Origin of the sequence: Laceyella tengchongensis, from assembly GCF_900182735.1 — a bacterium.
GTDB lineage: Bacteria > Bacillota > Bacilli > Thermoactinomycetales > Thermoactinomycetaceae > Laceyella > Laceyella tengchongensis.
This window is the reverse complement of record NZ_FXTU01000001.1, coordinates 519045-576517: the sequence shown is the minus strand read 5'-3', so window position 1 is coordinate 576517 and position 57473 is coordinate 519045. Positions and strand designations below refer to the sequence as shown.

Sequence of the window (57473 nt, the reverse complement as noted above, 5' to 3'; positions counted from 1 at the left end):
CGCTTCCTCTTTAGTACGGTCGGGCCAAATATCAACCCCGGCATTGTAGCCAAAGAAAGGCTTGGTTTGAATATGCCGTTGAAGTGCTATATCACTGGGAACCTCGATATAAAAAACACAATCAGGCTTCTTTGCGAATTGGTAACATTGACGAACATATTCGTTCTCAATTCCTCTCACGCTGTCTCTCGTCCATGCTGTGTAAACCCAACGATCCGCCAGAACTACATCCACCTTTTTTAGTGCAGGCTGAATAATCTCTTCATAGCGAAGGGCAAATTCCGCTAAATGTAATAAACAGTAGGTTAGCGGAGTAAAAGAGGAATCGACCTTTTTTTGATTGATAATGCTTTGTAGCGGAGGATAAGAATTCCACTCCGTGAAAAATGTCTGCAATCCTCTTTTTTCAAGCGCATTCTTAACCAGATGAATTAATGTACTCTTACCGCTTCTTCCTGCACCTTCAAAGACAATGAGTTTCGCTTGCTTCTCATCCACATTGGTCCCCCCCTATTCCCAACCTTGCGAATTTTGATTCAACAACACTTTAACTTCAGCAACATGAAGAGAGTGGAGCTCTTTTTTCACTAAACCTAATTGGCTTTCCAAAACTGAAATCCGTTCAAATAGAGGAAGAGTCAACTGTTCAGCTTGATGAAACTCCTTTTCCGATTTTCTCATCCATTCCTGTTCCATAGAAGGAGTCATACCAGATTCAATTGCCTCGATCGTTCCTTCCACCAATTGCAACATCATTTCACCATGATCCTGAATAAACCTCTCTATATCTCTTCTTAGCGCGAGATAAGATTCTTTATACTCATTTTCCTCGCTATTCAAGCCAGGTTGCATCACACGTCCTTCAATTTTCCTCATTCGGTAGTCCATGTGATAAATGTGCTTTAAACTCGGTTTTGCATGTCGAAAATAGCTCATGACCATGTGATAAAGTTGTCCTACTCTCGGGTCTGTAAAGTCGTAGTCCCCTAAGTCATACCAATTTTTACGTTTAATACGTCCCTCCGCCAAAAGTTTCTCTGTAAGGGGTGTGCCGGAATAAGGCTTGAATTTGCCCGTTACATCACGAATGTCGAAGGTCCCGAGCTTCTTCAAAAACTCGATGTTTTCCTTGATCCCTTCTAAAGAAACCTCAGGTTCAAACGGCATCATTCCGATGGATATTTCAGGAATGCCTACTTTCTTGAGAATCCGAACTGCCTCGACATTTTGTTCTGGGGTAATATCTTTTTGATACCGCTTCAAGCTGTCAGCATGACCTGATTCCAGACCAAGAAAAATCTTTTTAAGACCTATTTCTTTTAACGCAAGGAATATGTCTTCCCTTACACAAACAGCACGAACTTGTAACCACAAATTTAAATCATTCATGCCAGCTTCCTTGATTTTTTCGCAGAACGATAAAATCCAATCCCGACTTTTTTACTTGGGTCGATAAACAAATCATCAACAAACTTAAATTTGCGAACTCCGTATTTTTTATAAAGCTGAAGCATCTCCCCGACAACTTGCTCAACTTTTCTCACTCTTCTGGGACGCCAGTTGAAGAACGTAAAGAACATCGAGCATAACAACCACGGCTCGCCAGCATCGAAATCCTACGGTTCTTTTCCAAAAGAATGCCAATTGTATCTCGATGCGGCAGCGGCAAGGTGTCCAGGTCTTCAACAAGAGGGCGGTCTGGATTGACAACAATTTCCCCGAAGCAGTTTCTGAACGTAATGCCTTTTACATCGTCTAATGGCTTTCCGTCTTTTACATATTCGGCAAGTTCAACGACAGTAATTTCGCCTTCTCCACGAACCACGCTATCGATCCCTGGAACATGAGTCAATATCTTATCATGTTCATATGTGGGAAAATGACCTCCAATGGTAATATGTTCCGCGTACCGATTTTTTCTTAATAATCCAACCACTTCGAACGTAGCTGTGATATTATCTTGTGCCGAAGCCGATATGCCAACCATCCAAGGGCGTTTATCAAGTATTTCTTGTACCGTTTGCTCAGGTGTCAACATCAATAAGTGAGCGTCTAATACCCCTGTTTCATACTGCGCTTCCCGTAAAGATGCCGCCAAGTAACCCAATGCCAGATTTTCCGACTGGTAACGAAAATCATTCAACTCATGTTTCGGGCGACACTGAACAAGCAAGATATCCATCTTCATTCCCTCTCCTTTCATATCATAAAGTTTCACATAGATCGAAAATAAACCGTTCCATAAAAGAGAGATGCTGAACCTGATCCATCTTAATGGTATGGACCGTATCTCCGGCATGAATTCTTTCATCCATTAACGAGGCAAACTCCTCCGAAACGCTTCGTAACAAATGGGGATTCTTAATATACTTGTGGTGGGCTCCATCATCAGAGTTTAAACGATTTTAAATAACCTTATTTGACGCATAACACCAAATCGTCGCTTCCGGTCGGGCTAATAAGCCAACCTCTGTATACAAGTCCACTACTGGTTTGATATCCTCGATTATTCCGTTCATTTTAGTCAATGCCCGATGAAACGAAATAATGGAGTCTACATAGCGATCCTGTATAACAACATAACCTCGTTTTAACATTGGCTGTATTTGGGATTGCGTAAGTTGAACAAGATCGGCTAGGTAGTAGTAGGTAGAGGTCAACTCTAGCTTCCATGATCGGACTTCTTCTTTAAAGCGTCTGCCTACAGGCGTGTCCGATAACGCTCCATGAAGGTAAATCACGGGCACTTCCCTATCTGTCAGGGTTTTGACCCAATTTCGAGCAAGCGTTGTTTTTCCGACACCACTCATCCCTTCCAGTACAATCAATCTCCCTTTTTTCATTCAAGAGACCTCCTTGACTAAACCCAAGGAGGAAGTTTCCTCCCAGGGCCTAGCTTTGTTCAAACAAGAAGTTTCTCATTTCACTGATTTTCTTTTCAATATAATACTTTGTTTTCCGTCATTCTCATCCCGTATCTTACATAAATGCTCATAATTGGATTTGGTCATATAGAAGGTTTTATCACTTGATTGGATGGTCACGTTAACCAATTTCTCGGCATAATGCTCAATTGCTTCCCGAATTACCGTTCTCCCAAGACCCGACCACCAAGCAATGTGACGGGACCGAACGTATCAATATGATGAAAAACAAGCCTTCTTCGTGCTTCCTCTATAGAAAGATCATTAAGGCGATGCTTGGGATAGAGTGTTGGAGCATGTCCATATAAGCGTTGCTCTTTTCCCCAATGGGGCGACTCATTAATATAACAAAGCTCTCCGCTCTCCCATAACTCTTTTATTGCAATCGAGATGGCCTGAGAGTATTCATCAGTCAATACTCCAAGTTTAAATTTACTCAACGATTGAATATCACTTGCAGATAAGGGATTTTCTTTAACAAGCTCGACAATAATTGATTTGATTTCTTCCTTTTTCCTGTCATCGATTTGAATCTTTTTATACTTTGTATTACAGTCAGCAATCTGAAAAGAAAGTGTCGCACGATGGGCTATTGGTGAGAATAAAGGTGATAAGATGTGCAAGGTTCGTCTCATACATCGCAGCTTGATAAGATCTCCGTCTTTGTAAAGAGGCTCCCATAGCATATTAGAGTTAAAATTATTTACACGCACTGCAAGGGAGACAAAGGGTGTTGGCAATCTCGCTGCATGAAGTCCAAGCAAATCATTAGCTACTTCAATCACGCTGTTGCTTTGATATCCTGGAACTACATGATGTTTTTTAAGTAAGTAGTTCATCACTTGGTTAGGAGCAAATTGGTCGTTTGTCTTTTCAATTAGACTTGTCATTGTTATACACCGCCGATTAAATAGATTGACTTAGACTGTGTCTAATAAGAAACCAAACTAATTACTTGTATAAACTGTTTTGATTCCCTTGTGAATTATAAGCAAATTTTTATTACACCCAACCAAGTTAACAAATTCGAACTACTTAAATTCTCCAAATCCAATAAACAAATCCTGATACAGAAATAATTAGTAAGAAGATCGATAGCCAAAACATCTAGTACCTCCTGTACTTCTTCTAAGTCCTGAGTCCATTACTTGAATCACTGTCTTTTTGGTTCAGTATTTTATTAGAAAGTTTTTTGTTGTACTTTCCTGCAAACATAAACCATCCATTTACTTTGCGGTTGAATAGCATTGTTATTCCAACCTGAAAAAACATTTATAGGCTCAAGTCCAGTTAAACGTAATAATCTCACCATCTCTTGCGGGTATGTATAGCGCAAATCAATATGTGAGATGTGTTCTTCAACTTGTCCATCTGTATCCTTATAGCGACGAACAACCTTATGATGCTGGACCTGTGTCAATGTGTTATACTCCTCCTGATGGAAAAGATCATATTCTCTACCTTCATGATCACGAAGGGTCTTTTTGTACGAAAGCGTAGACGGACTAAGCAATTCCTTCGCGCAAGGAAAACGCGAGTCAAAAATAAAGATTCCATCGGATGTAAGGGCATTGGTGACAGAGCGAAGTAGTTGTTCTTGACTCTCATTGGTTAGAAAGTGTTGAAAAGCGGAGTCAATCAATAATACAAGTGGAAATGTTTCGTCTAAATCTAATTGAGTACAATCTTGATGTATGAAATTAATACTCACCCCCTTCTCTTTGGCCTTCTCTTTAGCACGGGTCAACATCCCCTCATTGATATCCACGCCTGTGACCTTAAATCCTTGCTCGGCAAGTGGGATGGTAATACGGCCAGTTCCGCAAGCAAGGTCAAGAATGGGGCCTTGTTTAACCTCGGCCCATTCCTGAATAAAAGAAAATTCAGGTACTCGATTGTTCTCCAAATCATATAAAAGAGGATTCGAATATTCTTCTTGATTGTTCATCCTTAGTACACCCCATCTATTTTACTCATTTGAGTTTGGCTTTTAGTTTCATGATTTCCACAGAGATTTGCGCTGCTTGAATCGGATCACTCTCAGCTAATGTTTTAATCTGTTGTTCTTTTTCCATAATTTGTTCCAGAATCGGAACCGTTTTGATGTTTTTCAAATGATCGTTTAACTCTGTTTCAGAAGGATGGTCTGGTAGCTCAATCATTTGAAGCTCACTGGCTTTTGACTTTAACGAATCATCAGGCAAGGATTGAATAAACCGACTCACATCCTCTGGATATCCTTGCTCATAATATGCATAAATGTAGGCAGCAAGCGCGGTATATATCTCTGTATGAAACTCGGCTCCAATCTTCTCCTTCGCCCACTCAGTAACTTTTCCACTGCGCATCATATGCGCGATCAAATGCCTTTCAGACATCTCGGTTACAGAGTGCTTACTAGAGCGAGTCTTTGCCTCAATCCCTTGACCTTTTTTGTATGATTTTTGTTTCCTCTCTTGCTGACGCCGCTTCTTTTTTCTCTCTCTTCGACACTCTTCTTTCAATGCTTCCAGGGATAGGCCAAACTCATTAGAAAGCTTTTGTAAATAATGCTCCTGCTCAATCGGTTTGGGTAAATCGGCAATAACACCTACCGCTTGAGACAAGTATTTCATCCTTGCATCTTCGTCTTTTAGATTAAAGTTGCGCTTTAAACTCTCTAGGGTAAAAGCAACAGAAGGTAAAGCGCCCGCAATGATTTCCTCTTTAAACAAGTCTCCACCATGACGGCGAATATAATCATCAGGGTCCAGTCCAATTGGCATCTGGGCGATCTTTACAGTACAATCCTGTTCTCGTAGGATTTCAAGACCCTTTACTGATGCTGATTGACCCGCGTTGTCTGAGTCATAACATAGAACGACATTTTGCGTATTACGCTTGATTAGCGAAGCTTGATGATCTGTAAGCGCAGTGCCCAAGGTAGCAACGACTGTTTTGATTCCTGCTTGCCAAGCCGAGATCACATCAATGGACCCTTCAAATAAGACCACTTGTTGTTCTTTACGAATGGGAGAACGTGCCCGATGCAAATTGAATAGATGAAGTCTCTTTTGAAATAGGCGAGTCTCTGGGCTATTTAAGTATTTCGGGCCATCCCCATCAATGAGTCGTCCACCAAAACCGATGATCCGTCCTTGAGCGTCATGGATCGGGATCATTAACCGATGACGAAAGCGGTCAAAAGCACGTCCAGTCTCTTCTTTAATAGAGATAAGCCCAGCTTTCTCTAGAATCTCTTCGGTAAATCCTCTCTTCTTCATAAACGGCAGCAGGAATTGAAACGAGTCAGGAGCATAGCCGATCTGAAACTCATAAACCGTTTCTTTCATAATGTTGCGTTTCTCTAGATAACGCCGTCCTACTTCGCCGAAGGGGGTGTTCATTAATACGTGATGATATAGTTTAGCAGCAAGATCAAGCGAGTCTCTTATCTGCTGCAACTCGGCATCTTTTACTTCTTCGGAAACCTCTAAGTCAGGAAGGGGGAGATTTACCTGGTCCGCGAGGTGTTTGACCGCTTCAATAAAGGTTAACTGCTCGATATCCATAATGAACTTAATCGCATCGCCGCCTGCCCCACATCCGAAGCAATAGTAAATTTGTTTATCGGGCGAAACAGAAAATGAAGGTGTTTTTTCTGAATGAAACGGACATAAACCAAAATAATTACGCCCACTTTTCTTTAGTTGCACATAAGGGCTTACCACATCCACCAAATCAATAAATGTACGTAGCTGATCTAATATCTCATCAGTAATTTTTCCATTCATTGCAATCACTGCTTTCTGGTTGGTATCAAGAGGATATGGCTAATTTTCTAGTTTGTTATTTTATTTTCCTTTGATAAATGCTTGAATGCAATCAACGGTATGTATTAAGTTTTTTCCGTTTAACAACTTCATAGTTGGCAATCGATCAAAGAGAGCAGCTGTATGTTGAATAGCTCTCTGAATAAAATGAGCTTCATTTTCCTGCTTCAATACAGTAAGATCACGTTGAACGAGACTCAAGATTTCTTCTTTGCTTATTGATTGAAGTTTACTTGGTCCATCTATTCGTTCTAGATAAAAGCAACCAACTAGTTCTGCCGACCGTTTTAGTAAATTGGGATAAAACTCCCATAAAGGAACAAGCGCCTTTGTGTGAGGAGAGCCAGTCATTTGAAACTCGGGGTACATTCTTAATTCATCTGAACGAATAAACGTAATCCATGGTTCACCCCAAATTGTGTTATCTCGAACACTTAAATGGCGAATAACAAGATCATCTGATAAATAGTGAAAACCTCTTCTCAAACAATGTAGAGCTATCGTTGATTTCCCTGCACCTCTTGGTCCTAAAAGAAGGATTGCTTTGTTGTTGAAGCTGATCGCTGAGGCATGAAATGCGCAGATGTCCATCCGTCGATAAACGAGATACATCAACAATCGTCTCATAAAATGACGAACAAACCAGTATTCATTTTCGAGATCATCGTAGGAGATAAATATCGTGATCTTACTGGTATCCCCTTCGCAAATTCCAATGGTTGAACCATAGATTTGAATGTACTTGTTTTCAAGAAAATATTCTGCTTTGGGTTTCGTTCTTTTGTCACCTGCTGGTTTATCGTGGACAAACATATAGATCATTATTGGATGTACTGTCACTATATCTGGACCATGATCACCAAGGAAATAACATAAAAATTCTTCAATACCATCGGAATTAGAAAAAACGTGAACAGGCAAACCATAGAAAGAGTAACGGCCCTCATGAGTGATAGGATAATAGAGTTCATTTCCTTCTGGTAAAGTAAAGGAAAACTCATCTTTTTGAACCTCAATCATGGCAGTCCCTCTCTTGTATATATTCTTCAAAGATATGTCGGTTGTTGATCGCAATGGGATTATTGGGATCAAGCTTGATTGCTTGACTAATCGCGGTCAAAGCCCCATTAATATCTTCTTCTTCAAAATAAAGTGTAGCCAATTCAATCCATGCTTCTTTGCATTCCATGTCAATGGTTATTGCTTTTTGAATATGACACTTTGCTAATTCTGTTTCTCCAAGTTCATGATAAGCTCGTCCTAATTGAAACAAATACAACGGATGCTTGGATTGATAAGACTCTCCTTGAAGCAGCAGATGTTTTGCCTTTTCAGGCTCCCCAAGGTGATCAAGATAAATCATCGCTGAATCAACAAAACCCTCTATCCGTTCAGGAAACTTCATACGCAACTCGGTTAATGTTTCAAGTGAGCTTGTTAAATCCCCCATCATATACTGTGCATTGGCAAGTCCAATCAACAATTCTGGATTAGGTACACCCATTTTTTTTGCAGATTGATAAAGGGAAATCGCATCTTCATAACGTGTTAAGTGGCATAGATAATTAGCATGTTCGATTTGATAAATAGGAAAATCGGGTTCTAGTTCTCGTGCTTGTTTGACCCATTCAATCGCTTCTTCTACATTATTTTCTGCAACCAAGAGTTATGAGAAGTTGTAGCAAAACGTAGCTTGCTCCATTCTAATATGATCGTGATCTAAAAAAGGCTCTAATATTTTTTTTGCTTGGTTTAAATAGTCCTTGGCCCTCTCTGCTTGGTGTAGTTGAAAGTAGGCAAAGGCTTTTGCGTTTAGACAGAATGCGTAGACAAAAGCAACTTTGATGTTTTGGATCTCATCTTCTAGAAGGTGTGGTGTCTGACAGAGGTGGAGTAACGCTTGTCTGGGGTTTTTGTTGACTCGTAACTCATTCATTGCAAGATTATAGCCAGCATTGGCTATTTTTACATGATCATTTAACGCACAAGCTACTTCGAATTGCTGACCAGCCGTTTCACTTGCTTCTTTTCCTTTATAATGAGTCACTTCACAGAGGTATTTTGTGTGTAACAACCTATAGAAGATGTGAGATTGGGTTTGATTGAGTTTCTTGGCCAGTTCAATTCCTTCAACAGCATATTGAAATGCTTCTTTGTAGTAGCCACCATTTGCATATTCAAAAGATGCTTTAGAAAGAATAGACAACAATTCCTGAGATTCTTGTTTATTACGTGCTTCCTGAATAAGAGCAGATAAGTTTTTTCTCCTCTCCAATCCAGTTAAAGGTTGACCATTAACCTTTTGATGGAAGGTAGAGAGCTGTTCTAGTCCAGAATTCGACTCAACAGTTAACAATTTACCTTTAACCAATGGCCCTTCACAAGTGAGCTTAAAAGGACACGGTTTAAGATAAATCAACATTACATAACAGGGCTCCATTCGCAACAGTGCCTCAATAAAACGAATGGATAGATCGTCTAAGTAATTTGCACCCGTTATCACAAGAAGGAATGTTTTATTTTGCTCCCTAAGCAAACGATGGACAAAATAAGCCCCGTCTATCACAACATTTATTAAATAATCTTTAGGGTAAAAACGAAACGGGCGCTCCCACTTTGTTTTTTCCATCATGGATGGTTTAATCTCATCTCTAGTACCAACCCATAAGTCCCGAAGCATTGGGGCATGCTCATTTTCTAAAGGCGATTGGTAACGCTTACTTAGGCATTCAACTAGAGTACGAGCGACAAACCCTTGTGATGGAAAGGGACATTCGACTTCTACTTGGATTAGATGATCTGACTCATAAATCATGAGCGTTCTCTCCTTGAAAGATTCGACCCCTAGGTAGTGGACTCAGCTATATAAGGGGTCGAATCATGAAATTACTTATGAGGGAACTACTATTGGGGTCACTTTCTTCTTCCCTCATCTCTCTGGAGCATCATCGCCCGCGCCATACCACATAACAATTGGTTTCTGAGGAGACATCAGCTTAATTGATATCTTTTTAAGTTGTCTTAGCTTCTTCTTCTCGTTATCCGATTTTTTAATCGGTTGAGCAATCGCAGCACTCATATTCTCACCTCCCCTATAGCATAATCAAGGGATCTTGATCATAATTGAGTTGTGAAAGGAGGATCTAGGTTGTTGTAGAACGCCCCACCCGAAGTTCCAGGGTCAACGGACAAGGCGTTAGGAATAGTGTTTTCATTTAATCTTTGGTGACCAATCACAGAGATTATCGTCACAATCAGACGACTTGAAGGTATTACGTCATCATACCTGTACATACGTAATTTTGGGAGACAAGGAAAATCAAAGACAACTAACAACAAATTCATTACCTACAACAAGCATTAAGCTTGGGGTGGTTCGCCAAAACCATTACGTTTCATGGACCCTCACCTCCTTACGCTATATGTTTTTATGTCATGCCCTATCCACGGAGGGAAATCAGGCTGGACACCAATTTCACTAAGTCTTTCATGAGTTTCTTTTGGTGTAAGATAGCGAAGTATACCTTCTGGGTCATAATAGCCTTCTTCTAAGGTCCAATACACATCTTTTATTCTTGCAGGTCGTGAATCTGGTCCGCTGCCACCTATTCTGTATACTCTTAGATTGGAACAAAATAGAGAATAAGCTCTACGGAGACTCATATTATTGCAAAATGTTATTGACTCGCCTTTTGATGGACCATTATCTTTGATCCAAAAAGTAAACCAATAAGCTCGTTTTAGTTGTTCCATGGTCTTTCATTCCCTTAGTTGATTCTCAGTTGAAAGTTCGAGGATCAGCGGTCGGTAGATATTTTTTTACTTCAAGCTTAATATCTGGAAATAGTCTGTCGATCTCGTCACATATTTCTTGTACCTGCTGAGCAGATAATCCCTTACTAGCTAAAACATGGGAAATCGCGAGTACTACTTCTGTCTTTTTTACCCATTCAGACATAAACCCTCTCACTCCCCCGTTTCCAGTAGCTGAAAGCCTGTACCGCGAATACATATGGTTTGAGTACCATCGATTTGAGTACCTTTGAGAACAGTTCCTTTTGATGCAATAGAAAAAGTTAATCTTGTAGATTGAGTTGTATGAAAGGTGATTTTTTGCAGAGGCTGGAATTGAAATTTTACAAGTGGTTTACTATTTGCGAAATGTTCCACTTCTAGTCCTCCCTGCGATCAAATTTGAATAGTACATTTAGTCTGAATATATCATCCGTACAAATATTAAACGAATATCAAGTGCATAAAAGCAATTGTTGATGTTTTGCTTGACTTTATTATATAATCTGCATTAAGCGGATGTAAATTTTCTAATATAGCGAATTCTCGAAATGAAATATATTAGAATATAGGGCTAATTCACTCCAATATAAAGCACGATACATTTAATATTCAGAAGAAGGAATAAAATAAATTCGAAAACAGGCTATTTCACTCCGCTTTTTCCTTAAAAAAAATTTTTTTGAGGTGAATATAATGAATATAATTGATCGTGCTGCTTTTGGAGAGTATATCAGAAGAGTACGCAAACAGCAGAAGTTACAACAGAAGGATCTAGTTGACGATGTTATGACTCAACCACTGTTGAGTTTAATCGAAACAGGGAAACCAGGTGTTAGCGAGGATAAAATGAGGTATGTACTTAAAAAGCTAAATTCATCTCTGGATCTATCAGACTTTTACATTATTGAAAATGATGAAGAAAATAAGGATACTGGTGAAGAAATAATTATCAAATTGAATATTGCTGAAAACTTAATCGACTTGTTAGATCCTGATGAAGGACTTGAGATGATAAGGAAGCTAGATCTTTCGGATGACAATCCGTTTATAGTTTATAGCAACTACCTAAAAGGGAAAGTATTTATGCACAAGAAGAACTGGAAAAAAGCGCACAAATATTTCCATGACACTATTTATAATATTCAGCATCAGTTTGAGGACCTAGCTTATTCAAACTTGCAAGCAGCTGCCTATCATGAGCTAGGGATTATAGCGTATTTGCAGAATAATTATCGTGAAGCACTGGCTTGTTCCCAAAGAGCATCAATGTGTTTTTTGCCAGATGGAGAACGAGAATATTATCAAGAAATGATCTTAACCAGTAAAGCAATTTATTTGCAAAATCTGAATGATATTGATGGTGCACAATCAACCCTTGATGAAATGGAAAACATAATCTTTCCTAAAGAGAGAAATCATCGCAAATGCTTTAGTAAAGAAGCCGCACTAAATATGTATGATGTTCGCTCAAGTCTTTTTATGAAATCTAAAATGTACAAACAAGCTATCCAATACGCACTTAAAGGCATAGAGCTCGCTCGTATTGATAAAATGTACAACCGTTTATGTGAACTTTGGACCACTTTGGGTAAAATCCACGTACAAAAAAATAAGCTTGACTTAGCTCAGCTTTGTTTTGAAACAGCGTTAAAGTTCGAAAAGCTCATTGACAGTCAATCTCTGCTATCGTATATTTACAACCAGTTAGGCCTGTTGTACTCTAAAAGTAGAGAAAACAAAAAAGCAATAGACAATTCACTAAGGGCAGCAAAATTCGCCAAAAAAGCCAATAACGCATTTAGATATTGTGAAGCACTTATCATGTTAGGACAGCTTTATTTTAAGGAACATCAAAACGACGAGGCCATTCAAATTTTGAATGAAGCTCGGGAATTAAGTAAGCAACATTCATTCCAAGATTTAAAGAACCGAATTAATCTAATTTTGGGTAAACAACTAGTGAAATTAGGTGACCCCAATGCGAATAAGTTTATACGAGAGTTCTTTGATGACTATGCTGATACTCTGGAGGGAGGTGAAGAAAAGATGATCCGTAGATCTATCGGTGAACCGCCATCTGGCTAAGAAAAAATAAAAAAACTCAGAGAAAACACCTATTATTTTCCTGAGTTATAAGAGCTGATCCATTTTTTATTAGTCCTCATTACCTTTTTTTAAAGGTTCTGAGGATTATTTATTTATCGTTTATCAAACAACCATTATTATTATATCCTATATTTAAAATAAGTGTAAACTCCAGTTTTTTACGATCCAAGAAAAATTAAAACCAAAGCAATTTCCTCGTTTGGGCGCAATTTAGTCGGAGTCTTTTTGAACATTCTCTTTCATAATAACAGGCCGCCATTGAGTTAGCAGAAAAAAGTGATGATATTGTCCGTTATCATCACGCGCTGGTTGCTCTCGGTGACTACTAAAAAATGAACGATTCCAAAACTGCCATTATTCATTACGAAAAAGCGCTAAACAAGCGAAAAAAAGGTGGCTAGTGACATCCCTTTCGACTAGCACCAACCTAGCAAACCCTATATTCGCCTATATTTTACGCTGGTATGTCGCAGTATTTTTAACGCGCCTAACCGATAGTCAGTCGAACATTGAACCAACCGAAAAACCAATTCTATCGCATCGTTTACATTTACTTTTTTTCCCTGAACGAAAGTAAATATTATAATTCTGCTGCGCCTACGGGACTGAAAAGTCTCGTAATCATTATTCTAGTTTTAATTCGTTCTTGTTTAAGTTAGTTCTTGTTAGTGCCAAGCTGAACGGTGTCGGTTAGACCTGACACAGACCAACTTGGCATGGTTTCTGATATTAAACATTAATTTTTAGCTAAGACGGTTCTTAATTGGCCCAATGTGTATGTATTAATCACATCTTTCTTTTCCAACCAACCCCGACGTGCTGTAGCAATTCCATAAATAATATAATCATATCCCTCGGCCGAGTGTGCATCCGTGTTGATGGTAAATTTTAATCCATATTCTTCTTTGGCTTTCTTTAACAACTGGTCATTTAAATCCAGACGATGAGGATGAGCATTTAATTCCAAAATAGTACCCGTTTCCTGTGCAGCCTTAAATAACTGATCCGCATTGACTTCATATGAATCCCGCCGCAATAACAGTCGTCCTGTCGGATGTGCAATGATATTTACATAAGGATTTTCCATCGCTTTGATTATTCGACGTGTCATGGTTTCTTCGTCTTGTTTAAATTGAGTATGTACAGATGCAATAACCAAATCCATTTGTTTCAGCAATTCATCTGGATAATCAAGTGTTCCGTCTGCTAAGATATCTACTTCAGCACCTTTAAGAATTGTGATCCCTAAACCTTCTTGGTTCAGTTGATCGATTTCAGCCCATTGTTCGTAAACCTCATCCACTGTCAAACCACTTGCTACTTTTAGCGACTGTGAATGATCAGTTATTGCAATATACTCATATCCTTTTGCTTTTGCGGCTAACGCCATGTCTTTGATCGAATGAGAACCATCACTATAGAGTGTATGGGCATGTAAATCTCCGCGATAGTCACTTAGCTGAATTAATGCAGGTAATGCTCCCAGTTCAGCTTTTTCTATTTCACCACGATCTTCACGCAACTCTGGTGGAATAAAAGGCAACTCCAACTGAGCAAAAAAATCAGCCTCATCTTTAAAAGTCATTGTTTGATCTGTTTCAGGATCATAAATGCCGTATTCACTTACTTTCCAGCCATATTGCTTCGCTCGTTGCCTGATGAGTATATTAAATTCTTTAGATCCTGTGAAATGACTTAAAGCACTACCGAATTGATCTGAGGTAACTAGCCGTACGTCTACTCCCATCACCATACCATCTACGTCAACAACAATGCTTACTTTGGTTTCACCTTGCCCAACAATTTGTATTACTTCAGGTAAGTTAGCAATCTGCTCAGCCACTTTTACAAGATGATCTGTTGCTACAACAAAATCAATATCTTTGATTGTTTCCTTATATCGCCGTATACTTCCTGCTAACTCAATCTTCTCAATTTCAGCGATCCCTTCCAATCGTTTTTTGATTGCAGAAGCAACAGCCATTGCCACATGAAGATGCGCTCGTTTGGGGCGATTTGAAAATTGTTCAATTGCTTCGAGTATCTTTTGTTCCTTTTTCGGTCCAAATCCAGCCAAGCTGCGAATTTTTTCCTGTTTAGCCGCTTGTTTCAATTCTTCCATATTGGTAATATGTAATTTTTTATATAAGGTATAAATGGTTTTCGGACCTATTCCCGGCAGTGCGAGTAAGTCAGGCAGTTCGGGAGGCAGCTGTTGTCTTAATTCATCTAGTTGTGCTAAACGTCCTGTCTCAATAATCTCCCGAATCACAGATGCAGTCCCTTTTCCTATTCCTGATAATTTTTCCAATTCGTCACTCATCTCAACTATTGGTGTACGACTATTCTCTACTGTGCGTGCTGCTCTACGATAAGCTTGAACTTTAAATGCGTTCTCACCGCTTAGTTCCATCAAATCAGCCAACTGGTTTAATATTGCTACGATCTGTTTATTATTCATCGAATTCCCCCCTACCTTTCCTTATTCTAGACAAAATCATCACTAATCGCTCCACTTCATGGACTTTTTTTCTATAATCAGAATACCTCTATGCTTCCTCCATTTTTCTCCGTTCTACGCTTATTCTTTCGCAACCCACGTAGAATCAGCAACGTGGTTCCATTGTTTTCATCTGGGTACGTTTGAAAACTATGATACCACCATAATCCATTTTATAGTAAATCCACTGCAAATGCCGTAACATCAATCGCACGAACTCTCCTGTTAGCTGAATACGATTAGCCACTTTTCAGATGGGCGTTCTGAATTCATCCAAATTGCTTCGGCATACGACCGCCCGTTCCCTTTTTGATTTATAATATAGGGGAATTCATCTAATGGAAAGGAACAATGCCATGGCACAAGCTCAAATCAACATAGAAGACCGCATCTTAGGAGGCTTGTGGGGGCTCTTGATCGGGGACGCACTCGGAGTTCCGTACGAATTTAAGCAACCACGCGAGCTACCCCCGGCTAGTCAGATCGACTTCCACCCGCCAGCCGGGTATCCCCGCACTTATCCAACCGTTCCGCCAGGCACCTGGTCAGATGACGGTGCGCAAGCCTTGGCTCTGCTCGATTCTTTGATCACATGCGAACAATTGGATCTCGACGACTTTTCGGCGCGGTTGATCGCTTGGGCTGAGCGCGGGGAATATGCAGTCGATCACCGCGTCTTTGATATCGGTGTGCAGACCAGTGAAGCATTGCGCGCCATTCAACACCACGGGGTACCCCCGACTCGAGCCGGATATCTCCGTCCTGAAGGGAAAGGCAATGGATCATTGATGCGCGTATTGCCACTCGCCCTGTGGCATCATGGCACAGATGAAGACTTGGTTCGGGATGCACATCTACAATCCATCGTCACGCATGGGCATGAGACCAATCAAGCTTGTTGTGCCCTGTATTGCTTGTGGGCACGGCGCCTTCTACAAGGTCTAGAGTGGAATGAAGCCTACAACGATGCCGTGCGCACGTTGCGCGATCTATATAGAGACCTGCCGTCACATGAACAGGCCTTGGAATGGGAAATCCGACCCGACAGCGAACCATTCAGTGACGGAAGCGGTTATGTTGTCGCCAGTCTGCACGCTGCCCGCTTAGCCTTAAAGGAGAAAACATATCCCGATGTGGTGAAGGCGGCCATTCTCTTGGGACAGGATACCGACACCAATGCAGCGATTGTCGGCGGCCTGGCCGGATTGCGCGATGGCATCCAATCGATTCCTGTTAATTGGCGCTCCGAACTCCGCGGCCAAGAACGATTAAACCCATTAGTTAAAAAATTGTTAGAGCACCGTCATGCCTGAATCCGACTTCCTTCATTTGGCGGCCTTGACACCCTAGCCGAGAACGGCTGGGGTGTTACTTTTTAAGAAAGCGCCCACGCCCGAATAGACAAGGGGGGTAATTCATCCATTCCAATGAAGGGGTAGCTAAATCGATAAAAAGAAAGCATTGGTAACAACATCTCGTTTCAGTCACGCTTGCATCGGGAAAAATATGCTCTGGCCGTAAAAATAAGATAAAGGATGTATTAAAGTGGAATCAGTGCAAGGAATAAACCACAAACAACCAGACACCCCTGTCTGGCGCGCAATGTTCATCTTTCTGATCCCGTTGATCCTCAGCAATGCACTGCAATCAATCAGCCAGTTAGTAAACAGCTTGATTGTAGGTCGTTGGCTCGGTGTGGAAGCGTTAGCCGCCATCTCGTCCTTCTTCCCACTATTTTTTCTACTTGTCTCATTCACCATTGGAATCGGTTCAGGCAGTTCCATTCTGATCGGTCAGGCACATGGTGCGAAAAACGAAGAGCGCTTAAAAGCCATCGTCGGCACTACGCTCACCTTTACTTTTATTCTCGGCGTGGTGTCATCCGTAGTCGGCAGCTTGTTTACTTGGGAGATCATGCGCTTCATCGGCACACCCGAGAACATCATCACCGTTAGCGTGCATTATGCGCGCATCCTCTTTTGGTCTTTGCCGGTGATGTTTTTATATATCTCCTACACCACGTTTATTCGGGGGATCGGGGACTCCAAAACGCCATTTTACTCTCTGATTGTCAGCACGGTGCTGAATGTGGCTCTGATGCCGTTTCTCATCTTCGGATGGTTGGGTTTGCCCCGTCTGGGCATCTACGGCTCCGCTTACGCGTCTGTGATATCCACCGTACTGACGTTTATCATTACGCTAATCTACCTTAGCAAAACCAAACATCCGTTGCAATTTGATGCCTCTGTACGCAAACACTTGCGGATGGATTGGGATTTATTGAAATTGCTCCTTCGCCTCGGGATTCCGTCCAGTATCCAAATGATCCTCATCTCACTGTCTGAAATCGCCGTCATCTCCTTTGTGAACAAGTTCGGCTCCAACGCCACCGCCGCCTATGGCGCAGTCAATCAAGTAGTGAGTTATGTATCCATGCCGGCCATCAGTTTGGGGATTGCCGTCTCGATCTTCGCAGCCCAATCGATTGGCTCTAAGCAATTGGATCGCCTGAAACAAGTCATTCGGGCCGGCGCGTTGCTCAACGTCGTGATGGGCGGCGTATTAATCACCTTGGTCTATCTGCTCTCAAAAGAAATTTTATCCTTATTCCTGACCAATCAACCAACGCTAACCATCGCCCATGATCTGCTTATGATCACGCTGTGGAGTTATTTGATCTTCGGCCAGGCCATGATTATCAGCGCCACCATGCGCGCCAGTGGCACCGTCTTTTGGCCGACCGTGTTTAGTGTTGCTTCTATCTGGCTTGTAGAAGTGCCTGTTGCTTATTTCCTGTCCAATTTCACCAGTCTTGGCATCATTGGGATCTGGATCGGCTACCCCGCCGCATTCATCGTCAATTTAGGCTTGCAATACGCCTACTATCGTTGGTCTTGGAAACAAAAGAGCATCACCAGTCTGATTCATTAATCGGTCCATGTAATGCACACAAAGCAAACACCTTGCCTTTGTGGCAAGGTGTTTGCTTTTACCGTTTCAACCAACTCGTCAGCTCTTCAGCTAACGTCGGGGTCATTTGGATACAAGCCTGCGCAACAACCGATTCTTTCATCGCCGTTTGGCCGGTCGCCCATGGCAAGACCGTCAGCATGTGCACGATGACCACAGTTATCACTGTGAGTTTGGCCACCGCAAACAGCACGCCTCCGGAACGGTTCAAGGTGGACACCACAGGCAGTTTAGTCACTTGATTGATCAAGGTGACCACCAAGGACAGTACAAGCCGGATGCCGATCATCAAGACAAAAAACGCCAAGACCGAATACAGCAGTTTATCCACCTTCAGGAAAGTAAGCAAAGCGGTCTGGCCTGTCTTTGGCAAAGGCCACTTTTCCGCCAAAACAGGGGCCAAATCATCGGCGAACAGATACGCAAGCCAAATGCTTACCGCATAACAGACGAGCGAGGCGGCCTGAAGCACCAACCCCCGCCGGTAACCTTGTAACACAGCCCCGATCAAGAAGAGCAGTACGATCAGATCAAACCACCCCATACGATCCTCCTACGGTTCTTCATCTTCGATCAGGTGCATGATTTCATCATGTTCTTGTTTTAATTTCAAAAACTCATCGGCAATGTTGACCGCGGACAACACGGCCAGTCGCGTCGTGTCGAGCCTGGGGTTTTTGTCGGCGATTTGCCGCATCTTCTCATCCACATGGCTGGCCACTTGGCGCATGTGCCCTGGACTCGCTTTGCCGGTTAAATTGTATTGCTGACCGTATATCTCCACACTCAATTTATTTTTCATCTTACGCCTCCTTCACAGAAGGTGAAGGCCTTTATGCCCGATGGATTCACAGGTCCAAAAAAGCCGCAATCCGTCAACGCAACTTGGCGCCAAACGTTTCTTCCAGATGGCAAATCACACGCTCATGCACTTTAGATACTTCCTCATCAGTCAACGTGCGGTCCGCCGCGCGATAAGCTAATGAGAAGGCGACATTTTTCTTGCCGACTCCAATCTGCTCTCCAGCGAAAACATCAAACAACACCACAGACTCAACCAATTCTCCGCCAGCCTGCCAAATTCCTTCTTCCAACAATCCGACCGGAACGGCTTCATCGACAACGACGGCCAGATCACGCGTAACCGCAGGAACACGCGGAATCGGCTGATACACCAACGGCCCCTCGATTGCTGCGAACAATCTCTCCACATCTAGCTGGAATGCGACAGGGCGCGAGAGATCGTGTTTTTTGGCCAGCTGCGGATGCAATTCACCAAGCAGTCCAGCAACCTCACCGCCAATCAAAATCTGGGCGGTTCGTCCCGGGTGGAAACCGTGAGGAGCGACAGCTTGATATTCCACATCAACAACACCCAAGCGAGCGAACAAAGCATCCAAAATCCCTTTGGCCTTGTAGAAATCGCCAGCAGGCAATGGCTGCTCTTTCCAGATGCCGGCGGGTTGCTTCCCAGTCAATAACCCACCCAAGACCAACCGTTCTTCTGGCAACGTCTCGTCCGCATGTCCAGGCAAGTACACATGAGCCAACTCAAAGATTTGCACTCGTTCGTTTCCATGGCGATGGTTGTATGATGCGGCTTCAATCAAGTGTGGAAGTAGGTTGCTACGCAATACAGCATGCTCCGCGCTCATCGGCATGGCCAGAGATACATGGTTCTCCACCGCAAACAAAGAGGCCACCTCTTGTTCCAGCGCCGTCGAAGTCAGGCTGTACGTCAACACCTCATGCAATCCCAAATCCATCAATGTGTGACGAATCACCCGGCGCGCCTTTTGTTCCTCAGTCAAGCCCCCAGGCGGTTGCTGACCCCACGGAAGTGTCGTCGGGATTCGGTCATATCCGTACAACCGAGCCACTTCTTCTATCAAATCCACCTCAATTGTGATGTCCGGACGCCGTGTCGGGATCTGCACAGCATACCCCTCATCGGTCACTTCGGTCGGGAACTGCAGACGACGGAAAATATCAAGCACTTCTTCTGGATCTACCTGCACGCCCAGCAGATTGACCAAGCGTTCATGGCGCAGATTGATCACCATCTCCTCAACATCGCCCACTTTTTTCACGATCGCTTCAGAAGCTACCGCACCGCCGGCGATTTGGCAGAGCAACTGCACAGCCCGCGCCAGTGCTGGCAAAATCCCTTCCGGATCGACACCTTTTTCAAAGCGAGCGCTCGCCTCGGAACGCAATCCCACTTTGCGGGAGGTTTGCCGCACCATTTGCGGATCGAAGAACGCGGATTCCAACAAGATGGTCACCGTTTCGTCGGTCACCTCGGAAGACTCTCCGCCCATGACTCCAGCTAAAGCCAAAGGCTGTTCACCGTCGGTGATGAGTAACATTTGATCGTCACATGTGCGCGTCACACCGTCTAATGTCACGATCTGTTCGCCGGACAGCGCGCGGCGGACAATGATTTGCCCCCCTTGCACGCGGTTGTAATCAAAGGCGTGCAACGGCTGGCCCGTCTCCAACATCACGTAGTTGGTAATATCCACAATATTGTTGATCGGACGAATACCCGCCGAAATCAAGCGGTTTTGCATCCATTGTGGGGACGGCCCGACTTTAATGTCATGCACCACTTGCGCCGCATAAAAAGGACAATCTTCTTCCGATTCAATGTACACGTTGATGGGTGCCTCGTATTGTAACGGCATATCTTGCGTCATGGGCAAACGCAACTCACGGTCAAAAATAGCCGCCACTTCATAAGCAACTCCGATCATTCCCAAGCAATCGGAACGATTCGGCGTTAATTGCAATTCGATTACCTGGTCATTCATGCCCAGGAATTCTTTGATATCAATGCCAATCGGCGCGTCGGGCTCCAACACCAAAATGCCTTCAGTCTGTTCTTTCATCAGCACTTTTTCCGGGAAGCCCAATTCTTGAGCGGAACAAATCATACCATTTGACTCCACCCCGCGCAGTTTGGCTTTTTTGATGTGCAATCCGCCCGGCAATTTGGCCCCGACCAAGGCGACGGGCACCCGTTGTCCGGCGGCCACGTTTTTCGCGCCGCACACAATCTGCAACACTTGCCCTTTCCCTACGTTAACCAAACAAACATTGAGCCGATCCGCTTCGGGATGGCGTTCCACTGACATCACTTCCCCGATGATGACACCAGATACGCCGGGATCGCGAGTATAGATCACTTCCACTTCAATCCCCGTCCGATTCAGCTCTTCAGCGATATCTTCCGGAGAAATCCCTTCTAAATCCACATATTGAGACAACCATTCATACGATACTAGCATTTGATGTCACTCCTCTCACTCAGAACGAAATTGGCGCAAGAAACGCAAATCATTATTGTAAAAATGGCGAATGTCATCAACGTCGTATTTCAGCATGGCGATCCGCTCCACCCCGATTCCGAAGGCGAAACCAGAATAACGTTCCGGATTGTAGCCGGCTTTCTCCAACACGCGCGGATGAACCATGCCCGCTCCCAAGATCTCTACCCAGCCTTTTTCCGGATGATAGATGTCCACTTCCACACTCGGCTCAGTGAATGGGAAATAACTGGGGCGCAACCGCATTTCGGTTCCTTCGCCAAACATCTTTTCAATTAAGGCCAACAAGACACCGTTTAACTCACTCATCGACACGCCGCGGTCAACCACCAGGCCCTCGACTTGGGTGAATTGATGTGAATGTGTCGCATCGTCATCATCGCGGCGGTACACCTTACCAGGGCAGATGATCCTTACTGGCACATGCCCTTCTTTTTTCTCCAGGGTGCGCACTTGCACCGACGAAGTGTGTGTGCGAAGCAACGTCTCCGGCGTTATGTAAAACGAATCTTGCATGTCGCGCGCCGGATGTTCTTTGGGCAGGTTCAACGCTTCAAAGTTGTATTGATCCGTCTCCACTTCCGGCCCTTCGGCGATTTCAAATCCCATGCCGATGAAGACGTCTTCCAGCTGTTCAATCACCAGATTCAATGGATGAATCGAACCCAACTTAACAGGGGTTCCCGGCAACGTGACATCAATCGTCTCTGTGGCCAGCTGCTCATTGAGCGCCGCCTCTTCAAAGGCTGATTCTTTCTCCGCGATCAACAGGTCGAGTTGTGCCCGAATCTCATTGGCCAATCCGCCGATCACCGGCCGCTCTTCCGGGGGCAAGCTCCCCATGCCGCGCAATACACTTGTTAATTCACCTTTTTTTCCCAGATACTTTACTTTTAGTTCCCTCAGTGCGTCCAAGCTCTCCGCATTAGCGATCGCAATGGCCGCTTCATCTTGCAAACTTGTTAAACGTTCGCGCATCATTGATACTCCCCTCTTTTTGATGGAAAATAAAAAAATCCCGCGTCCAAAGGGACGAGAGATTCGCGGTACCACCCTTTTTGAAAAGAAGGCAGTCTTCTCCTTCTTTTCCACTTACAGAGATAACGGTCAAACCGGTTCCCCCTACTCGCGTTCACGTTCACGTCAGTTCAGGGGACAGCTCCAGAGCGAACTTCAGCAGCCAGTTCCTTAGGAACACTTCCAGTCATGGTGTTCCCTCCCTGAAAGGATGCACTGCTTACTCTTCTCTGTCATCGCTTTTCAAATCCATTGTCAGATTAAATTATTTAATATTATAAGCTATGGCAAAGTCAACCTGCAACAGTTACCTTGCCTGAAAATGTTGCCGGATTCGTTCATACAGCAAAATCGCGCCGGTGATGGATACATTTAATGACTCGGTTCCACCCGGCATAGGGATGGTGACATCCGCATCCACCAGCGGCAGGTATTTCTCATCGACGCCTCGGCCTTCATTGCCCAGCAACAGTGCCACCCGCGCCGGAAAAGCATAATCAAAATGGTGCGTGCCAGCATGTGGAGAGGCATTCACAACTGTCACTCCCCGGGACTGCAACATTGGGATCGCTTCCGCCAAATCAATCTGGATAAGCGGCATGCGAAACAACGCACCCATTGCCGAACGGACTACTTTGGCATTGAATGGATCAACCGTCCCTTTCCCCAGCAGGATGCTATCCACTCCTGCCGCTTGAGCTGTACGGATGATCGTCCCCAAGTTGCCAGGGTCTTGGACAGCGTCCAGAAGTAGCACGGTCAAATCACCATCTTTGTCTAGCCAAACGTCACGCGGCCAAACTGGCGCAGTGATGACAGCTGCCAACCCTTGCGGCGTTTCAGTGTCCACCAGCGCGGCAAATACGGCAGGAGCTAGTTCGTACACGGGCGCATCGGGCGGCAATTCCCCTTTGATGCGTTGGTAGACCTCTTCTTTATCCCTATTGACCAGCACCGCTTCAAACTGTGCAGATGCCCGCGCCGCTTCCAATAACAGGTGTTCGCCTTCAATCAACAGCGCCCTCTCTTGCGCCCGCCCTTTTCTGGTGTTCAACTTTTTCCAGCGTTTTACTTGCTCATTATGAGGAGATGTAATGGAAATGCGTTTTTTTATTGTCATTGGTCATCTGTCTTTTCCTGTAATTTTTTCAAATCGTCATTATGGCCGATCACAACCAACGTGTCACCTTTATGTATCATATCGGTCGCCGCAGGGTTAATGTTAAACTGCGACCCGTTCTTAATGGCCATCACATTGCAACCGAATTTCGCACGAATATTTAATTCCTGCAGTGTTTTCCCGTTGAAAAATTCACCGGCGATCACCTCAATGATGCTATAGTCATCGGATAGCTCGATATACTCTAGGATATTGGGTGAAATCAAGCTGTGAACTACGCGCACCCCCATGTCGCGTTCCGGGAACACCACGCGGTCGGCTCCCAATTTATTCAATACCTTGCCATGCATCTCGTTGATCGCTTTCACCACGACTTTCGGGCATCCGATTTCTTTGAGCACCAACGTAGTCAAGATGCTGGCCTGGATGTCATTGCCAATAGCGACCACCACTACGTCAAAATTGCGTATTCCCAGCGCTTTCAACGCGTTTTCATCGGTCGTGTCTGCTTCCACGGTGTGCAGTAGCACTTGGGACATATCCTGAACGCGTTGGTGGTCTTTATCAATGGCCAACACTTCGTACCCCATGGAATGAAGTGTTTTGGCCACGCTTCCTCCAAATCGGCCCAAGCCAATAATCGCAAACGTTTTACTCACTTTTGTCGCCTCCGCAAAGCCTCTGCAAATTAGCTTAACCCAAATCGTTTAGGGATAAAGTTATTTTTTCCGTAAAGACTTATGTAAAAGGGGGTTATCAGGATGAATTTTGACATTCGCGGTGCAGTAATACACAACATTCATACCATGAATCCGCAACAACTGCAAGAATTAGTGGTGGACTCTATTCAACAAGGCGAAGAAAAATTGTTGCCCGGACTGGGTGTGCTGTTCGAAGTCATCTGGAAAAACAGCTCCGACGCCGAGCGCAATCAACTCATCGAAACACTGCACGAAGCGCTTCCTAAATAAGGATTAAAAAAAAACAGGCAAGCCCGTCGTTCGTTCTTAACGAACAGGCTTGCTTTTTTCGTTATGCAGTTACAGGCAGAATCCGGGGAAACCACCAAAGCCCCCACCGAAACCCCAGCCGCCTCCGAAAAAGCCCCAGAAGCAGAAGAAGGCGATGATCAGGATGACGATGATCGCGATGGCGATGGCCGACCCTATCCCGCCAAAGCCGCCAAAACCTATGCCGCTTGTCTTCAAAGTTCCATTTTTCACAGATCGATCTCCCTTCGTTGTGACTTCAGTACTAGTCTATGTACCCACCGTCACAACAGGCTCCGGCAAATGCCAAGGGAAATATGCCCGTTTATTCTGAAGCTTCGTCTTCAACTGCGCCACTGCGGGCAAATGAGAGAAAGACAACGATCAAGATGAATGCAACCAACGCCAAAAATGGAATCGTGATAAACCCAAACCAATCAATATAGGCTTGCGCGCAAGGCACACCGACGCGGCAAGGAAGGATCGTAGCAAAACCCGGCACTTTCTGCTCCAGATAGTGCCAGAGCGAAACGCATCCCCCTAACACCGACAACGGCAAAACATAAGGGATGATACGATGGTCGTTGCGATAAGAGGCGATTCCGAGCAGAATCACTTGCGGATACATAAAAATCCGCTGATACCAGCACAGGGTACAGGGAATGAAGCCCAATACTTCACTAAAATACAAACTGCCTCCTGTGGCCACAAGCGCGACCAACCAGGCAAAGTAAAGACCGTATGTAGACAACATCCGCTTCATCGTGGATCAGATTCCCTCTCTCATTTTTTCTTCAGCTCGGCGTCAATCGCTTTTTTCAAGGCGGCATAGTCCATCGCGTTATCCATCATGACGCCGTTGATAAAGACAGTCGGAACACCGTCCACTTTATAGGTATGCGCCAACTGGTTGTCCGCGAGCACGTCTTTTTCGTATGCTTTGCTTTTCAAGTCTTTGCTCACTTGATCTGCATTCACTTCTGGAATGTTCTTCTTGACCAATTCAGTCAAAAACTCGGGAGTGGCCCAGGTTTCCGTTTCCTGCCCTTGATTTTTGTAGATAGCGTCATAAAACTTCCAGAAAGCTTCCGGATTTTGCTTGTATACCGATTCGCCCGCAATGCCAGCGGTCACGGAATCGGCACCTAAAAATTGATAATTGATAAATGCCATTTGCACTTTGCCGGTGTCGATATACTCTTTTTTCAGCAGTGGATAAATCTCATCGTGAAACATTTTGCAGGTCGGGCATTTGAAATCGCCGAATTCAACCAGCTTGATCGGCGCATTGGGGTCTCCGACGGTCGGTTGCCCGTCAAGCTTAATGTTCACTTTTTCTTTCGCCTGTTCACCGCTTTGTGTAATGGATTGGATCACCGCAAAAATGCCCAAACCCAAAAAGACCAGCAAAACGGTAACCATGGTGATCATGCCCATCCGATCAGACACGCTTTTCTTCTTGTGCTTATTGGCCATGTTTTCACACTCCTTCTTCTAGATGGTACAATAAAAATATGTAAATTTCTATATGTGCTAGCTGCCCGCTCACGCTATAGACGAACTATTCAAATTTATATTGAACCCCTTTATTTCTGATAGAATATGGTTGTATAAATGAAGACACCGGATCTCACACAACTGATAGAAAGGGGTACCCTGATGACTCAACCTGCACGGGCCCTGACCATCGCCGGTTCAGACAGTGGCGGAGGCGCTGGCATCCAAGCAGATTTAAAAACGTTCCAAGAACTCCGGGTTTTCGGCATGACCGCGATCACGGCAGTGACGGCACAAAACACCCTGGGGGTCTTTGATGTGCAAACCCTCCCTGCGGAGGCTGTCGCCAAGCAGCTAGATGCCGTGGCAACGGACATCGGCGTAGACGCGACCAAAACCGGCATGCTGGCCAATGCCGAGATTACGTCTGTTGTCGCCCGCAAGGTGAAGGAGCACCAATTGTTTCCCTTGGTGGTTGATCCAGTGATGGTCTCGACCAGTGGGCATCTGCTGTTGGATCAGGCGGCCAGAAAACAATTCATGGAAGAACTGATTCCGCTCGCTACCGTAATCACCCCCAACATCCCTGAAGCCGAAGCATTGACGGAAACGCCGCTTACCGATCTGAACGCACGCAAACAGGCGGCACAAGCCCTGCATGCACTCGGCGCCCAATCCGTGGTGATCAAAGGTGGGCATCTTGAAGATGATGATGCCGTCGATCTCTTTTATGATGGCAAAGAGTTCGTCTTCCTCCGTTCACCCCGGTTCGACACCTCTCACACTCACGGAACGGGATGCACGCTTTCGGCTGCGATTGCCGCCTATCTGGCCCGCGGCTTCACCTTGGCCAACGCCGTCTCCCAGGCGAAGCAGTTCATTTCGGCTGCCATTTCCCATGCATTTCCTCTGGGAAGCGGCCATGGGCCAACCAATCACTGGGCTCATCGCCTAGGAGGTGAGCTGTATGCCGATTAAAGCAAAAGATTTGCGCCTATACCTAGTAATGGGCAGCCAAGATTGCCTCGACCGCGATCCGGTTGCCGTGCTTCAGGCCGCCATCTCAGGGGGCATCACCTGTTTTCAGTTTCGCGAAAAACATTCCGCGCGCAATTTGCGTGAAACGGTGGAGTTGGGTCACAGCCTGCGCGCCCTCTGCCGCACACACCGGATTCCCTTTCTGGTGAATGACCGGGTGGATTTGGCTTTAATCCTCGATGCCGACGGAGTTCATCTCGGCCAAGACGACTTGCCCGTGCCCGAGGCCAAACGCATCCTTCCCCCGTCTTGCGTGATTGGGGTATCCGCCCGCAGCATCCCTGAAGCGCGACAAGCACAGCAAGAAGGGGCGGATTATATCGGCATTGGTCCCATGTTTGCCACGACGAGCAAGCCGGATGCGAAACAACCAATTGGACCAGAGGCATTAGCTGAGATTCGCCAAGCACTTGGTGACTTTCCTATCGTCGGCATCGGTGGCATCACCGTTGATAACATGGCTGCGGTGCGTCAAGCTGGGGCAGATGGCATTGCCGTCATCTCCGCCATCACTCGCGCCGACTCCCCCGAACAGGCCGCGCAACAGTTGCGACAATGTTCCCGTTAACGCACATTCGCTCGGTCACTTGTCTCACCCGCCGACTCGACGTGGCGGGTGGTTATATTCATCTGCTGATTATTCAATAAATTATGTATATTCAATTTACAACAGCAGAGAAATATAATAAAATGAAATGTAGCAACCAGGATAACTGTGTGTGGAGGTGAACCATATGAACACCTTTGTTGAACCCCGCACTTCCAAATGCAACAAATGCGGCACTCCCGATTGCCAATGCCCTGACTGCGATTGCAAAAAATAACCTAAATCCAACTTGACGATCACAACCAGTCCAGCCGGCTGGTTCTTTCTTTAGTCGTGGCTATGCATCCCGACGACCGCAATCTCTATCGTGGGCATGCGCATTCATTAGCTTTTGCTACTATGGGCACAGAAATTTTGCATAGCCGCACTGACGTTTACAAAATTTCCATTTGCCCAAACATCATCAGAACGTTATAATACAGCACAGCGCAATTACTCGACTTTATGAAACAAGCATTAAGGAGATCCGACATGCCAGATCGCTTAGAAATGATTTTAGAGTTGGAACAATCTTTCCGCCACATGTTCCGCCAAATGCGCAAAGATATGGCGGACATCTGGGAAGAACAAATCAACGGCGCCGAATTCAATGTGCTCAAAAGTCTGCAAGACAAAAGTCCGCAAATCGTGACGGCTCTGGCGCAAGAATTTGATTGCTCCGTCAGCCACATCACTCACGTCGCCGACCACCTGGAGAAGAAAAACCTGGCTTACCGCAAGCGTTCGCAACTGGACAAGCGCGTCGTGGAGCTTCACATCAGCAAACAGGGGCAAGACGTGATTGAAAAATTGGCACGGCGGAAAACGGAATACTACAGGGAAAAGTTTGAACACTTGGCTACCGATGAAATCGAAACCCTACTCACCCTGCTAAACAAAATAGACTGGAGCTAAAGTTCGCGGTTGCCGTCATGAGTGAAAAACCGCCTTTGATGATCGGTTTAATCCTCATCGGCTCCGTTTCCGATACAAAAGACAAACCCCCCCGGTTCATCATGATCCGGGGGGTTTTGCATTATGATTGCTGTATGATTACTTCGCGTTTTTTGCGATGTTAGCCAGATCAGCAAATGCTTTCGCATCGGTTACAGCCAATTCAGCCAGCATTTTGCGGTTGATGTCGACACCAGCCACTTTCAAGCCGTGCATGAATTTGCTGTAGGACAAACCGTTCAGGCGTGCCGCAGCGTTGATCCGAGTGATCCACAGTTTGCGGAAGTCACGTTTGCGTTGGCGACGATCGCGGTAAGCGTACATCAAGGATTTCATCACTTGTTGTTTCGCCGTTTTGAACAGTCTGTGTTTGGAACCAAAATATCCTCTAGCCAGTTTCAGTACCTTTTTGCGACGAGCGCGAGTTACGGTACCACCTTTTACTCTTGCCACTGTAAATCCCTCCTGAAGTAAACCTTTCCTATCTAAGCGAACATTACATGTATGTGATCAGTTGTTTAATGCGTTTCACATCGCCGGAGTGCATAACAGCGTCTTTGCGCAGATGACGTTTGCGTTTCGCCGTTTTACCTCCAAGCAAATGGCTTTTGAACGCGTGATTGCGTTTTACTTTGCCGGTACCCGTTTTCTTAAAACGCTTTGCTGCAGCGCGTTTCGTTTTCATTTTTGGCATTGGATGCTCCTCCTTGCAACTACTGTTTCGGTGTTAAGATCATGATCATTTGGCGGCCTTCCAATTTTGGTTGGCGCTCAATATCAGAGATATCTTTCACTTCGTCGGCCAAACGATCCAAAATGCGGCGACCAATGTCTTGGTGGGTGATTTCCCGACCGCGGAAACGAATCGACAATTTGACTTTGTTTCCGCCTTGCAAGAACTTGCGCACATGGTTTAGCTTGGTCTTCACATCGTTTTCCTCGATGGTCGGACTCAGGCGCACTTCTTTGATCTGAACGATCTTCTGGTTCTTGCGAGCTTCTTTCTCCCGCTTGCTTTGCTCGTAACGGAACTTACCATAGTCCATGATACGACAAACCGGCGGTTTTGCTTGTGGGGCTATGTTCACCAGATCCAAGTTCGCTTCTTGCGCCAAATGCAACGCCTCTCTGAGCGGTTTGATACCCAATTGCGAGCCGTCGACTCCAATCAAGCGAACCTCACGAGCGCGAATCGCCTCGTTGACTTGGTGTTGTTGATCCTTGCTGATAACCTGCCACCTCCAAAAAAAATTTAGGCAAATAAAAAATGTGGGCGTCAGATAACGCCCACATTCAATTTCCCTGCGCAAACATAGGAAATGTGTCTTCCGAACCATTAACCTGCCAACTGCGTTCGCGTCGACCAGGTGAGAAGCGGGCGCCTCTGCTTTGAACAATATCATTATGTTAGCACACTGACAAGTCATATGTCAAGGATACGGCTTGTTGCTTCCTAGAATCAACGAGTATTAGCTTACCGAAAAACAGCACCGGCGTCAATTGGAAAAAAATCACCCACTATGTATACCAATCTGATCAGTTCTGCGTCACACGCCGGAATCACGCATCTTCCTGACAATGCACCGTGCGTCCGCAAAGATGACATCCTTCGCAAAGGTGCAGGCGCCCCTCAAAAATCTGAATCAGGGTGCGGATCACATTTTCTTGAGGATTCTGCGTATGCAGGCACATTTCTTGTGGAACGATCGACAACAGGGTGCTGACAATCATATCCTCACGCGAAAGGGAAAATTCAAACATCTCGTTCAACGCTTCGTTTCCCTCTTTCCATGCCAACGGCGTACCATCCGCTTGCATCAGCCGGAATGCGCCCCTCCCTTCATGGATCAGGTGGACGAAATCCAGCTTGGGCGGTTGCACCTCCACAAACGAACGCAACAAGTGGATGAATTCCTTGTATTCTTGATCCAACAAATAGTCGTGTAACGCTTCTTGCACGCATGTTGCCAGCACATAGCGATATGTTTTCATCCGGAACCGAGCGAATCCATCAATCGCCAATTCCGCCGACCCTTTCAAAAAAGAGCTGACTTGACGGGCGATTTTGTCCCGGCGGTTGGCATACACCACCTTTGCGCATTCCCAGGCGCTCGTTTCAAGCAAGCGCCTCACTCGGCCCTCAATTTGCTTCACTTCTTCCTGTTGTCGCAAGCCGTGTTCGTGTTGAATGATTTGCCGGATCATTTCCGGTTCCATGTGTTCGCAAATGAATTCGGCCACCGCTCGCCCCAGCCGTTTGCGAAATTCCCTCTCCTGAAACCGGCTGCGGCGTTCCAGTCCGATGGTGCACCTATACCGCGTTCCCCATATGGATTCATCTATATGGCAACCCAGCACATTTTCTTGGAAAAGGGCGACACATTCCTTCAAATGGGCGCTCAGACAAATGATTTTCGCACGATCATGATGATCTAGCGAGATCACATAAGCCACCTGGCTCCTCCTTCCTCCTCCCTTAAATTGATAATAGTATATGGGAGATAAAGGAAGTGTATACTTCAATTGACCAAAGAAAGACCTTGTCCTGCCCAGTCTACCTTAGGGGGAGATCCACCCCGCCGTCAGCGCCTCATCATACAAGACCTGTCCCACCAAATACACAAAGCCCAAGGCCGCCACAATGATGGCTACCGTGCCGATGAGACGGTCACCCGCCCCTCCTGTTTTTACTTTCACGCCAAACCCTTTGAGATTGAACCGCTTCTTGTACGGCCACAAGTAAGGAACCCCGGCGCTGGTCATGGTGTCGGCAATTAAATGGGACAAATATCCCAATACCACCGCCCATGTATATGTGGGCGCGATCGTATAGACGACCCAGCCCACATACGCGCAAGCCAACAGCGAATGCGTGACGGTGCGGTGGGGGACATAAGCGACCGCCGCGGCATACAGCCCCAACCAAAGCACCCATGCGGGCAAACCCTTGAGGAAATAAAACAGCACCATCACAGCACCCAAGGCAGCCAGCGCAAACGAACGGTATGTTCGTTTAAGCGAAGGGAACAAAAAATTGTTGATCATGCTCCCATCCTCATCTATGTCCGGCAAAAGCGATCCGATCACCGCTGACACTACTGTCAAGCCCAACACCGCCACATCAGCGGATTCACCCATGCCGCACGCCAAACCCACACCGGTGGCCATGCCAATCGCCGCATGTGTTTTTCCTTCCACCGATTCTTCCCTCCCTCTCTCTTTATCAAGGGGCAAACAGTTGGTAAACGTTACTATTTGGTTTCATATTAAAAATATCAAAATTGAGAAACCAAATCTATGAAATAGAGATATTTTATTGTCTTATCCTTTAAATTGATGCACTTCCACCGCTGTACGAATCGCTGACTCGATCGCCCCCTGAATCCAAGTCGGTGTGGAGGATACATGCTCGCCTGCAAAAAAGATTCTCCCCTCCGGCTTGGCCAAGTGAGAACCCAGCTCATTCTGCTGCCCAGGCCGGTACAGCACAAACGCGCCGCCACTATATTGATACTGGGACCAACTCCACGACGTTCCGGTGTCAAACGCGCGAAACACCTTTTTCCCATGCAGCTTCGCCCAATCTTCCAACGCTTGTCGCACTCGGTCTTCCTGTTTCAACGCATTCCAGGGCAAAGCGTCATCCTCCCATGTATAACTAGCCAGCACCGTGCCTGGTCCCCGCTTGCCCAAGCCATGGCTGGGATAAAATGCATAGCGCACCGGCAAATCAGTCACAATCTTGCCACCTAAATGTCCCTCCTGCTCCCAGAAACGGCGTTTAAACTGGATTCCGATCTTGGTGGCTGGTGCGTAATGCAATTCGCGAATCGCTTTGCGCTTGCCGTAGGAGAAAAGGTGCTTGGGTTCCACTTCCACCAATTGCAAAAGCGAATAAGGGACAGTAATAATCGCCACATCCCCCATCGTCTTGGCAGGCTGTTTCGTTTTCGTATGCACTGAATGGATGGTGACCGTTCCATTGCGTTGGGAGATCTTCGTCATCTTGTGGTTAAACAGGATGTCCCGCCGCAACTGAGGCAAGAACGCTTTGGGTAGCTTGTCGTTGCCACCGGTGATTTCATAAAACCGGATGTTCGGTTGATAAAGAAGCTGAAATGCTTGCAGGGTCTGAATGTACGAAAGTTGCGAAATGCCTTCGGTATCTTGCATGATCTGAATCATGTCGATCGCCTGATGAGAGAGTCTTGGGCCTACCGGATTATGTCTTAAAAACGTGTCTAGTGAATAGTGGTCGAACCGGCGCACGACGATGGGCCAGTTGCGCTTCGGATTGCGCTTGACGAAGTCGAGAATTTTCCGCGAAGCAGCCAGGAACAATTCGTCCGCGGACTTGCCCCTTTCTATAGCCGCTACGGGAAACCGCAGGATATCAGGATTGCGATCAGCCTCCTTGGCCGTTGTCCGCACCCCGTTGGTGTAAATCAGGTCATTGGGGGTCGCATTGATAAACGGATTGATCGGCAAACCAAACTTCTTGATGTAAGCCAGTGTCAACTGATGGACATTGGGGATGCGCATCGCCCCCGCTTCCAAGTATTCCCCTTGGGCAAATGGACTGCGGAGCGTGTATACGCGCCCTCCTACCCGAGAGCTGGCCTCAATGATTTTCACTTGATGCCCCGCCTGTTTCAACAGCGAGGCGGCGACCAACCCGGCCATACCAGCCCCGACAACGATCACTTTTTTGGGTTGCCGCGTTTTCCGCAACCCGTCACGAATGATGGACAACATTCGCCCCGTGCTCATATCAGTCATTTGTAACACACTCATGTCGTTTCCCCTTTGCGGTTCTGCCAAACGACAGCCCTCTAAATTTTTCCAAACTAAATTATTCATCCAAAGAAAAGGCGGTCGCGGCATCTGCCACATCTGAGCAATTCACACGGACAAACCATTATTGAAAACAAAAAAACCCCGCAACCGTTGCGGAGTTTTCTTAAAGCATCCATGCTGTTTTAGTGTATGTCTGATGAAAACATCTTTTCCCGATGAGCACCTCGCTACGCGTGATTCACCAGACACGCCTTAGTTCTGCATCACAAAGTCATGCTCGAATTGTTCGTCATCCTTAAACACGCGCAAAATGCGATAATGGGTGTTGCGTTGCGCCGGAATTTTGCCGGCTTCCCGAATCAGCCGCAAGATGAGGTTGTTGTTCACCTTGTGCGTGGTTCCCGCCGCCGAAACGACATTCTCTTCAATCATCGTGCTACCAAAATCATTGCATCCGTATTGCAGGGACAACTTGCCCACTTCTGGTCCCATCGTCACCCAGGAAGACTGCAAGTTGGGGATGTTATCCAACATGATGCGGCTGACAGCGACCGCTTTGAGGTATTCTTCCGCCCCCAGCTTTTCGCGCTTCAAATTGGTGTTGTCCGGTTGGAACGTCCAGACGATGAACGCCAAGAATCCGTTGGTTTGATCCTGCGCCTCCCGGATGCGCAACAAATGCTTGACGCGGTGCTCCAACGTCTCGCCAAAGCCGATCACCATGGTAGCGGTCGTCGTCATGCCGAGGCGTTGAGCCGTCTGCATCACATCCATCCAATCCCGCCAAGAGCCTTTTAAGCGGCTGATCTTCCGTCTGATTTCATCATCCAGAATTTCCGCTCCGCCTCCGGGAATAGAGTCCAACCCGGCTTCCTTCAATTCCCGCACAACCTCTTCCAACGACAAGCCGGAGACTTCTTTCATCTTCATCACTTCCGCTGGAGAAAAGGAGTGCATATGAATCGTTGGAAACCGTTTTTTGATTTCGCGAAGCAAATCCGTGTAGTAGGACAGCGGCAAATCTGGGTTGGTTCCACCTTGCATCAGAATTTCGGTGCCGCCAACGTCGATCGTCTCTTGTATTTTTTGGAAAATCATCTCATTCGGCAATACATAGCCTTCTTTGGAGCCTGGCGCACGGTAAAAAGCGCAAAAACGGCAATAAGTGTCACACACGTTGGTGTAGTTAATATTGCGTCCGACTACGAAGGTGGTAATCGGTTCGGGATGTCTTCTTAACATCAGCTGATTGGCCACTTGGCCCAGCTTCTCAATCTCATTGCTTTCCCATAAAGCGATCCCATCCTCAAGCCCGAGACGTTCTCCGTCCAGAGCCCGCTTCAAGATCGCATCAATGTTTGACATGCTATCCACCCTCCAACCATTCGGTCGAAACTCGATTCAATATGCTATGTTATCACAAACAGAAAACCTTGTCTGCCCGTGCTCACAATCTGCTCCATCAACAATAAAAGCCCCCGAATTCACAACGGCATCAATCCGTGTGCATCCGGGGGCACGCATTTGGTGCTGAGGGTCGGACTCGAACCGACACGGTGGTCACCCACCGCAGGATTTTAAGTCCTGTGCGTCTGCCTATTCCGCCACCCCAGCATATTAGATTGGAGCGGAAGACGGGATTCGAACCCGCGACCCTCGCCTTGGCAAGGCGATGCTCTACCCCTGAGCCACTTCCGCGAATGGTGGTTCGGGACGGAATCGAACCGCCGACACGAGGATTTTCAGTCCTCTGCTCTACCGACTGAGCTACCGAACCATTTAAGAATAAGAGAATCATTTGCTGACAAAGAAGATTATAGCACGGGGGTTTATGCAAAAGCAATACTTTTTTAATGTTTTTTTGATTTTTATCAAACCCCCGGCCAAAACACGTGTTTATGGCAAATGCTCCTTGCCCGTCTTGTTGGCTTGCAACCGTTCGTTCATCAGGCGCAATTTGGCTTGAATCGCCGCCTGTTTGTCGGCAAGCTCTTCCGAGGCGGGAAGGGCCGTTTCATCCTCCTGGTTGGCGTCCCATTGCGATTGCAGCGCTTGCGGCAGTTTTTCTTCTCTCTTGTTGGCTTTAGACTTGGATTTGCGCGGGGCTTCTTTTTTCTTGTTTGTCTCCCACGTTTCTTTCCGGGCTTGCTCCAACGCCTCTTGAATCGTTTTGATCCCCCGTCTCTTCCAATGGCCGGCGATCTTCTCCACCAGATTGCGCGGCAGACGGTAATCATATTTCAGGAGAACGTATTCTAACAGCACATTAATCACTTCGGGCGGTAAACCGTATTCCCTGACCAATGTCTCCACTAATTCCACATCACTGTCGGGAATACGGGAGCCGCCTTGGTAAAAGGCCAATAACTCCAACGGGGAGATCTGCGCCAATTGCTGAAAATGCTTTTCTTCTTCAGACAGCGGCTCCGAACTGGCAGTTGGCACAGTCGCCGGAGTGGCCGCTTCCACTTCTTTGGGGGCGGCTCGATGCGATACAATCGGTGCTCCCCCAAATCGCAAGCGGTATTCGCTCTTAATGTAAGCACGCAACCGATCTACATCAATACGCCCATGCCTGGTCACATAGGGATTCTGCAACGCTTTTAACAAGGCCCAATCGTCCAATTGGTACAAAAAGCGAATTTGCATCAAATCCCGCATCAATTCGTTTGTCCAACAATCATCCTCAACAATGGAAGAAAGTCGCATTTTCAACATCGCAAAATCAATGTCTTCCCGCAGTTGCGGTTCTTTTCCCTCCGCCAAGCTCTCATCGCCCTCCACGCCCGACCAGACGGTGTCGCGGTTTTGTTCCGCTTCCCTAGCCAAATCTGCGGGAGAAAGGCTTTCAAACACTTCTTGAAACGACTTGGTGATATCTTTTACCTGGCCGCCATCCGGCTGTTTGGCAACCGATTCTTTATCAATCAACAACTCCCGCACCGCAAGGTAGCCTTCTTTTCCCAAGAAATGATACAGCGTCATGCTCAATATGTCGCTTTGGAAAAATTTCACCGGAGAAAGCGGCGCGATCAACTCATACTCATAGAATGAGCCGTGTTGGGAATCTTTTCTTTCATATACATTGAGCAACCCCACCCCTTCCAACAGATGACGCGCTTTTAAGAGTTGCTCTGTATTAAACGAACATAGCTTTAACAGATAGGCGTGACTGTGAATCTCTGATACCCCCGCGCGGGTCAGGGGAAGCTGATACGCCAAGGTCATGTATAACGACATGGCCGATGCGCCGATCATCGGTTGATACAAATGGATGAGACTCATAAGATCAGCACTGTGTACAGGGCGTCCCGAGCGGCAGCGCCAGCCGATATCTTTCCAGAATATCGCCATCAACCGGCCTCCTCGAACCAATGTTGCCTCAGTCAGGTTGTATCATTGTAACATACAACCAACGCTTGAAGCCAAACCTTATTTGGCAATGAATTATACGGCACCGCCCCGCTTTTTCTCTTCTGCCAACGCATTTCTTGAACGGTTTAACAACTCTTCCAGTTCATTCACAAATACATTTATGTCTTTGAACTGCCTATAGACCGATGCAAACCGGACATAGGCCACTTCATCAATTTCCATCAGCCGCTCCATCACCATTTCCCCGATCTCCTTGGAAGGCACTTCCGTCACTCCTGCCTGCCGCAGAGCCCGCTCGATTTCAACTACGAGCGATTCCAGGCGTTCCAGGGGCACTGGACGCTTTTCACAGGCGCGAATCAAGCCCCTAAGCAACTTCTCTCGGCTGAATTCTTCACGGCTTCCTTCTTTTTTGACAACAATCAACGGTTGCTCCTCCACCATTTCAAACGTGGTGAAGCGTTGCTCACACTTTTCGCACTCCCGGCGGCGGCGAATAGCACGTCCCTCGTGCACCGGACGCGAATCCAGCACCCGGCTGCCATTGTGATTGCAAAATGGACATCTCAAGAATCCGTTCCTCCTTTATCCTACCTGCCTTAGCAACGGAAGGAATGCGATACCTAAAAATCACAAATATCGACTATATTATCATTTTAAAGATAAACGTCAGCAAATCAATGCTATTTTGTCAACAGAAAAATCCTATCCCCTTCGTTATCCACTCGTCACATATTCTCTGTTTTTCCTCAACCATAAATTAACCAAGGCTTAATGAAAACGCGCATTCTCTACCATTTGGCCTTCAAACCCGCACGCTATAATAACTCATATGCTCTGGTTCCATGCAAGTGAAGGAGGGAATCCCATGTCTATGTTGCGCAATTGTTTACTTCTCCTCTCATTGTTTAGTTTGGCCGCATGCCAATCGACCACCACCGCGAACGACATCTTAACCAATGAACAAACCCTGCGGCTGACGATTCCCCATGAAATCTGGCGATTGGACGCTTCGCTCGCCGTGGACACCAACGAGACGCTGATCCTAAATCAAGTGGCCGAAGGCTTGATGCGGCTGGACCAAAACAACCGGCCCATCCCAGCTATGGCAGAAAAAGTGAGCGTCAGCGCCGACCAAACGGTATATACATTTCAGCTTAGAAACGCCTTGTGGCAAGATGGGGCACCCGTTACGGCGTACGATTTCGCGCGAGCATGGAAACGTACCTTGCACCCGAAAACCGATTCACCCAACGCTTACCTGTTTTATCCGATTGTCAACGCGCAGAGTTACCATCAAGGGGAAGTGAGCGCCGATAAAGTGGGCATCACCGTGGTCGACGAAGAAACGCTTCAAGTCCGATTGTCCCAACCCACGCGCAACTTCTTGACATTGCTGGCTCTCACTCCCTTTTTGCCGCAACGCGAATTTACCCAGCCGCCAAACGCAAACAGAAGCACCTTACTCAACCTCAAGCTCAACGGCCCGTTTGTCATTCTTGATGTGTCGGCCGACGGCACCATCGTCCTGAAAAAAAACGAACGGTATTGGGATCAGGAACAGGTGAAGCTGGATTATATCATCTTCTATGTGTCCAACCACCCCACGCAAACGATTAATTTATACAATGCCGACAAAATTGATATCACCCGAATCGCTCGTGAATTCGCCCAAGCTTACGCCAATACGCCCGAATTCCATTCCATCCAACTATGGACAACCCAATATATTCGGTTCAACAGCAAAAACAAGTTTTTCCAAAACAAAAAGATTCGACAAGCGATCAGCCTGGCGATCGACCGAGAACAGTTGGTCTCTGTACTGAAAAGCCAAGCGCAACCCGCAGGCGGACTGATTCCACCGTCTATGAAAGGCTTCCGTTCCGCATTTCGTGAAGAGGCCCCTTTGCCACCAGATAAGGCCAACTTAGGCAAAGCCCGCGCCCTATTGCAAGAAGGCATGCAAGAACTGCGGATCAGCCAACCGCCTTCGGCCCTGGTCATGCTCAGCTATGAGGATGACCGCATGCAACTGGCAGTTGAACTGAAAAAGCAACTGAAACAGGTGCTGGGTCTAAACCTGTTGCTGAACACGACGTCACGGGCTGAAAAGTATCGATTGGAGAAAAGGGGAGAGTTTGACCTCACCTTGTCCGATTGGGTGGCCACTTATCCCGATGCTTACACTCTGTTGGAAACATTCACCAGCGGCCATCCCGCCAACACCGGAGGGTACAAAGACAAACCCTATGATGAAACACTAAAACGCGCCGCCAATTCACCTCAAGTTCAAAAGCAAGTAAAGTACCTGGCCCAAGCGGAAAAATTTCTGATTGTGGAAGACCATGCCGCCATCCCGCTCTATTATGTGAATGACACCACCCTCATCAAACAAAGAGTGAAGGGGCATGTTCGCCATCCGTTCGGCCCGTCGTACTCATTCAAATGGGCGTATATCGAAGAGCCATAAGCCTTAGGTTGACGTCCAATTTCGCGCTGATATGGGAATATCGCAGGAATCTTGTTCGTATTCTGAATATGATTTACAATAATCCTGAGAACATATATTCTTTCCTCATATACCAAGGGGGGCGCTCATGCAAGGAAGGATCATTACCAAAGAATCTTTTCAGATCGTCGGATTCGGTTGGACGGGACCGTACACCATGTCCAGGGAAATCCCCAAAGTGTGGGAGCAGTTAGTTAAACGAATTCACGAAATCCCGCATCAGGTTCGCCCCGGTTCTTTTGTCTGCCCCTGCCATGACCGGGTGACAGATTTTACTTGTTATGTCGCCGTTGAAGTGAAGTTGGCCGAAAATGTGCCTGAAGGGATGTTGTCATTCACCGTTCCCTCCCAACGTTACGCAGTTTTCACCCATCGCGGTTCGATAAGGAACGTCCCCGCCACCTATCAGCGCGCGTGGAAATGGATTGAAAAGATGGGGTACCGCAAAGATCACAGCACATTGGGCTTAGAGATGTACGATCACCGCTACACACCAGTCACCCACGATCCTGATGCGCCAGACAACATGTATGACATCTACATCCCCATCAAACGGTAGACGCACATGGCGTACGCGCCGCCGGCATTCCTTTTTACATCCAGGAATGCCGGCGGCGCGTTTAAGGCGATATACCATTTGCATTAGGCATTTGGCACGCAAAAACCCTTCTCCGACAGTGGAGAAGGGTTTTTAACACGTTAGACGGTCACTTCCAATGCCAATCGCTCACCCACATATTTCGCCAAATCAACCACGCGGCAGGAGTAACCCCATTCGTTATCGTACCAAGCGAGCACTTTCACTTGGCGCTCGCCGATTGCCATCGTCGACAGAGCGTCAACGATGGAGGAGTGCTCATTGCCGTTGAAGTCGGAAGAAACGAGTGGGTCTTCACAATATTGCAGAATGCCTTTCATCTTTGTTTCGGCCGCTTCTTTTAAGGCTTGATTAACCTCTTCCGCTGTGACCTTCACTTTCAAATCGGCGACCAAATCAACTACAGACACGTTAGGGGTTGGCACCCGCAATGCAAAGCCATTCAACTTCCCTTGCAATTCTGGCAGCACCAATCCCAGCGCTTTGGCCGCTCCCGTCTTCGTCGGAATGATGGATTGGGCGCATGCGCGAGCCCGGCGCAAATCCTTGTGGGGATTGTCCAGGTTTTTTTGGTCATTGGTATAAGCATGCACCGTCGTCATCAAACCGTATTCAATCCCGAACGCTTGATGCAACACTTTCGCTACAGGGGCCAAGCAGTTGGTGGTACAGGACGCGTTGGAAATGATGTCGTGCTGTTCGGGAATGTACGCTTCTTCATTCACACCCAACACGATGGTGATGTCCTCATTTTTGCCCGGTGCCGTGATAACAACCTTTTTAGCCCCAGCTTTCAAATGCTTCGACGCACCCTCGCGGTCGCAAAACTTGCCTGTTGCTTCGATGACAATATCCACACCCAGTTCCGCCCAAGGTAATTCTTCTGGGTTGCGGTTGGACACCAGGCGAACCAGTTTGCCGTTCACCATCAACCCTTGCTCAACCGCTTCCACTTCACCAGCAAACATGCCATGTATGGTATCATATTTCACTAAATGTGCTAACGTTTCCGCTGGATAGCTCGCATTGATCGCCACTACTTCCAAAGCAGGATCAAGTGCTGCTTTGCGAAACACCATCCGTCCAATTCGTCCCAAACCATTGATTGCAATACGCACAGCCATGAAGCCGCTCTCCCCTCCGCTATATGTTACATACCATCTCTCTTTTTTATTATAAACAGTATAACACATTTTTCAATATAAAAACGAAAACCTGTCCCAAATCCGGAACAGGCTCGCACATTTAATCAAATTATTGTTCTTTGATTAAATCTTGATAACATTCTTTATATTTCTGATAGTAATGGCTGACCCGGTACACATATTCCCGGGTCTCCTTGATAGGAATCCGTACCGCTCCTTGCCTCGTTCCATCCCAAACACCTTGGTCAAGCCAACGCGAGACACGGTTGTGTCCGCCATTGTAAGCAGCAATTGCCGCCACTTTGTTGCCATGGTACCGCTTGGTCAAATACGCAAGATACCAAGCGCCCATATGGATGTTGATCGCCGGATCGCGGATGTGCTCCTTGAGCGCCGGCGAAAACCCGCCCCGGCGGATCATCCAATCCATGGTTTCCGGCATGAGCTGCATCAACCCTTGTGCGCCCGCCGCCGATACTCGGTCCAGCTGAAATCTGGACTCCACTCGGATCACTGCCATAATCAAAAACGGATCTGCTCCGGTGGCTTCGGCACTGTTGAGGATCAACTCCTCATACCGCAAAGGATAAATCAGGCATTCCAACCAATGGGCCACAATCATGCACAACACCCACAAAAGCGCCAGCAACACCCAGGCCTTTTTCCGACCTGGCCATGTTCCCTTGACCGGATTCAGCCAACTTTTGCGCACAGTTCGCTCCATAGGCGCGCCACCTGCATCTCAGTCTCTTCCCGTGTTCCGCTGTTGTCGATCACATAATCGGCCCACTTTTTTTTTTCATCAATCGGCAGTTGTGCCGCCAAGCGCGCAGCCGCCTCGTCGGTATCAAGATGATCTCGCGCCTGCAACCGAGCCAATTGAACCCGTTGCGGCACATAAACCAGAATCACTTCATCTACTAGGTCGGTCATTTTTTCTTCAATCAATAGCGGCACATCCCATATGACCACCGCGTGCGGCTCAGTCTGCCACACCTTCTCCGTGTCCCGCCGCATTTTATCCATGATGAGCGGGTGCAACAACTCATTCAGCTTGCGCCGCGCCTTTTCATCATGAAAAATGATGCGACCCAGCGCGGGCCGGTCAAGCGTCCCCTCCCGGCTTATCACCTCGTCGCCGAAAACAGACGCAATCCGCTTCAAGCCCTCTTCCTCTGGCTCGACGACTTGCCGGGCTACCTTATCCGCATCGACAATCACTGCCCCGTGCCGTTGCAACATCTCGGCCACAGTGCTTTTTCCCGTCGCAATTCCACCGGTCAATCCAAAAATCATCCACACCGCTCCTCTAAATTAACCGTAACAAGCCCAATATGATCAAAAAAACGCCGGGCGCGTATCCCATCCAACGAAAACGGGCGCGTTCGGCGTACTTGAAGCCGAACCACATGCCCGCGCGCAGGCAGACTGCGCTCATCAACCCAATCGCCAGCGCCGCCACCAGTGGGGACATCCCGATGAACGCAGCTCCTACCCCCGCGGCAAAAGCATCCAACGACAAGGCCGTTCCCAACAAAACAGCCTCATATCCTGAAATCGTGCCGGATTCATCCATATCCGCAACCATGGGCGTTTTCAATATTTGCACAACCAATCCCCACTTCTCAAGCTGAAACGTCCAAATGGTGGGCTCGGCAGGTTTGGTTGGCGGTAGGGCGGCCGCCTTCGTTTCCACTTTCTTCGGCGCCCTACCTGCTTGCGACAGCGCAAATAAGCCAATCGCGATAAAGAGAACAGCTCCAATCCCATGGGTCAACGCAGGTGGAAGGAAATGAGAAATCCCTTGTCCCATTAACATCGCTAAATAAATGACCATCCCCGAACAACCAGCAATGATCAAGATGGAGCCAAAAGGAATGCGAACTTTTCTCATCCCATAAGTCGTTCCGGCCCCAAACCCGTCCATGCTCACCGCCAGTGCTAACCACATCACCGATAACACGTGCCACATAATCAATCACCTCTTTAAGATGGGCTGATACTTCCCATCTTATGAAAGAGGATCAGGGCGGGGTTACCTTTGGCAAGTCCGGCAGATGTGAGTGCCTCGTCCACCTACTACGATCCGCTCGATCGGCGCGCCGCATTTTCGACACGGTTCACCTTTGCGGCCGTACACTTGGATTTTGAGTTGAAACATTCCCATCTCACCCTCGCCGTTCAAATAAGAACGAACGGAGGAACCACCCGCTTCTACCGCTTCAGCGAGGATTTTCCTGATGCTCTGGTGTAACCGCGCCACTTCCTCCTCCGTCAACGACGACGCGGCACGCTCGGGATGAATCCCCGCGGCAAACAAGGACTCGTCCACATAAATATTGCCCAAGCCGACGAGATATTCCTGATTTAGCAAAACCACTTTTACTTTGGCCTTGCGCTTGACCAGCGTGGATTGAAACCATTCCAAGGTAAACGCGTCCGATAACGGCTCCGGCCCCAGTTTTTTTAATGGTTTGTGTTGCTCCTCTTCACCCATGGTAAATAAATGCATCGTGCCAAATTGGCGCACATCGCGATAACGCAACTGCGCGCCGTCCGTAAAATGGAATATCACATGCGTGTGCTTCTCCAGCGGCTCCGTTTCCTCCGCTAACCGATACTTTCCCTCCATCCGCAAATGGGATACAAGCACCCATGGCGGACAAATGATTTTCAAAAATTTCCCCCGGCGCTGAACGGCAGTAATCGTGCAACCCACCAAATGATGGCGAAATTGTTCCACGTCATCAGGATGTTGAATGATGCGGCCCAGCTTGACCGTCACATCCTTGATCGTCTTGCCGACCACCAACCGCTCCAATGTTTTTCGTACTGTTTCTACCTCTGGCAATTCAGGCATGATCTACTCCCTCCCCAATGCAATAATCAACGCAAGGCCGCCACCCTGTCAAGGATGACGGCTTGTCTCATCTTCTATGTGACTGATGCCAAATCACTTTGCTTCATACCAGGTCTTGCCACTGTTCACATCGACGGACAGTGGGACCGACAGCGGCAATGCATCTTCCATCACCGCTACGACTAGCTCTTTCATCTCCTCCAGTTCAGCTTCCGGCACTTCAAAAATCAATTCGTCATGCACTTGCAACAACATCCGGCTCGCCAGCTTCCGCTCGTTCATCGCTTGGGCTAATTTCACCATCGCCAACTTGATGATATCCGCCGCCGTCCCTTGGATGGGCGTATTCATCGCGGTTCGCTCCGCAAAACTGCGTTCACCAAAGCTTTTGGCGTTGATCGCTGGCAAGTAACGGCGCCGACCAGAGAGCGTAGTAACAAATCCATCCTTGCGCGCTCGCTCCACAATGGAATCCATGTAGCGTTTCACACCAGGGAATGTTTCAAAATAGCGATCGATGAATTCACGCGCTTCCTTTTGAGGGATGTCCAACCCTCTAGCCAAGCCGAAGCCACTGATCCCGTACACGATCCCGAAGTTGACCGCCTTCGCTTGCCGACGCATCAGTGGCGTGACTTCGTCTTCAGCCACCCCAAACACATCCATAGCCGTTTGCGTGTGAATGTCTTTGTCTTCTTTGAAGGCCTTTTGCAACTGCTCATCTTCAGAGATATGGGCCAGCACGCGCAATTCGATCTGTGAGTAGTCAGCAGCCAAGATGTGCCAGCCCGGCTCGGAGGGGATGAACACTTGACGGATACGCCGCCCTTCTTCCATCCGAATCGGGATGTTCTGCAAATTGGGCTCGGTCGAACTCAAGCGGCCCGTCGCAGTGACGGTTTGGTTAAACCGAGTGTGAATTTTGCCGTCGGCGCCAATCTCTTTCTTCAACCCCTCGATATACGTGGAATACAATTTGCCGACTTGCCGGTAATGCAGGATCTTGTCGACGATCTCGTGCTGGGGCGCCAGCTTTTCCAGCACATCTGCACTCGTCGAATATCCCGTCTTCGTTTTCTTCAAAACGGGTAGACCCAGTTTGTCAAACAGGATCTCTCCCAGTTGCTTGGGGGAGTTGATGTTGAAAGTCACCCCCGCCAACTCGTAAATCTCCTGCTCCAGCCGATCCAAGCTTTGCTTCAGCTCCACCCCTAACTCCTCGAGACGGGCTTGGTCAATAAAAACGCCTTGGCGCTCCATCTCGGCCAGCACACTGGCAAGCGGCATCTCCAACTCAAACAGCAATTGATCCAGATCGAGTTCCGCTAACTCTCGCTTCAGCACCGGCGTGACTTGATGGATGGCTTTCGCTTTGGCAGCCAAGTGCCGAGCCAACGTTTCTCCGGTAATCGCCTTCCGCTTGGCCCCCTTCCCATACACATCCTCATCCGCCGGAATCGGCTCGTCCCCATAGCGGGACACGATATCACTCAACTCCAATTGCGATTCGGAAGGGTCCAATAGATACGCCGCCAACAAGACGTCAAAGGAGAGACCCGCGGCCATGATTCCTTTGTTCGCCAACACGATCTGCGTTTTCTTCATGTCATAAACCAGCTTGTCGCGCTCCTCATCCGCAAGCCAACCCCGAACCGCATCGCTTTGCTCCGCCACTTCCCAAGGCAGGTACCACTGGGCCTGACCATCTGAAATGGCCAATCCAACCACATCCGCGTGATGAGGGTTGTCCTCCGACGTTTCGATAAACAAGGCAAGCGATCCCGTATTGAACACGTCCACCATTTCTTCCAAGTCGGACAGGGATGCCACTTCCCGGACATCCACCTCGTTTTTGACCGCCTCACCCTTTTCCGCATGGTCTTGCTTGTGCACCCTCGACAACAACGTTTTAAACTCCATCTTTCTGAAAAACTCGACGATGCGCTCTGTATTCCGTTCAGGCAATTGCAAGCGATCCAATCCGAAATCAAGCGGCACTTCCGTATAGATCGTGGCCAGCTTTTTGCTGAGCAACGCCTGCTCTTGATGTTCGCGCACTTTTTCTTGCAGTTTTTTGCCGGGCAATTCATCCACATGCGCGATCACTTCTTCTACAGTGGGAAACTTCGCCAACAATTTCAACGCTGTCTTCTCGCCTACACCAGGAATGCCGGGGATGTTGTCTGACGAGTCCCCCATCAACCCTTTTAAGTCGATGATCTGGGCGGGAGTCAACCCGTATTTCTCCTTGATGGCATCGATGTCGTAAGACTCAGTCTCTGTCACCCCTTTGCGGGTCAACAAAAGCCGAACATGCTCATCCACCAGTTGCAACAAATCTTTGTCTCCGCTAACGATCAATGTCTCAACGCCTTGGCTTCCACTCGCTTTGGCCAAGGTGCCGATGATGTCATCTGCTTCATAGTTTTCTACTTCAAAGGCGGGGATTTGAAAGACTTCCAACAGTTCTTTTACAAGCGGAATTTGTTCCGCCAACTCACTTGGCGTTTTCTGCCGGGTTCCTTTATATTCCTGATAACTCTCATGGCGAAAAGTCGTTTTTCCCGCATCGAATGCCACCAACATATGGGTGGGCTTCTCTTCTTCAAGGATTTTCATCAGCATCATCGCAAACCCATACACCGCGTTGGTATGGATGCCGCTTGAATTTGTCAATAGCGGCAACGCATAAAACGCGCGATAAGCAATGCTGTTGCCGTCCACCAATATCAACTTGCTCACGAATGCATTCACACCTTTTTCCAAAATTCACTACCTTATGCCTCTTTCATTCATACTTATCTATTGTAACACGAGCAAAAATCACGCTTCCAGTTTTTCGGTAACAAAAACCGAACAAATGCTCGATGTATATAAAAAAGCCCAGTGACGTTGATTCGTCACCGGGCTTTTATTCACTGGCCAGCTACCCATTCTTCCTCTACCCCATCCTCCTGTGGCAATGGATCATGCAAGAGACGCCAATCCAGCTCCATCTCTTCATCCGTCAATAAGATGGCGTCCAACTGCGCTTCGATTTGTGCATGATCCATATCGATGCCGATCATCACTAACTCCGTCATCCGGTCTCCGTACTTTTCATCCCATTCTGCTTGAATCTCAGGATACTCGGCCAACACCTCACGCCGCTCTTCTTCTGGCAGGGCCGCGATCCAATATCCTTCCGCGCCCAGCTGGATCGACGGGCCAGCTTGGCTGAATTGCACAGCGAATTCATTCCGAGTAGCCAGCCACAGGATCCCTTTGGCCCGCACCACTTCTTCCGGCCATTGGTGCAACCAATCGTTCAGGCGCGCTGGATGGAACGGTTTGCGCCGGCGGTACACAAACGAGGTGATGCCGTACTCATCCGTCTCCGGAGTGTGCTCCTCTTGCAACTCTTTCAGCCATCCGGCCGATTGGCTAGCCTCCTCAAAGTCAAACAGGTGGGTGTGCAAAATCTCTTTTGGGTCGATTTGCCCTTGCACCGCCCGAATAAATCGGGCCTTTGGTTGCAGTTTGCGCAACACCGCTTCCAACTGATCCGCCTCTGCCTCGGAGATCAAGTCGCATTTGTTTAAGATCAACACATCGCAAAACTCGATTTGATCAATCAATAAACTGACCACGTCGCGCGTATCATCTTCTCCCAATGCTAGCTTGCGGTCTATCAGGCTTTCCCCAGAAGAGAAGTCATGCCAAAACCGGTTGGCATCCACCACGGTAACCATGGTATCCAATCGGCACAAGGAAGGAAGATCAACGCCATTCTCTTCATCGGAGTAGGTAAACGTTTGCGCAACCGGAATCGGTTCGCTGATCCCCGTCGATTCAATCAATATGTAGTCATAGCGTTGCTCCCTGGCCAGCCGTTCCACCTCTTTCAGCAAATCCTCCCGCAATGTGCAACAGATGCACCCGTTGGACAATTCCACCAGCCGCTCTTCGGTGCGGGATAGATTGGCTTCTTTTCCGATCAAATCTGCATCGATATTGATCTCACTCATGTCATTCACAATCACCGCCACTTTCAACCCTTGCCGGTTATTTAAAACATGGTTAAGAATCGTCGTTTTGCCTGAACCGAGATACCCGCTCAACACGGTCACTGGAATCTTCTTTTGCATTACCTATTGCCCCCTCACTCTTTTTCCAACCTAATATATCGTAACCATTACGATTTGTAAACGAAAATTAACCGTACTCCCTCGTGTAAAACGTATTTATTTTTATTTATAGCAACAAACTTCTTACCAGCGGGGAGCTACATATGCTTGCAACAAAAACAGCCCTCCTCATCAGAGGGGGCTGTCTATATCATGATCGCTTATGTTGAAAAAAGGGGGGTTAATTCAAGTCAACTTGCTTACCGGTCTCAATATACACAACGCTTTCCGCGATGTTGGTCGCATGATCGGCGATGCGTTCCAAATACCGGGCGACGAAACAAAGTTTGATCGCCACTTCGACATGTTGCTTCTCTTGCATGTAAAAGCTGAGCTCTTTGAGCAGATCGTAATACATCTGGTCAACCTGATTGTCCGTCTTGGCCAGTTGTTTTGCCAAATCGGTATTGCCGTCAATGTAGCTATTGATCCCATCATTCACCATCTTCTGCGTGATCTGCGCCATTTTGGGAATATCGATCAACTCTTTGAACAGCACCAAATTGCTTTCTTTCATCTCAATCGTGACTTGGGCAATGTTGACTGCCAAATCGGCCATCCGCTCCATGTCGGACGCGATTTTGATCGCGGCGATCAACAGGCGCAAATCCTTAGCCACCGGTTGCTGGGTCGCTATCAGTTTGGCGACAGTGTCATCGATCACTGTCTCCAGGCGGTCCATCTCTTTATCATCTAACACCACTTGCTTGGCCAAGATGTCATTCTGCATAGCCAGCGAACGAACAGCCTTGTCCACGGCGATTTCCAATTTTTCTCCCATGGTGAGCAACACGCGCTTCACTTCTTTAAGTGACTGGTCAAATTGACGCATGCCAAACGCCTCCTTATCTGCCGGGCATTAGCCGAAACGGCCAGTAATATATTCTTCCGTCTGTTGATGATCCGGATTGGAGAACAGCTTATCCGTGTCGTTGTACTCGATCAGGTCGCCGTTCAAGAAAAAGGCCGTCTTGTCGGAGATGCGCGCCGCTTGTTGCATGTTATGGGTTACAATGACAATCGTGTAATTCTTCTTCAGCTCTTGCACAAGCTCCTCAACTTTCAGGGTAGATATCGGGTCCAAGGCTGAGGTGGGTTCATCCATCAAGAGAATATCCGGTTCTACCGCTAGGGCCCGTGCAATGCACAAGCGTTGTTGTTGTCCGCCGGACAATCCTGTCGCCCGGTCCTTGAGGCGGTCTTTCACTTCATCCCACAAGGCCGCCCCGCGCAAACTCCGTTCAACGATCTCATCCAGCTTCTTCTTATCGTTTAGTCCATGAATCCGCGGACCGTACGCGACGTTCTCATAAATGCTTTTGGGAAAAGGGTTGGGAGCTTGAAACACCATGCCCACCCGTTTGCGAAGCATTTCCACGTCTACTTCGTCAGAATAAATATCCGTGTCTTTAATTAGAATTTGCCCTTCAATCCGCACATTGGGAATCAGGTCGTTCATGCGGTTCAATGTACGCAAAAAAGTGGATTTTCCGCAGCCGGAAGGCCCGATCAACGCCGTAACCGACCGTTCATCAATATCGACATGAATATTTTTTAGCGCTTGTTTCTCGCCATAATATAAATCCAAGTTCTTCACTGAAATCGCCGTTGGATTCACCACAATCTCTCCTTCTTGCGGTTTACCGCTGAAATTTGTTACGCAGGAAGATCGCTAGTCCGTTCATTGTGAGCAAGATGACCAGCAAGACGATGATTCCGGCCGCAGCCAAATTGGAAAATTCCTCTTTGGGTTGCGCCACCCAGTTGTAAATCTGAATCGGCAACGCGGAAAACTCATCAAACACACTGCCCGGCGTAAAGGCCAAAAACGTGGCGGCCCCCACCATGATCAGCGGTGCCGTTTCGCCAATCGCACGCGACAAGGCCAGAATCGTGCCCGTCATAATCCCCGGCAAGGCATAAGGAAGGACAACCTTTTGTATGGTTTGCCATCTCGTTGCTCCCATTGCAAGTGATGCATGACGCAAGGAGTTGGGTACACTGGCGATGGCCTCGCGCGCCGCCACAATCACCACTGGCAAAATGAGCAAAGTAAGGGTTAAACCGCCGGCCAGCACGCTTTTTTTCAACGCCAAGATTTGCACGAAGATGGTCAGCCCCAGCATACCGAACACAATGGAGGGGACTCCCGCCAAGTTGCTGATGTTGACTTGAATCAGCGTGCTGATCCACCCTTTTTTGGCGTATTCTTCTAAATAGATCGCAGCACCCACGCCAATGATAAATGTCAACGGTGCCGTGATTGCGATCAACCAGATCGAGCCCCACAGGGCGCCTTTGATTCCCGCCCGCGATGGAAACCTGGAGGCGAAATTGTTCATGAAATCAGCCGTCACATAAGACCAGCCACGCTGGAAAATGTCAAACAGCAGGACGGCTAGCACCAGCACCCCGACCAGCGTCGCCAAGAAAAACAGCCCATGTGCCAATCGGTTTCGGCCGCGGCGTTGTTTCACCCGGGACGCGATTTTGCGCTCTTCGTCGAAGGCCCGTTCGTGATTTAGAGCCGTTTTGTGTTTGGACATCAACTCTTCAGCCGCCATCAATATTCCTCCTTATAGCGGCGCGAGATATACAGCGCCAACAAATTCATAGTGAGCGTGATTACAAACAGGGTGGCTCCCACCGCATAAATGGAATAATAAGGCAGGCTGTGATAAGAGATGTCCCCAGTCGACGCCTGCACCATAAATGCGGTCATCGTTTGGATCGATTCCAAATAGCTAAATGACATGCTCGGCGTCGATCCCGCAATGATGGTCACCGCCATGGTTTCACCCACTGCCCGGGAAAGCGCCAGCACAAAAGAAGCCACAATACCTGACAACGCCGCGGGCAATACCACTTTCAAAGAGACTTCCAAACGGGTAGAACCCAATCCGTACGCCGCCTCGCGGATATTGCGGGGCACCGACCGCATCGCGTCTTCGCTCAGGCTGGCGATCATCGGCAGAATCATGATCCCGACCACAATGCTTGCGCTCAACGCATTAAAAAAGTCCATATCAGGAAAAAAATCGCGCAATAAGGGCGTGACGAACGTGACACCAAAATAACCAAACACAATCGTCGGGATGCCCGCCAGCACCTCCAGTACCGGTTTGATTACCCGGCGGATGCGCTCCGGTGCGTATTCGCTCAAATAAATGGCACTGCCGATGCCAAGTGGCACAGCGACCACCGCAGCACCCAATGTGATTTGCAACGATCCGATCAGCAAAGGTAAAATCCCGAATTCGCGCTGATCTTCACTGAAAAGCGCCGTCCATTTCGTTCCAGTAATAAAGTCGACAAACGGCACTTCCGCAAAAAATGAGGCGGTCTCTTTGATAAGTGTGAACACGATCCCCACGGTGGTTAGCACCGACAACAACCCGCACAGGAGTAAAAAGCCGGGGATCAAGGCTTCCATCTTCTCTCGCCAAGTCTTTTCCTTGCGAAAAAAATTCTTCTTTTCGGCCAACTGGGACATGGTTACTCCCCTTTCTATCGTTAAAACGCAAGAAAAACGGGTACCCCTTTCCCGTGTGAGAAAGAGGCCCCAACTTCCGCATGGTGTTCCCATGCTAGATTATTTCACTTTACTTAGACCCTCTTGATATTTCGCATCCGGCAGTGGGACATAGCCTACTTCTTTGACAAGGTCTTTCGCCGTTTCCAGATAGAACTTCACAAATTCTTTCACTTCCGGCTTTTGCAAAGATTTTTTGCTTGGATAAATGTACACCGGACGGGACAGAGGTGAGTAAGTTCCATCATGGATCGTTTGGTCGGTCGGAGCGATAGCGCCTTTGCCCGCATCAATTGGAACGATTTTCAGATTGTCTTTGTTCTCCAGGTAGTAGGCATAACCAAAGTAGCCCAATCCACCTTTGTCGCCTTGCACCCCTTTGACCAGTACATTGTCATCTTCGGATGCAGTATAGTCGGTGCGGCTTTTCCCTTCTTCACCAACGATTTCACCCGTGAAGTAATCAAACGTACCCGAAGCGGTTCCCGGTCCGTACAATTTGATCGGCTCCGCCGGGAAGCTGTCACGGACGTCTTTCCAGGTTTTCACTTTGGAGTTGGGCTCCCAGATTTTTTTCAATTCGTCAACGGTCAATTTGTCGACGAAGTTGTTTTCTTTATTTACAACCACCGCGATGCCATCATAAGCGACAGGAATTTCAACCGGTTCGATTCCGTTTGGCTTCGCGGCTTCTTTTTCTTCATCTTTGATCGGACGAGACGCGTCAGAAATGTCGATTTCACCGCTGGCCCACTTTTTGAAGCCCCCGCCAGTGCCCGATTCGCCAACGGTTACATTCACATCAGGATTGGCTTTCATAAATTCCTCCGCCACTGCTTGGGAGATCGGATACACGGTGGAAGAACCATCGATTTTGATCGCTCCGCTCAGTCCTTTCCCACCGCTATCGTTCTGTTTTTGCCCACCGCAACCAACAAGGGCACTGAAAGCGAGTGTGAATGTTGCGCCGAGGATAAGCCCCTTCTTCAACATAAGCGTTTTCCCCCTAAAAGAAATGAATAATTTCCTTTCGTCACTTGTACTATAAGCCTTTACCTTTATTGCAAAATAAATGGGATGTAAACGTTTTGTAAATGAAAAAGACAGGAGCACCTAAGTGTTCCTGTCTTTTTTCGTCATTGGGAAAGAGAGGGTGAAAGTGGTGCCTTGCCCAATTTGGCTCGACACCTCGATTTCTCCTTGATGGGCTTCAACTAGATGCTTGACAATCGCCAAACCCAACCCGGTGCCGCCGGAGTCGCGCGCACGGGCTTTGTCCACTCGGTAAAACCGCTCAAACACGCGGGGAAGGTCTTCCTTGGGAATGCCAATGCCAGTATCAGACACTTTGCACAACCAGCTCTCGTCGCGCTTTTCCACTTCGACGGTGATGCGCCCACCGGGTGGTGTGTAGTTGCTTGCGTTGGACAACAGATTCAGCAAGATTTGTCGGAACCGGTCCTTGTCAACCTCTACCTCAAACGGTTCTGCAATCTTTACACTCCATGCTTGTTGTTTGGCGCGGAACCGTTCCTCCATGGTCTTCACCACCGACTGAACCATCTGATCGATACGGATCAGCTCCCTCTTCAAGTTGATCTGTTTTGACTCGATTTTGGACAAATCCAATAACTCCCCGATCAACCTTTGCAAACGCAAGCTTTCTTCATTGATGATTTGCAGGAACTCGCGGCAAGTGTCGGGATCGCCCATGGCTCCGTCAAGAAGCGTTTCCGAAAACCCACGGATGGAGGTGATAGGCGTTTTCAATTCATGCGACACATTGGCCACAAAATCCTTGCGCAACTGTTCCAGGCGGCGGATCGCCGTCAGGTCGTGCAAAACGACAACCACCCCCACGCCGTTCCGCTCCACCCACATGGGCGCCAAATTGGCTTCTAGCATTCGTTCTTCCGGGAAATAAATCTGGATTTCATTTCTCATCCGCTCTCCCGATTCCGCGCACTCTGTAATCCAATCCGTCAAATCGTACGGGTAGGTCAATTTCTTATAGGAGCGACCGATGATGTCTTGCGCCGGCACGCCAAACAGCCGTTCAAAGGAACGGTTGACCAAGCTCACCTTGCCTGTCGGGTCAATCATGATCAATCCAGATTCAAGTGACTCGATGATGCTGTGCAAGCGGCGTTCGCTTTTCCTAATCGTTTCCATTTGTTTTTGCAAGCTGTGAGCCATACGGTTGATCGCTTGCCCCAATTGGGCCACTTCGTCTTTCCCTGTCTGTTGTACGCGCCGGTGGAATTTCTTCTGGGCGATATCTCTAGCCACTTGGGTGATTTCCTCCAGTGGGCTGGTAACGCTACTGGCGATGCGGGAACTGAAGAAACCTGCCAAACCATACGCGATCATCAGCCCCAAAGCGAGGGAAACCCACACCTTTTCTAATGACTGGTTCACCTCTTGAATATCCAGTGAAATCCGGATGGCACCCACTACGTCACCATCCCGTTCCACCGGCAGGGCCGCGTGCAAAAAATTGTCTCTGATAACCGTCGGATCTTTCTTTTCCTTTTGCAACGCGCTTTCCACTTCGGGATACGCCTTGTAGTTCAACGACAGATCACCCGTAGAGTCACCCAGCACACGCCCGTTTTTGTCGAAAATGGTGATCTGTGCATCTAGCGCTTTCCCATAAACTTCAGCGACCTGCTGAAACTGACGCCGTGAAGGGTGGGAGTCTGTCCAGGCGATGGTTTCTGCCAGCATCCTCCCTTCCGTTTCCAGCCTCGTCGTCAAGGAATCGATATAGGAGGAGCGGAGCAACAACGCAACGAAGATCCCCGTCCCCAAGACGGAGCAACCGATCAAAAGGAGAAAAGACCAAGTAATGCGAGCGCGCAGCGACCTCATCCCCGTCTGGGCCCCTCAAATTTATACCCGATCCCGCGGACGGTCTTAATATAGATCGGGCTACGCGAGTCCGTTTCAATTTTTTCCCGCAAATGGCTCACATGCACATCAACGATACGGGAGTCGCCAATGTAATCATAATTCCAAACCGCATTCAACAATTGATCCCGCGACAACACCTTCCCCCGGTGGTTGGCCATGTACAGCAATAACTCAAACTCCTTTGGCGTCAAATCGATCTCTTCTCCGTTCCTGGTGATGACATAACCCTCAGGGTCGATCACCAATTCTCCAATACGCATCAACGCTTCTTTCTCTTCCGTCTGCTCCATTCCTTTTAAAGCGTCAATACGGCGCAAAATCGCCTTGACCCTGGCGGTCAACTCCCGCGGACTAAATGGCTTGGTCATGTAATCGTCCGCACCCAATTCCAATCCCAACACCTTGTCAAATTCGTCCGTTTTGGCGGTTAGCATCAAAATGGGGATGTGCTTCTTCTCCTGGCGCAGCCGGCGGCACACTTCCAAACCGTCCAGCTTGGGCAACATCAGGTCCAAGATAAGCAGGTCGGGAAAGCCGTTTTTCATCATATCCAAAGCCATTTCGCCGTCATAAGCTACATCTACTTGGAAACCCTCTTTTTCAAGGTTGAATTGCACAAGTTTCACGATGGAAGCCTCATCATCCACAACCAAGATTTTCTTGCCCATCTTATGCCCTCGCTTTCAAAAATGCTTGCTTAATCATCGTGCTTCTATTAACAAAGAAAATCATAACACAACAAAGTTAAGATTCCGTAAAGATGCATCCCCACCATAAAAAAACAGCATGGGTGTGAAACGGAAGAAACCGCCTTCTCCCTCTGTTTCACCCCATGCTACAAAAAACCTACTAGAAATTTTCAAATGCATCTTTGAACAACGGTTTCAACGGCCGCGGCGGACAAACCACCAGTTCCCCTTCCGCCACAATCTTGTCCCCGCTCATCCCCTTGGCCACCAACTTGACTTTCTTGTCATGATCTAGTTTGTCGCTAATTTCCAACATTAATACCACTTCTTCCTGGATAAACAAGGGAGCTGGAAAATCAAACTGCATGGATTGTACCAAGCTTCCCGGACCAGGCAATTTCATTGACACCAAGGCGGAAAACCAGTTGACGAGCAGGCTCGGCGGCACGACTACCTGTTCGAATTCAGTGCGCTCAGCGTAAGCACTCTGCGAAAACAACGGGTTCAAGTCATCCGCCGATCCGAGATACGAAAACACATCGCGCCGCTCTACCGTTTTGCTTTCCTCTATCCGTTCCCCTAACATCAATGTTTCATATGTTTTCCCTTGGGATTTCATATCTCTTAAACGCAAGTTGGCAACCCCTTTCACTGGTGTATCCGCTTTCATTTTGCCGTATTTTCTCAATCTTCCATATACAATTTGGTCAAATACGCCCGGGAAAGTTCCCGGGCATGATGTCGCCTGTGGTTATTATTTTAATACTTTCATGACGTTGCGTACAGATTCGGCCGAACGATCCAACGCCGCTTTTTCCTCTTTGGTCAGTTCCAGCTCGATAACCTTTTCTAAGCCGTTTCCGCCCAGAATGGTCGGCACACCGAGAAAGAGGTCGGTATAGCCATACTCCCCTTCCAAGTACGCCACGGCGGGCAGAATCCGCTTTTTATCTTTGAGGATCGCTTCGGTCATTTGCACCAAGGATGCGGCCGGCGCATAATAAGCACTACCCGTTTTCAGGAGGTTGACGATTTCGCCGCCTCCTTTGCGTGTGCGCTCGATGATCGCGTCGAGCCGCTCTTGCGGAATCAGGTGTTGCAACGGAATGCCTCCGGCGTAAGAGTAACGGATGAGCGGAACCATATCATCGCCATGTCCCCCCAGCACAAAGCCGGTCACGTCTTCAACGGACACATTCAACTCTTGCGCCACAAACGTGCGGAAGCGGGCTGTGTCTAACACACCGGATTGCCCAATCACGCGGTTTTTGGGGAAGCCGGAAGTGCGGTACGCCTCATACACCATCGCATCGACCGGATTGGACAACACAATGATGATACACTCCGGGGAATACTTGACGACCTGCTCCGTCACAGAACGGACGATCTTCGCATTGGTGGTCACCAAGTCATCGCGGCTCATACCCGGTTTGCGGGGCAAGCCAGCAGTGATGATCACGATATCAGACCCCTTGGTGTCCTCATAATTGCTCGTACCGATGATGTTGGCGTCAAATCCTTGCACAGGACTTGCTTCCAACATGTCCAACGCTTTGCCTTTGGTTGGGTCTTCGGCTTGCGGAATGTCCACCAACACGATGTCACCCAGTTCTTTTTGCGCCAGCATCAATGCTGTTGTGCTTCCGGTGAAGCCAGCGCCTACCACAGTTATTTTCCTACGACGGATAGCCATAGTCATTGCCTCCTGATTCTATTACATATTTTTGATCAGATGGTCGGCAAACTCGGAGCATTTCACTTCCGTAGCCCCATCCATCAAGCGGGCGAAGTCATACGTTACCGTTTTATCTGTAATCGTTTTGCTCATCGCTTGATAGATCAGGTCAGCCGCTTCTTGCCAACCGAGATGTTCCAGCATGAGGACGCCAGAGAGAATCACAGAACCTGGATTCACTTTGTCCAAGCCTGCGTATTTGGGGGCGGTTCCATGGGTTGCTTCAAAGATGGCGTGCCCCGACACATAGTTGATATTGGCTCCCGGCGCGATACCAATGCCGCCCACTTGTGCCGCCAGCGCATCGGACACATAGTCTCCGTTGAGGTTCAGGGTGGCGATCACATCGTATTCAGCCGGTCGGGTCAGGATTTGTTGCAGGAATGCGTCGGCAATCACGTCTTTCACGATAATCTTGCCCGCTTCAATCGCAGCCGCCTGCGCTTGATCTGCCGCTTCGGTGCCTTGTTCAGCCTTGATGCGGTCATATTGAGCCCAAGTGAACACATAGTCTTTG

At 47.6% G+C, this 57473-nt stretch carries 61 protein-coding genes, 3 tRNA genes and 2 other annotated features (2 of these 66 cut by a window edge); of the genes, 9 read left to right on the top strand and 55 right to left on the bottom strand.

Features of this window, described 5'->3' with window-relative positions:
* The 15 genes from tmk to QQZ12_RS02755 all read right to left on the bottom strand — a co-directional run.
* Window positions 1-498: the 5' portion of a dTMP kinase gene (tmk, locus tag QQZ12_RS02825; RefSeq protein WP_102991904.1), read on the bottom strand. It extends 108 nt beyond the left edge of the window; 498 of the gene's 606 nt are visible here — the first part of the coding sequence; the start codon lies at window positions 496-498; its stop codon lies off the left edge, out of view.
* Window positions 499-510: 12 nt separating this feature from the next.
* Entirely contained in the window at window positions 511-1389 is an 879-nt protein-coding gene (locus QQZ12_RS02820) for a radical SAM protein (protein ID WP_102991903.1), read from the bottom strand.
* Complete coding sequence (locus QQZ12_RS02815; RefSeq protein ID WP_189318989.1) at window positions 1386-1544, bottom strand: hypothetical protein; 159 nt, start codon at window positions 1542-1544, stop codon at window positions 1386-1388. Before QQZ12_RS02815 ends, QQZ12_RS02820 begins: the two co-directional genes overlap by 4 nt.
* On the bottom strand, window positions 1541-2182 hold the full coding sequence (locus QQZ12_RS02810; RefSeq protein WP_189318988.1) for a B12-binding domain-containing radical SAM protein: 642 nt from the start codon (window positions 2180-2182) through the stop codon (window positions 1541-1543). Before QQZ12_RS02810 ends, QQZ12_RS02815 begins: the two co-directional genes overlap by 4 nt.
* A 223-nt stretch (window positions 2183-2405) precedes the next feature.
* Window positions 2406-2843, bottom strand: a complete 438-nt coding sequence (locus QQZ12_RS02805) for a dTMP kinase (RefSeq protein ID WP_284723932.1) — start codon at window positions 2841-2843, stop codon at window positions 2406-2408.
* A gap of 242 nt (window positions 2844-3085) precedes the next feature.
* Window positions 3086-3814 carry a DNA glycosylase AlkZ-like family protein gene (locus QQZ12_RS02800; protein WP_284723931.1) on the bottom strand — a complete coding sequence of 243 codons (729 nt, stop codon included), beginning with the start codon at window positions 3812-3814 and terminating at the stop codon, window positions 3086-3088.
* Between the two features lie 290 nt (window positions 3815-4104).
* On the bottom strand, window positions 4105-4872 hold the full coding sequence (locus QQZ12_RS02795) for a class I SAM-dependent methyltransferase (RefSeq protein ID WP_284723930.1): 768 nt from the start codon (window positions 4870-4872) through the stop codon (window positions 4105-4107).
* Between the two features lie 25 nt (window positions 4873-4897).
* Window positions 4898-6697, bottom strand: coding sequence for a DNA primase (dnaG, locus tag QQZ12_RS02790; protein ID WP_284723929.1), 1800 nt, complete (start codon window positions 6695-6697; stop codon window positions 4898-4900).
* 60 nt (window positions 6698-6757) lie between these two features.
* Window positions 6758-7756 (bottom strand): phosphoenolpyruvate carboxykinase (ATP), encoded by a 999-nt coding sequence (locus tag QQZ12_RS02785; RefSeq protein WP_284723928.1) that lies wholly within the window; start codon window positions 7754-7756, stop codon window positions 6758-6760.
* A complete protein-coding gene (locus tag QQZ12_RS02780; protein WP_284723927.1) occupies window positions 7749-8399 on the bottom strand; it encodes a tetratricopeptide repeat protein in 651 nt (216 codons plus the stop codon). Before QQZ12_RS02780 ends, QQZ12_RS02785 begins: the two co-directional genes overlap by 8 nt.
* A 3-nt stretch (window positions 8400-8402) precedes the next feature.
* A complete protein-coding gene (locus QQZ12_RS02775) occupies window positions 8403-9551 on the bottom strand; it encodes a hypothetical protein (RefSeq protein ID WP_284723926.1) in 1149 nt (382 codons plus the stop codon).
* A gap of 114 nt (window positions 9552-9665) precedes the next feature.
* Window positions 9666-9815, bottom strand: coding sequence for a hypothetical protein (locus tag QQZ12_RS02770; RefSeq protein ID WP_284723925.1), 150 nt, complete (start codon window positions 9813-9815; stop codon window positions 9666-9668).
* A gap of 326 nt (window positions 9816-10141) precedes the next feature.
* A complete protein-coding gene (locus QQZ12_RS02765; RefSeq protein WP_284723924.1) occupies window positions 10142-10489 on the bottom strand; it encodes a hypothetical protein in 348 nt (115 codons plus the stop codon).
* Window positions 10490-10514: 25 nt separating this feature from the next.
* Window positions 10515-10694: a hypothetical protein gene (locus tag QQZ12_RS02760; protein ID WP_284723923.1), complete on the bottom strand. Its 180-nt coding sequence runs from the start codon at window positions 10692-10694 to the stop codon at window positions 10515-10517.
* Window positions 10695-10702: 8 nt separating this feature from the next.
* Entirely contained in the window at window positions 10703-10906 is a 204-nt protein-coding gene (locus QQZ12_RS02755) for a hypothetical protein (protein WP_284723922.1), read from the bottom strand.
* A 318-nt stretch (window positions 10907-11224) separates the two neighbouring features.
* On the opposite strand from QQZ12_RS02755, the gene QQZ12_RS02750 reads away from it, so the two are divergent.
* Window positions 11225-12616, top strand: a complete 1392-nt coding sequence (locus QQZ12_RS02750; RefSeq protein ID WP_284723921.1) for a hypothetical protein — start codon at window positions 11225-11227, stop codon at window positions 12614-12616.
* Between the two features lie 757 nt (window positions 12617-13373).
* Here QQZ12_RS02750 and polX read toward each other — a convergent pair.
* The gene (polX, locus tag QQZ12_RS02745; RefSeq protein ID WP_284723920.1) at window positions 13374-15098 is read right to left on the bottom strand and encodes a DNA polymerase/3'-5' exonuclease PolX; all 1725 of its coding nucleotides are present in this window, start codon (window positions 15096-15098) and stop codon (window positions 13374-13376) included.
* Window positions 15099-15475: 377 nt separating this feature from the next.
* Here polX and QQZ12_RS02740 point away from each other — a divergent pair, with 377 nt between their 5' ends.
* Together QQZ12_RS02740 and QQZ12_RS02735 are read left to right on the top strand one after the other, a co-directional pair.
* Window positions 15476-16450 (top strand): ADP-ribosylglycohydrolase family protein, encoded by a 975-nt coding sequence (locus tag QQZ12_RS02740; protein ID WP_223248051.1) that lies wholly within the window; start codon window positions 15476-15478, stop codon window positions 16448-16450.
* 289 nt (window positions 16451-16739) lie between these two features.
* The gene (locus tag QQZ12_RS02735; protein WP_431606292.1) at window positions 16740-18068 is read left to right on the top strand and encodes an MATE family efflux transporter; all 1329 of its coding nucleotides are present in this window, start codon (window positions 16740-16742) and stop codon (window positions 18066-18068) included.
* A 58-nt stretch (window positions 18069-18126) separates the two neighbouring features.
* On the opposite strand, the gene QQZ12_RS02730 is transcribed toward QQZ12_RS02735, so the two are convergent.
* The 6 genes from QQZ12_RS02730 to QQZ12_RS02705 all read right to left on the bottom strand — a co-directional run bounded on the left by QQZ12_RS02730 (window position 18127) and on the right by QQZ12_RS02705 (window position 24232).
* A complete protein-coding gene (locus QQZ12_RS02730; RefSeq protein WP_102991896.1) occupies window positions 18127-18651 on the bottom strand; it encodes a CvpA family protein in 525 nt (174 codons plus the stop codon).
* A 9-nt stretch (window positions 18652-18660) separates the two neighbouring features.
* Complete coding sequence (gene zapA / locus QQZ12_RS02725; protein ID WP_102991895.1) at window positions 18661-18909, bottom strand: cell division protein ZapA; 249 nt, start codon at window positions 18907-18909, stop codon at window positions 18661-18663.
* 73 nt (window positions 18910-18982) lie between these two features.
* A complete protein-coding gene (gene pheT / locus QQZ12_RS02720) occupies window positions 18983-21397 on the bottom strand; it encodes a phenylalanine--tRNA ligase subunit beta (protein WP_102991894.1) in 2415 nt (804 codons plus the stop codon).
* Window positions 21398-21412: 15 nt separating this feature from the next.
* A complete protein-coding gene (pheS, locus tag QQZ12_RS02715; protein ID WP_102993787.1) occupies window positions 21413-22414 on the bottom strand; it encodes a phenylalanine--tRNA ligase subunit alpha in 1002 nt (333 codons plus the stop codon).
* Between the two features lie 47 nt (window positions 22415-22461).
* Window positions 22462-22699, bottom strand: a binding site (T-box leader).
* A 61-nt stretch (window positions 22700-22760) separates the two neighbouring features.
* Entirely contained in the window at window positions 22761-23573 is an 813-nt protein-coding gene (locus QQZ12_RS02710) for a TrmH family RNA methyltransferase (protein ID WP_102991893.1), read from the bottom strand.
* Entirely contained in the window at window positions 23570-24232 is a 663-nt protein-coding gene (locus tag QQZ12_RS02705) for a potassium channel family protein (protein WP_102991892.1), read from the bottom strand. Before QQZ12_RS02705 ends, QQZ12_RS02710 begins: the two co-directional genes overlap by 4 nt.
* Window positions 24233-24334: 102 nt before the next feature.
* Between QQZ12_RS02705 and sspI the strand changes: the two genes are divergently transcribed.
* Window positions 24335-24544 (top strand): small acid-soluble spore protein SspI, encoded by a 210-nt coding sequence (sspI, locus tag QQZ12_RS02700; protein WP_022735871.1) that lies wholly within the window; start codon window positions 24335-24337, stop codon window positions 24542-24544.
* 69 nt (window positions 24545-24613) lie between these two features.
* On the opposite strand, the gene QQZ12_RS02695 is transcribed toward sspI, so the two are convergent.
* The 3 genes from QQZ12_RS02695 to QQZ12_RS02685 form a co-directional block, all read right to left on the bottom strand.
* Complete coding sequence (locus QQZ12_RS02695; RefSeq protein ID WP_022735870.1) at window positions 24614-24796, bottom strand: hypothetical protein; 183 nt, start codon at window positions 24794-24796, stop codon at window positions 24614-24616.
* Between the two features lie 91 nt (window positions 24797-24887).
* The gene (locus QQZ12_RS02690) at window positions 24888-25325 is read right to left on the bottom strand and encodes a disulfide oxidoreductase (protein WP_181352841.1); all 438 of its coding nucleotides are present in this window, start codon (window positions 25323-25325) and stop codon (window positions 24888-24890) included.
* A 20-nt stretch (window positions 25326-25345) separates the two neighbouring features.
* Window positions 25346-26038 (bottom strand): DsbA family protein, encoded by a 693-nt coding sequence (locus QQZ12_RS02685; RefSeq protein WP_102991891.1) that lies wholly within the window; start codon window positions 26036-26038, stop codon window positions 25346-25348.
* A gap of 183 nt (window positions 26039-26221) precedes the next feature.
* Here QQZ12_RS02685 and thiD point away from each other — a divergent pair, with 183 nt between their 5' ends.
* Window positions 26222-27037, top strand: coding sequence for a bifunctional hydroxymethylpyrimidine kinase/phosphomethylpyrimidine kinase (gene thiD, locus QQZ12_RS02680; RefSeq protein WP_102991890.1), 816 nt, complete (start codon window positions 26222-26224; stop codon window positions 27035-27037).
* Window positions 27027-27665: a thiamine phosphate synthase gene (gene thiE / locus QQZ12_RS02675; RefSeq protein ID WP_102991889.1), complete on the top strand. Its 639-nt coding sequence runs from the start codon at window positions 27027-27029 to the stop codon at window positions 27663-27665. The genes thiD and thiE overlap by 11 nt, the downstream gene beginning before the upstream one ends.
* A gap of 96 nt (window positions 27666-27761) precedes the next feature.
* Here the strand turns inward: thiE and QQZ12_RS02670 are convergent, their stop codons facing one another.
* On the bottom strand, window positions 27762-27944 hold the full coding sequence (locus tag QQZ12_RS02670; protein WP_284723919.1) for a hypothetical protein: 183 nt from the start codon (window positions 27942-27944) through the stop codon (window positions 27762-27764).
* A gap of 231 nt (window positions 27945-28175) precedes the next feature.
* Between QQZ12_RS02670 and QQZ12_RS02665 the strand changes: the two genes are divergently transcribed.
* The gene (locus tag QQZ12_RS02665) at window positions 28176-28598 is read left to right on the top strand and encodes a MarR family winged helix-turn-helix transcriptional regulator (RefSeq protein ID WP_181352843.1); all 423 of its coding nucleotides are present in this window, start codon (window positions 28176-28178) and stop codon (window positions 28596-28598) included.
* 138 nt (window positions 28599-28736) lie between these two features.
* Here the strand turns inward: QQZ12_RS02665 and rplT are convergent, their stop codons facing one another.
* From rplT to nrdR, 12 genes are all read right to left on the bottom strand, one after another.
* Window positions 28737-29090: a 50S ribosomal protein L20 gene (rplT, locus tag QQZ12_RS02660; protein ID WP_022735864.1), complete on the bottom strand. Its 354-nt coding sequence runs from the start codon at window positions 29088-29090 to the stop codon at window positions 28737-28739.
* Between the two features lie 43 nt (window positions 29091-29133).
* Window positions 29134-29331, bottom strand: a complete 198-nt coding sequence (gene rpmI, locus QQZ12_RS02655) for a 50S ribosomal protein L35 (RefSeq protein ID WP_022735863.1) — start codon at window positions 29329-29331, stop codon at window positions 29134-29136.
* Between the two features lie 19 nt (window positions 29332-29350).
* Window positions 29351-29809: a translation initiation factor IF-3 gene (gene infC, locus QQZ12_RS02650; RefSeq protein WP_425436562.1), complete on the bottom strand. Its 459-nt coding sequence runs from the start codon at window positions 29807-29809 to the stop codon at window positions 29351-29353.
* Between the two features lie 83 nt (window positions 29810-29892).
* Window positions 29893-30033 (bottom strand) — a sequence feature (ribosomal protein L20 leader region).
* A 164-nt stretch (window positions 30034-30197) separates the two neighbouring features.
* Entirely contained in the window at window positions 30198-31091 is an 894-nt protein-coding gene (ytxC, locus tag QQZ12_RS02645; protein WP_102991887.1) for a putative sporulation protein YtxC, read from the bottom strand.
* A 105-nt stretch (window positions 31092-31196) separates the two neighbouring features.
* Window positions 31197-31835 (bottom strand): metal-dependent hydrolase, encoded by a 639-nt coding sequence (locus QQZ12_RS02640; RefSeq protein ID WP_102991886.1) that lies wholly within the window; start codon window positions 31833-31835, stop codon window positions 31197-31199.
* Window positions 31836-31958: 123 nt separating this feature from the next.
* Entirely contained in the window at window positions 31959-33431 is a 1473-nt protein-coding gene (locus tag QQZ12_RS02635) for a flavin monoamine oxidase family protein (protein ID WP_223248050.1), read from the bottom strand.
* Window positions 33432-33686: 255 nt separating this feature from the next.
* Window positions 33687-34799, bottom strand: coding sequence for a cyclic dehypoxanthinyl futalosine synthase (gene mqnC / locus QQZ12_RS02630; protein WP_284723918.1), 1113 nt, complete (start codon window positions 34797-34799; stop codon window positions 33687-33689).
* Window positions 34800-34959: 160 nt separating this feature from the next.
* Window positions 34960-35048, bottom strand: a tRNA-Leu gene (locus QQZ12_RS02625).
* Window positions 35049-35057: 9 nt separating this feature from the next.
* A tRNA-Gly gene (locus tag QQZ12_RS02620) sits at window positions 35058-35132 on the bottom strand.
* A 3-nt stretch (window positions 35133-35135) separates the two neighbouring features.
* A tRNA-Phe gene (locus QQZ12_RS02615) sits at window positions 35136-35211 on the bottom strand.
* A gap of 119 nt (window positions 35212-35330) precedes the next feature.
* Window positions 35331-36788: a replication initiation and membrane attachment family protein gene (locus QQZ12_RS02610; RefSeq protein WP_102991884.1), complete on the bottom strand. Its 1458-nt coding sequence runs from the start codon at window positions 36786-36788 to the stop codon at window positions 35331-35333.
* 93 nt (window positions 36789-36881) lie between these two features.
* Window positions 36882-37379 (bottom strand): transcriptional regulator NrdR, encoded by a 498-nt coding sequence (gene nrdR / locus QQZ12_RS02605; protein ID WP_022735855.1) that lies wholly within the window; start codon window positions 37377-37379, stop codon window positions 36882-36884.
* A gap of 298 nt (window positions 37380-37677) precedes the next feature.
* Here nrdR and QQZ12_RS02600 point away from each other — a divergent pair, with 298 nt between their 5' ends.
* Complete coding sequence (locus tag QQZ12_RS02600) at window positions 37678-39279, top strand: peptide ABC transporter substrate-binding protein (protein WP_181352844.1); 1602 nt, start codon at window positions 37678-37680, stop codon at window positions 39277-39279.
* 127 nt (window positions 39280-39406) lie between these two features.
* Window positions 39407-39877: a GyrI-like domain-containing protein gene (locus tag QQZ12_RS02595; protein WP_102991882.1), complete on the top strand. Its 471-nt coding sequence runs from the start codon at window positions 39407-39409 to the stop codon at window positions 39875-39877.
* 140 nt (window positions 39878-40017) lie between these two features.
* On the opposite strand, the gene QQZ12_RS02590 is transcribed toward QQZ12_RS02595, so the two are convergent.
* The 17 genes from QQZ12_RS02590 to icd all read right to left on the bottom strand — a co-directional run.
* Window positions 40018-41040, bottom strand: coding sequence for a glyceraldehyde-3-phosphate dehydrogenase (locus QQZ12_RS02590; RefSeq protein WP_102991881.1), 1023 nt, complete (start codon window positions 41038-41040; stop codon window positions 40018-40020).
* Between the two features lie 130 nt (window positions 41041-41170).
* Window positions 41171-41785: a lytic transglycosylase domain-containing protein gene (locus QQZ12_RS02585; protein ID WP_102991880.1), complete on the bottom strand. Its 615-nt coding sequence runs from the start codon at window positions 41783-41785 to the stop codon at window positions 41171-41173.
* Window positions 41755-42357: a dephospho-CoA kinase gene (gene coaE / locus QQZ12_RS02580; protein WP_102991879.1), complete on the bottom strand. Its 603-nt coding sequence runs from the start codon at window positions 42355-42357 to the stop codon at window positions 41755-41757. Before coaE ends, QQZ12_RS02585 begins: the two co-directional genes overlap by 31 nt.
* Window positions 42358-42370: 13 nt before the next feature.
* Window positions 42371-43033, bottom strand: a complete 663-nt coding sequence (gene ytaF / locus QQZ12_RS02575) for a sporulation membrane protein YtaF (RefSeq protein ID WP_102991878.1) — start codon at window positions 43031-43033, stop codon at window positions 42371-42373.
* A gap of 63 nt (window positions 43034-43096) precedes the next feature.
* Window positions 43097-43921, bottom strand: coding sequence for a DNA-formamidopyrimidine glycosylase (gene mutM, locus QQZ12_RS02570; protein WP_102991877.1), 825 nt, complete (start codon window positions 43919-43921; stop codon window positions 43097-43099).
* A gap of 93 nt (window positions 43922-44014) precedes the next feature.
* Window positions 44015-46663 (bottom strand): DNA polymerase I, encoded by a 2649-nt coding sequence (gene polA, locus QQZ12_RS02565; protein ID WP_284723917.1) that lies wholly within the window; start codon window positions 46661-46663, stop codon window positions 44015-44017.
* Window positions 46664-46836: 173 nt separating this feature from the next.
* Entirely contained in the window at window positions 46837-48048 is a 1212-nt protein-coding gene (locus QQZ12_RS02560; protein WP_106342027.1) for a GTP-binding protein, read from the bottom strand.
* Between the two features lie 220 nt (window positions 48049-48268).
* Window positions 48269-48919 carry a phosphate signaling complex protein PhoU gene (gene phoU, locus QQZ12_RS02555; RefSeq protein ID WP_102991875.1) on the bottom strand — a complete coding sequence of 217 codons (651 nt, stop codon included), beginning with the start codon at window positions 48917-48919 and terminating at the stop codon, window positions 48269-48271.
* Window positions 48920-48946: 27 nt separating this feature from the next.
* Window positions 48947-49705: a phosphate ABC transporter ATP-binding protein PstB gene (gene pstB, locus QQZ12_RS02550; RefSeq protein WP_223248049.1), complete on the bottom strand. Its 759-nt coding sequence runs from the start codon at window positions 49703-49705 to the stop codon at window positions 48947-48949.
* 22 nt (window positions 49706-49727) lie between these two features.
* The gene (gene pstA, locus QQZ12_RS02545; RefSeq protein WP_425436563.1) at window positions 49728-50651 is read right to left on the bottom strand and encodes a phosphate ABC transporter permease PstA; all 924 of its coding nucleotides are present in this window, start codon (window positions 50649-50651) and stop codon (window positions 49728-49730) included.
* Window positions 50651-51580, bottom strand: a complete 930-nt coding sequence (gene pstC / locus QQZ12_RS02540; protein ID WP_102991873.1) for a phosphate ABC transporter permease subunit PstC — start codon at window positions 51578-51580, stop codon at window positions 50651-50653. The genes pstA and pstC overlap by 1 nt, the downstream gene beginning before the upstream one ends.
* A gap of 99 nt (window positions 51581-51679) precedes the next feature.
* On the bottom strand, window positions 51680-52612 hold the full coding sequence (locus QQZ12_RS02535; protein WP_102991872.1) for a PstS family phosphate ABC transporter substrate-binding protein: 933 nt from the start codon (window positions 52610-52612) through the stop codon (window positions 51680-51682).
* 120 nt (window positions 52613-52732) lie between these two features.
* Window positions 52733-54490: a two-component system histidine kinase PnpS gene (gene pnpS / locus QQZ12_RS02530; RefSeq protein ID WP_102991871.1), complete on the bottom strand. Its 1758-nt coding sequence runs from the start codon at window positions 54488-54490 to the stop codon at window positions 52733-52735.
* The gene (locus QQZ12_RS02525) at window positions 54487-55200 is read right to left on the bottom strand and encodes a response regulator transcription factor (RefSeq protein WP_102991870.1); all 714 of its coding nucleotides are present in this window, start codon (window positions 55198-55200) and stop codon (window positions 54487-54489) included. The genes pnpS and QQZ12_RS02525 overlap by 4 nt, the downstream gene beginning before the upstream one ends.
* A 181-nt stretch (window positions 55201-55381) precedes the next feature.
* Window positions 55382-55855: a hotdog family protein gene (locus QQZ12_RS02520; protein WP_123827415.1), complete on the bottom strand. Its 474-nt coding sequence runs from the start codon at window positions 55853-55855 to the stop codon at window positions 55382-55384.
* A gap of 120 nt (window positions 55856-55975) precedes the next feature.
* On the bottom strand, window positions 55976-56914 hold the full coding sequence (gene mdh / locus QQZ12_RS02515; RefSeq protein WP_022735837.1) for a malate dehydrogenase: 939 nt from the start codon (window positions 56912-56914) through the stop codon (window positions 55976-55978).
* Window positions 56915-56935: 21 nt separating this feature from the next.
* On the bottom strand, window positions 56936-57473 hold the 3' portion of the coding sequence (gene icd / locus QQZ12_RS02510; protein WP_284723916.1) for an NADP-dependent isocitrate dehydrogenase. The gene runs 758 nt beyond the window's last position; the window shows 538 of its 1296 coding nt (coding positions 759-1296); its start codon lies off the right edge, out of view — the gene reads right to left on this strand; the stop codon is at window positions 56936-56938.

Bases quoted from the DNA above. Each gene is read 5' to 3' on its own strand.
- QQZ12_RS02525 (WP_102991870.1), bottom strand. From the start codon at position 55,200: ATGGGCAAGAAAATCTTGGTTGTGGATGATGAGGCTTCCATCGTGAAA.
- QQZ12_RS02710 (WP_102991893.1), bottom strand. From the start codon at position 23,573: ATGACAATAAAAAAACGCATTTCCATTACATCTCCTCATAATGAGCAA.
- zapA (WP_102991895.1), bottom strand. From the start codon at position 18,909: ATGAAAAATAAATTGAGTGTGGAGATATACGGTCAGCAATACAATTTA.
- QQZ12_RS02610 (WP_102991884.1), bottom strand. From the start codon at position 36,788: ATGGCGATATTCTGGAAAGATATCGGCTGGCGCTGCCGCTCGGGACGC.
- QQZ12_RS02750 (WP_284723921.1), top strand. From the start codon at position 11,225: ATGAATATAATTGATCGTGCTGCTTTTGGAGAGTATATCAGAAGAGTA.
- pheS (WP_102993787.1), bottom strand. From the start codon at position 22,414: ATGCGCGAACGTTTAACAAGTTTGCAAGATGAAGCGGCCATTGCGATC.
- mdh (WP_022735837.1), bottom strand. From the start codon at position 56,914: ATGGCTATCCGTCGTAGGAAAATAACTGTGGTAGGCGCTGGCTTCACC.
- pheT (WP_102991894.1), bottom strand. From the start codon at position 21,397: ATGCTAGTATCGTATGAATGGTTGTCTCAATATGTGGATTTAGAAGGG.
- QQZ12_RS02810 (WP_189318988.1), bottom strand. From the start codon at position 2,182: ATGGATATCTTGCTTGTTCAGTGTCGCCCGAAACATGAGTTGAATGAT.
- QQZ12_RS02770 (WP_284723925.1), bottom strand. From the start codon at position 9,815: ATGAGTGCTGCGATTGCTCAACCGATTAAAAAATCGGATAACGAGAAG.
- QQZ12_RS02685 (WP_102991891.1), bottom strand. From the start codon at position 26,038: ATGGCCAATAAGCACAAGAAGAAAAGCGTGTCTGATCGGATGGGCATG.
- QQZ12_RS02730 (WP_102991896.1), bottom strand. From the start codon at position 18,651: ATGGGGTGGTTTGATCTGATCGTACTGCTCTTCTTGATCGGGGCTGTG.
- QQZ12_RS02735 (WP_431606292.1), top strand. From the start codon at position 16,740: ATGTTCATCTTTCTGATCCCGTTGATCCTCAGCAATGCACTGCAATCA.
- QQZ12_RS02535 (WP_102991872.1), bottom strand. From the start codon at position 52,612: ATGTTGAAGAAGGGGCTTATCCTCGGCGCAACATTCACACTCGCTTTC.
- sspI (WP_022735871.1), top strand. From the start codon at position 24,335: ATGAATTTTGACATTCGCGGTGCAGTAATACACAACATTCATACCATG.
- QQZ12_RS02590 (WP_102991881.1), bottom strand. From the start codon at position 41,040: ATGGCTGTGCGTATTGCAATCAATGGTTTGGGACGAATTGGACGGATG.
- thiD (WP_102991890.1), top strand. From the start codon at position 26,222: ATGACTCAACCTGCACGGGCCCTGACCATCGCCGGTTCAGACAGTGGC.
- ytaF (WP_102991878.1), bottom strand. From the start codon at position 43,033: ATGTGGCACGTGTTATCGGTGATGTGGTTAGCACTGGCGGTGAGCATG.
- pstC (WP_102991873.1), bottom strand. From the start codon at position 51,580: ATGTCCCAGTTGGCCGAAAAGAAGAATTTTTTTCGCAAGGAAAAGACT.
- QQZ12_RS02635 (WP_223248050.1), bottom strand. From the start codon at position 33,431: ATGAGTGTGTTACAAATGACTGATATGAGCACGGGGCGAATGTTGTCC.
- QQZ12_RS02665 (WP_181352843.1), top strand. From the start codon at position 28,176: ATGCCAGATCGCTTAGAAATGATTTTAGAGTTGGAACAATCTTTCCGC.
- pnpS (WP_102991871.1), bottom strand. From the start codon at position 54,490: ATGAGGTCGCTGCGCGCTCGCATTACTTGGTCTTTTCTCCTTTTGATC.
- phoU (WP_102991875.1), bottom strand. From the start codon at position 48,919: ATGCGTCAATTTGACCAGTCACTTAAAGAAGTGAAGCGCGTGTTGCTC.
- QQZ12_RS02560 (WP_106342027.1), bottom strand. From the start codon at position 48,048: ATGCAAAAGAAGATTCCAGTGACCGTGTTGAGCGGGTATCTCGGTTCA.
- QQZ12_RS02795 (WP_284723930.1), bottom strand. From the start codon at position 4,872: ATGAACAATCAAGAAGAATATTCGAATCCTCTTTTATATGATTTGGAG.
- QQZ12_RS02785 (WP_284723928.1), bottom strand. From the start codon at position 7,756: ATGATTGAGGTTCAAAAAGATGAGTTTTCCTTTACTTTACCAGAAGGA.
- QQZ12_RS02760 (WP_284723923.1), bottom strand. From the start codon at position 10,694: ATGTCTGAATGGGTAAAAAAGACAGAAGTAGTACTCGCGATTTCCCAT.
- QQZ12_RS02585 (WP_102991880.1), bottom strand. From the start codon at position 41,785: ATGGAGCGAACTGTGCGCAAAAGTTGGCTGAATCCGGTCAAGGGAACA.
- QQZ12_RS02595 (WP_102991882.1), top strand. From the start codon at position 39,407: ATGCAAGGAAGGATCATTACCAAAGAATCTTTTCAGATCGTCGGATTC.
- polX (WP_284723920.1), bottom strand. From the start codon at position 15,098: ATGAATAATAAACAGATCGTAGCAATATTAAACCAGTTGGCTGATTTG.
- mutM (WP_102991877.1), bottom strand. From the start codon at position 43,921: ATGCCTGAATTGCCAGAGGTAGAAACAGTACGAAAAACATTGGAGCGG.
- QQZ12_RS02805 (WP_284723932.1), bottom strand. From the start codon at position 2,843: ATGAAAAAAGGGAGATTGATTGTACTGGAAGGGATGAGTGGTGTCGGA.
- QQZ12_RS02740 (WP_223248051.1), top strand. From the start codon at position 15,476: ATGGAAAGGAACAATGCCATGGCACAAGCTCAAATCAACATAGAAGAC.
- rpmI (WP_022735863.1), bottom strand. From the start codon at position 29,331: ATGCCAAAAATGAAAACGAAACGCGCTGCAGCAAAGCGTTTTAAGAAA.
- dnaG (WP_284723929.1), bottom strand. From the start codon at position 6,697: ATGAATGGAAAAATTACTGATGAGATATTAGATCAGCTACGTACATTT.
- QQZ12_RS02765 (WP_284723924.1), bottom strand. From the start codon at position 10,489: ATGGAACAACTAAAACGAGCTTATTGGTTTACTTTTTGGATCAAAGAT.
- pstA (WP_425436563.1), bottom strand. From the start codon at position 50,651: ATGGCGGCTGAAGAGTTGATGTCCAAACACAAAACGGCTCTAAATCAC.
- coaE (WP_102991879.1), bottom strand. From the start codon at position 42,357: ATGATTTTTGGATTGACCGGTGGAATTGCGACGGGAAAAAGCACTGTG.
- mqnC (WP_284723918.1), bottom strand. From the start codon at position 34,799: ATGTCAAACATTGATGCGATCTTGAAGCGGGCTCTGGACGGAGAACGT.
- QQZ12_RS02690 (WP_181352841.1), bottom strand. From the start codon at position 25,325: ATGAAGCGGATGTTGTCTACATACGGTCTTTACTTTGCCTGGTTGGTC.
- QQZ12_RS02820 (WP_102991903.1), bottom strand. From the start codon at position 1,389: ATGAATGATTTAAATTTGTGGTTACAAGTTCGTGCTGTTTGTGTAAGG.
- thiE (WP_102991889.1), top strand. From the start codon at position 27,027: ATGCCGATTAAAGCAAAAGATTTGCGCCTATACCTAGTAATGGGCAGC.
- QQZ12_RS02800 (WP_284723931.1), bottom strand. From the start codon at position 3,814: ATGACAAGTCTAATTGAAAAGACAAACGACCAATTTGCTCCTAACCAA.
- QQZ12_RS02600 (WP_181352844.1), top strand. From the start codon at position 37,678: ATGTCTATGTTGCGCAATTGTTTACTTCTCCTCTCATTGTTTAGTTTG.
- QQZ12_RS02775 (WP_284723926.1), bottom strand. From the start codon at position 9,551: ATGATTTATGAGTCAGATCATCTAATCCAAGTAGAAGTCGAATGTCCC.